Here is a 54,858-nt window from a genome sequence, read left to right as displayed (position 1 = left end):
CGCCCAGGATGACGGCGGCCGGGGCCAGGCGGCGGTCGGCATACTTCATCTGCGCCTTCATGCCCGAGGATCCCAGATAGACCTCGGCGGCGATCCCGGCGGCGCGAAGCTCGCCGGCGGCGGCGAAATAGTGCGCCATGTCGTCCTGGCTGAAGGCGATCACCACCACGGGCCCTCGGACGTCCGCGGCCATGTCCCGGCCCGCCGCACGCAGGGCCGAGGCCAGGCGCGAGACGCCGAAGGAGAAGCCTGTGGCCGGCACAGTCTGGCCGGTGAACCGGGCGACCAGGTCGTCATAGCGCCCGCCCCCGCCGATCGAGCCGAAGCGGACCGGATGACCCTTCTCGTCGGTGGTCTCCAGCAGCAGCTCGGCCTCGAAGACTGCGCCGGTGTAATATTCCAGCCCCCGGACGATCGCCGGCTCGAAGACGGCCTGGGCTTCGGACACCCCCAGGCTCTTCAGCGCCCCGTCGATGGCGGCCAGTTCGGCCAGGCCTGCGTCCCCCTCGGCCGAACCACCGATGATGTCTGCGAGACGGGCGAGCACGCTGGACCTATCTCCGCCCCCGGCGCCTGCGGCCGTGAAGGCGAGCACGGCCTCAGCCGCCGCCGCATTCAGCCCTGCGCCCTTGGTGAAGGCGCCGGACTCGTCCTTGCGACCTTCGCCCAGCAGCAGGCGGACCCCGTCGGGGCCAAGGCGGTCGAGCTTGTCCACCGCCCGCAGGACGCCGAGCTTCTGGCGCTCGTCGGTGACCCCGGCTGTGGCCAGCAGGCCATTGAGCAGCTTGCGGTTGTTGATGCGGATCACCGCCGAACCGGCCGGCAGGCCAGCTGCAGCGAGGCCCTCTGAAGCCATGGCGATGATCTCGGCGTCGGCCTCGGGCCGGGCCGAGCCCACCGTGTCGGCGTCGCACTGAGTGAATTCGCGGAAGCGGCCGGGGCCCGGCTTCTCATTGCGCCAGACCGGACCGAAGGCGTAGCGGCGGAACGGCTTGGGCAGGGTCTCCCAGTTCTGGGCGGCGAAACGGGCCAGCGGCGCGGTCAGGTCGTAGCGCAGGGCCATCCACTGCTCGTCGTCGTCCTGCAGGGCGAAGACGCCCTCATTGGGACGATCGGCGTCGGGCAGGAACTTGCCGAGCGCATCGGCATATTCGAAGGCGCCGGTGTCCAGGGCCTCGAAGCCATAGCGCTCATAGACCGCCGAGACGGCGGTGAGGATCTGGCGCTCGGCCACCAGGTCGCGGGCGCGGCGGTCCATGAAGCCGCGCGGGCTGCGCGCCTCCGGGCGGATGGGGGCGGTCTCGTCGGTCATGGGGCGCGCTTAAATGAAGGAGCCGGGCGCCACAAGGACGCGGCGGGCTCTGGCGAAGGTGAGAAAGGCGTTCAAGGTCATACGTCGCTCCTAAGGTCATGGGCGCGACGGACGGGGATATCCAGCGGCGAGCCCCGTCCGCTGCGGGGGCTCGAGCCGTGGTCGTCGTCCTGAACTCAGGCCGCGCAACCCCGCCCGATCCCGCAGGAGATCGGATGGTGGTGGTGGCCGTGATGGCGCAGGGCGAAGGTCATGGGCGGCCCTATAGCCGAGGCGCGGCCGCAAGGCCAGCCTTCAGCCCTCCCCCCGCAACCTGGCGATGAGGGCGGTGGTCGAGGGATCATGGGGGCGGGGGGCGTCGCCCTGCAGGTCCTCAAGGATACGGCCGGCCAGGGTCTTGCCGAGCTCCACGCCCCACTGGTCGAAGCTGTTGATCCCCCAGAGCCCCCCTTCGACAAAGGTCTTGTGCTCATAGAGTGCGATCAGCGCGCCCAGGGCGCCTGGCGTCAAGGCCTGCATCAGGATGAAGCTGGTGGGGCGGCCGCCAGGAAAGGTCTTCTGCGGCGCCAGGACGTCGATCTCTTCGGGCGAGAGTCCCTCGCTCGCCAGGGACTTGCGGACCTCGGCCTCGCTGCGGCCGACCATCAGGGCCTCGGCCTGGGCGAGCGCATTGGCCAGCAGCTTGGTCTGGGAGTCCGGATGGCCGTCCGCGCTCTCTGCGACCGCCAGAATGTCGGCGGGGATGATGTCGCTGCCCTGGTGCATCAGCTGGAAGAAGGCGTGCTGCACATTGGCGCCGGCGTCGCCGAACACGGTGGCGGCTGTGGCCTGGGCCACCGGCAGGCCATCGGCGCGCACGCGCTTGCCGTTGGACTCCATCTCCAGCTGCTGCAGGAAGTTGGGCAGCAGCCGCAGGCGCTGGGCGTAGGGCACTACGGCGCGCACCGGCCGGTCCATGGCGTTGCGGTTGAAGATGTGGGCGAGCGCCAGCAGCACCGGCGCATTGGCCTCCAGGGGCGCCTGACGGAAATGGTCGTCCATGGCCGCAGCCCCGGCCAGCAGTTCCTCGAACGCCTCGGGGCCAAGGGCGATGGCGCATGACAGACCCACCGCTGACCAGATCGAATAGCGCCCGCCGACCCAGTCGCGGAAGCCGAAGATCTGGTCGGGACGGACGCCGAAGCCCTGGGCCACCTCTGGGGCGGCCGAGACCGCCACCAAGTGGGCATCGGCGGCCTCGCCAAGCGCGTCCCGCAGCCAGGCTCGGGCGATGGCGGCGTTGGCCATCGTCTCCTGGGTGGTGAAGGTCTTGGAGACCACCACCACCAGGGTCTTGGCTGGATCGAGCCCGGCGAGGGCCAGGGTGATCTCGGCGGGATCCACATTGGCGGCGAAGCGCAGGTCGATCTGTGGGGAGGCCGCGCGCAGCGCCTCCCAGACCAGCCGCGGGCCGAAGTCCGAGCCGCCGATGCCGATATGCACCACCGCGGTGAAGGGTTGGCCGTTGGCGCCTTTCCGCTCGCCAGCGCGGATGGCCCGGGCGAAGTCGGCCATGGCGGTCCGTGTCGCCTCGACCTCGGCGGACACCGGCTCTCCCAGAGCGGCGAAGGCCGCTCCGGCGGGCGCGCGCAGGGCCATGTGCAGGGCCGCCCGGCCCTCCGAGCGGTTGACCATCTCGCCTGCGAAAAGGCGGTCGCGGGCGGTCTCGATGTCCGCCGCCCGGGCGAGGTCGAGGGCCAGGGCCAGATCCTTGGCCGACCAGGGCTGCTTGGACAGATCGAGATAGAGGCCGCAGGCCTCCAGGCTCAGTCGGGCCAGCCGGTCGGGCTCGGCGTCGAACAGACCTGTGATGGGGCGGGCGGCGGCCGCCGCGCCCGCGGCGCGCAGTCGGCGCCAGGCGGCCTCGTGATCAGACATGGTTCATCCCCCATTCAAGCGGCGCCATACAAGCCGACTGTACGCGCCGGGGCAAAGCCGGTTAGCAAAAGCCGAGCGTCCCGTCTTCGTTCCGCCGACAGGCAGGGCGCGCCAACCGCCCAGTTTGTGTCTGGAGGCCAATTCATGCCCTGCGCCGCCCTCGCCGCCTCGACCCTGCTCTGGATGGCCGCAGGCCCCGCGCCGGCCCAGGCGGAGCCGCCGACGCCGCCGCCCGCCGTGGCCCTGGAGCCCCTGTTCGCCGAGATCGTCAGTCGCGCCGGCGCCTTGAAGGCCGAGGCCGAGGCGATGCGTCAGACGGGGGCGCCGGCGACCGAGGCCTTCAAAACCGGCGTCGCCGATCTGGCCGCCCTCGACATGAAGGGGCAGCAGATCGTGCGTGACCGGGGCAATGACGGGGACCTGGCCTGCATCCTGCGCGGCATCGCCGAGGACCTGCCGGTGAAGCTCGCGGCCCTGCAGCTGGCCAGCGACGCCGGCGCCCGCGACAGCGCCCTGCGGGAGCTGATCTATCTGCTCAACGACAATGTCGAGGTGCTGGTCGCGCCGCCCGGCCCGGCGTCTGGAATCCCGGCCGGCGACGCGACCTGAGCCCTCAGTACTTCACGCTGCAGCCGTAGGGCGCGGAGACCGGGCGAGCCACGGCGCGGCTGGCCTTCAGATCATCCAGCGCAGCGACGACGAAGTTGGTCGCCCCCTTGAGGCTGGCGGGGTCGGCGCTGTTCTTGTCATCGATGCCGCCCATATAGACCATCGTCCCGGCGGGATTGACCACATACATGTGCGGGGTGGTCTTGGCGGCGTAGGCCCGGCCGACCTCGCCCTTGGGATCGAGCAGGATGGCGCTTGGCGCCGCCCCGGATTCGGTCTTCCAAGCGTTGGCCTGGGCTGCAGTCTTATAGCCCTGCTTGCCCGGCGCAGAGGAAATGACGCTCAGCCAGACGACGCCGTCGCCGGCCGCGCGCTTCTGCAGGTCCTGCATGGCCCCGGCGTTGTAGTGCTTCTGGACATAGGGGCAGCCGTCATTGGTCCATTCGAGGACCACGGTCTTGCCCCGGAACTCCGACAGGGTGCGGGTCTTGCCCGCGGAATCGACCGCGCTGAAGGCCGGGGCCGGCTTGCCGATGGCCGGGGCGGCCAGGGCCGGCGCCGCGATCAGGGCCGCGATCGCGGCGATCCCGGCGAGCATGGGGCGGCGGGGGAAGGATGGCGTCGTCATAGGCGTCTCCTGCGGGTTGATAGCGGCGGTAGGGAACGGGACCTCAGCCGGCGGCGGCCTCCAGGGCGCGGACCACCAGGCCTTCGGTGAGGATCTGAGGCAGGATCACCGGCTCGGCGCCGGCGCGGTCATAGACCAGGTAGAGGGGCACGCCGGCGCGGCCGTGGCGGGCGAGCTCGGCGGCGATCACATCGTCCTTCCGGGTCCAGTCGCCTTTCAGATAGACCGTCCCGGTCTCGGTCAGGGCCTGGGCGACGCCTTCACGGGCGAGGGCGACCTGTTCGTTCACCTGGCAGGTGACGCACCAGGCGGCGGTGAAGTTGACGAAGACCGGCGTCCCTTGCGCCCGCAGCTCGGCCAGGCGCTGGGCGCTATAGGGCTCATAGGGCAGCTCGGCCACCGCGCCGCTGGCCTCGGGGCTCGCGATCGCGGCGCTCTGATAGGCAGGGATCAGGGCCGCCAGCAGGGCGAGCGCCCCCAGGACGGCGGCCCCGCCGCGCAGGGCGAGCGCCCGCGACCGCCCCTGGGACAGGCCATAGAGCCAGGCGGCCAGGGCCAGGACGATGGCGGCGGCCAGCAGCCTGGCCAGGCCCATGGGACCGGCCTGCAGGGTCAGCACCCACAGAAGCCAGGCCGCCGCGCCGTACATGGGGAAGGCCAGCACCTTGCGCAGATGATCCATCCAGGGCCCGGGCCTGGGCAGCCTGGCGAGCAGGGCTGGCGCGAAGGCCACGGCCACGAAGGGCGCGGCGAAACCCAGGCCCAGGGCGGCGAAGACCAGCAGGGCGGCGGCGGCCGGCTGGGTCAGGGCCCAGCCCAGGGCCGGGGCCATGAAGGGGGCTGTACAGGGGGCGGCGACCACCACCGCGAGCACCCCGGTGAAGAAGGCGCCGGCCAGGCCGCCGCGGGTGGCGAGCCCCGAGCCGACCCCTTGCAGGGAGGTCCCGATCTCGAACACGCCCGACAGGTTCAGCGCCACGGCTAGCATCAGCAGGCAAAGGGCGGCCACAACCGGCGGCGACTGCAGCTGGAAGCCCCAGCCCACCGCCGCGCCCGCCGCCTGGGCGGCGATCAGCACGCCGGCCAGGGCCAGGAAGGTGACCAGGACGCCGGCCAGGAAGGCCAGGCCCTGGCGTCTGGCGCCGCTCGCCTCATGGGCGTGGCCGGCCAGACTGGCGGCCTTCATGGCCAGGATCGGGAAGACGCAGGGCATCAGGTTGAGGATCAGCCCGCCCAGGACGGCGAAGGCCAGGGCCAGCGGCAGGCCAAGCCCCGCCGCCGACAGACCGCTGGGGCGGGCGGCGGGCGGACCGAGGCCCGAAGCCTCCGGCGCGAGCGGACCCGCCTGGGCCTCGATCTCGTAATAGGCGTCACCCGCCTTCAGCACCCCGGCCATGACCTGCGGGGGCTCGGGCCCCTGGAAGGCGTAGCTGGCGGTCAGGCCGAGCGTCATCCCCTGCGATCCGCGCTCGATGGTCTGGGCTGCGGCATGGTCGATGACGGCGCCGTCGAAGGGGAAGAAGTAGCTGTCGGCCAGATCGGCGCCCGCCAGCGGCGCGCCGGTCACCGCCAGCCGCAGGCCCTGATCGTTGTTTTGGAAGGTCGCGACCAGATCAGCGCGGCGGGGCGCGGCGTCCAGGGCGCGGGCGATGGGGGCGGCCCAGCGGCCCGAGGGCTGGGCAGGCTGCGCCTGCACCGGCAGCGTCAGCTCCAGCAGGGCGTCTTCGGGAATGCATATCTCTTCACAGACCAGGAAGGCGGCGGCGGCCTTCAAGGTGATGGTCTGTCCCACCGGGGCGTTCGCCGGCGCCGTCAGGGTCATGGGCAGGAGGACCTCGCCTGAATAGCCATAGTTCACCAGTGGACCGGCGGGCTGGGGCTCTGGCGGCTGCCAGACGAAGTCCCCGGCGCTCCAGCCCGGCGGCAGGGTCCAGGCGATCTTGGTGGCCTCCCCGGAGTCGCCTGGATTGCGCCAATAGGTGTGCCAGCCCTTGTCGATCTCCTGGCGCAGGGCGACCTGGATGGTCTGGCCCGGCGCGATGGCCTGCGTCTGGGCGATCAGTTCGGCCTTCAGGTGGCCCGTGTCCACCGGGGCCGCCTGGGCGGCCGGAGCCGCCAGGGCCAGCAGGGCGAGGATCAGACCGGCGAAGCGTGGCGTCATCAGAGGGTCCGTGCCTGTTTGGGGTCGGCGCAATATGAGGCCAGATGGGCGCGGCCCGCAAACATGCGATTCGCGAGCCCCGTCCCTTTCGCCTTTACGGGGTTTGGGGCCGGATGGTTTCATCGCGGGTCAGCAGAGGGGCGGCCATGCCGGGGTCATTCGACGATATCGAGATCGGACAGGTGGTGGCCCTGGGCGCCGCGGCGGTGGACGCCCGGGCGCTGGACGCCTTCATCACAGCCTTCACCCCCGGCTGGACGGCCGATCGGGGCGCGCCCGACGCCATGGTGTTCGCTATCTGGGCCAGGCTGGACGGTCAGGCCGCCGTGGGCTGGCCCCAGACCAAGCGTCTGGGGGTCGACGCCCTGCGCTGGGTGCGCAATCCGCCGCCCGGCGAGCTGCTGCGCGCACGGATGACAATCATGGGCAAGGACCCGGTGGGCGAGGGCAAGGGCATCATCATCGCCCAGCACGACCTGCTGGACGAAGCCGGGCGGCTGGTCTTTTCCTGCCTGACCCGAAGCATCTTCTCCCGATAGACGCCGGGCGACGTCCAACGGGAGAGAGACAAGCCGTCTGGCCTAGCTGTTGGCGGCCTGGGGCGCCTGATTCTGAAGCTGCAACTGGCGGTTCATCGACAGGGCGACCAGCCGGTCCCACTGGGCCAGGGAGATCAGGTGGGCGAAGATCTGGTTCAGGGCGCCCGACTGACGCAGGTCCATGAACTTTTCGGCCGGCAGGGCGCGCAGGCGCTCTTCGGAGACGCCGAAATAGTCGGCCAGCTTCTGGGCCTCGCCCGGCGTGCCGTCCTCATTGACGGGCGTGTAGTAGGATTCTTTGGACTCAAACAGGTCCAGGGCTTTGAGCAGCTGGACGAAGTTCTGGGTCTTCTGCCGCTCCATCTCGTAGTTGTTGCAGAAGGTCAGGCAGTTCTGGGTGTACTCAGTCGGCTCACCCTTTTCGTCGAAGAAGGGCAGCTCCGGGTCGGTCTCGGCGAAGAAGGCCGCCGAACGGTCGACGCACAGGATCGACTGGCCAGCCTGGGCGTCGTTGGCGAAGACGAAGGGGTAGCGGCGCACATAGGCCGGCACATAGACGCCCGCGTCGAACACGCCGGTGGGCAGGACGAAGATGTTCTCGTCATGGTTCAGACCCATCACCTGCAGAGGGGTCTTTTCCTCGCCCACGAAGATGATCGGGCCATTGAGCACCGCCAGCTGGAATTCCGAAACGGTCAGCGGCACCAGATTGTGCTTGGCCGCGAAGCTGAAGGGCCCGTCGATGCGCTTGACGCCCATACCCTTGTGGGTGGTCGGGTTCAGCGGCTCGGGCTGGTTGTAATAGAGAACATTGCCGGTGAGTTGGCCCGTGGCCGATGGGGTCGTCTCGGTCATTAGAAACCTTCGAGGATTCGGGGGCCCGACGGGGCCCGGAAGGCCCGCGCGCGGAGCGGTCGGGCGCTTCTAGCCGATCAGGGCAAGGGCGGCAAATGCCAGGACAGATGCTTGCGTCGCGGCCTCTGTGCCGGTTCAATCAGCGCCATAGAAGAGCAGCCCCATCCTTGAACGGGCTCCGGAGGAACATTTTAACATGCCTATCTTTTATCCCGACATTCTCGACCAGCGTACGGCGCCGCGCACCTTCACCTATGGCGACAAGGACGTGATGCTCTACGCCCTCGGCGTCGGCATGGGTCAGGACCCCATGAACGAGACGGAGCTTCCCTTCGTCTATGAGAAGAACCTGAAGGTCATTCCGACCGCGGCCACCGTTCTGGCGGCCGGCGCCCGGGCCTCGGCAAACGCCGGCCCCGCCCCGCAGATGCCCGAGGGCCACCGCCCCAGCCAGATCAATTTCCTGATGGTCGTCCATGGCGAGCAGAAGGTGGAGCTGCACAAGCCCCTGCCGACCAAGGGGACCTTCACCGTCGAGGGCCGCACGGTCGGCGCCTATGACAAGGGCAAGGACAAGGGCGCGGTCGTCATCAATGAATCGGTCTGGACCGATGAGAATGGCGAGAAGGTCGCCACCCTGACCTCGTCGACCTTCGCCCGCGGCGACGGCGGATTCGGCGGTCCCACCGAGGGCGCGCCGGAGCCGCACAAGGTGCCCGAGCGGGCGCCGGACATGTCGGTGGACTTCACCACCCGTGAAGACCAGGCCCTGCTCTACCGCCTGAACGGCGACCGCAACCCGCTGCATTCGGACCCGGACTCGGCCAAGCGCTCGGGCTTCCCGCGGCCGATCCTGCATGGTCTGTGCACCTACGGCATCACCTGCCGCGCCATTCTGCAGGCGGTGACCGACTTCGATCCCGACCAGATCAAGAGCCATCAGGCCCGCTTCTCCGCGCCCGTCTTCCCCGGCGACACCATCACGGTGGACATCTGGAAGGACGGCAAGGAGATCAGCTTTGAGGCGCGGGTGAAGGATCGCAACGCCACGGTGATCAAAAACGGGCTGGCTGTCCTGCGCTAGGCCAAAGCCATCTCGGAACGGTTCCCCCTCAGGGGGAGCCGTTCTAGAGAGGGGAGATGATCCGTATGCATCCCGCTCTCGCCGCCCTCGCCTTCGCCGCCGGGATTTCGGCCTGCGCCGCCGCCCCGACGACTGCGCCAGCGCCCTTGGCCGACGCCAACAGCCCGACGTTCGTCCCGCCGGAGATCGACGGCTATCTGACCGCGAACGACCTGGACGGCGTGAGCCTGATCGGGCCGCCGCCGGCGCCTGACAGCCCCCGCGGCCGGGCCGACGCCCAGCGCTTTGAAGAGACAAGATCCCTGGAAGGCACAGCCCGCTGGGCCAAGGCCGCGGCCGACGCCGACCTCTGGGGCGGCAAGGCGCTTAAGGGCTATGCCTGCGCCTCAGGCCTGGACATCAGCCCGCAGACGACCCCGGTCACCGCCCATATCCTGGAGCGGGCCGAGCAGGACGTCCGCACGGTGAGCACCCCGGCCAAGGACCACTATGCCCGCCTTCGGCCGCTGATCGGCAATGACAAGCCCATCTGCGTTCCCCGGGCGCCCTGGATGGAAATCAACGCCTCCTACCCCTCAGGCCACTCCATGACAGGCTGGGCCTGGGCGCTGATCCTGGTGGAACTGGCGCCCGACAAGGCCGGGCCGCTGCTGGAGGCCGGTAAGGAGATGGGGGAATCCCGGGTCATCTGCGGCATGCACTATCCCAGCGACGTGGAGGCCGGGCGTGACCTGGCCGCGGCCATGGTGGCCCGCATGCGCGCCAATCCCGCCTTCCGCGCCGACATGGAAAAGGCCCGCCGCGAGGTGGCCCGCCTCAAGGCGCCGCCGAGCGGCTGCGCGCTCTAAGGGGTCGCGACCCAGACCCAGGAAGGCCGGAAGGGATCGTCCGCCGGCGCATTAGGATTTTCGAAGTCGAGATCGGGACGGCGGACCAGGCCAAGCCGCTCCATGACCGCCTGTGAGCGCAGGTTGTGCGGGCTGGTATAGGCCCAGACCTCCGGCAGGCGCAGGCGGCCGAAGGCGTCGGCGAGGGCCGCGGCGGCGGCCTCTGTGGCGTAGCCCTGGCCCCAGGTCTGCGGGATCAGACGCCAGCCGATCTCCGGCGTGCCGGCGATCGGCTGGCTCTCATGGGCGGGCATGACCCCGCACCAGCCGAGCACCGCGCCGTCCGAGCGCCGCTCGACGCAGAACCGGCCATAGCCCAGGCGATCGAACGTCTCCTCGACCCGCGCCAGCCGGGCGTCGGCCACCTCAGGGCTCAGCACCCCGCCCAGCCAGTCCATCACCTGCGGATCGGCGAAGATGGCGTGGAAGGCCGGCCGGTCGTCGTCGCGCCAGCGCCGCAGGATGAGCCGCTCGGTCTCGATCATGGGCGCAAACCTAGGCCGCAGGCCCGGCTCGCGCCAGGGCTCAGGCCGGTCGCGGGCCGGTCAGGTCGCCGTAGAGGTCGGTGCGGCGATCCCGGAAGAACCCCCAGGCGGCCCGGTGAGTGGTCAGAAAGTCCAGGTCGAACTCGGCCGCCAGCACGCCCTCCTCGTCCGCGCCGAACTCGGCCACCAGGTCCCCGCGGTGATCGGCGATGAAGGACGAGCCATAGAACCGCTGGCCGCCGCCGGGATAGTCCGCCCAAGACTCGAAGCCGGTGCGGTTGGCGCCGACCACCGGGATTACGTTGGACACCGCATGGCCCTGCATGGCCCGGCGCCAGGGGGTGGCGGTGTCCAGGGTTTCGTCATGGGGCTCAGACCCGATGGCGGTAGGATAGAACAGCACCTCGGCGCCCATGAGCGCCATGGCCCGGGCCGCTTCGGGGTACCACTGGTCCCAGCAGATGCCGACGCCCACCTTGCCGAACCTTGTGTCCCAGACGCGGAAGCCCGTGTCGCCGGGGCGGAAATAGTACTTTTCCTGATAGCCCGGCCCATCGGGGATATGGCTCTTGCGATAGACCCCCATGGGCGAGCCGTCGGCGTCGATCATCACCACGCTGTTGAAATAGTGCGGCCCTTCGCGCTCATAGATCGAGATCGGCAGCACGATCCCCAGTTCGGCCGCCAGGGGAGCGAGCGCGGTGACGCAGGGGTGCTCGCGCCAGGGATGGGCGGTGGAAAACCAGCGCTCCTCTTGGGTGACGCAGAAATAGGGACCCTGGAACAGCTCGGACGGCAGGACCACCTGGGCGCCCTGGCCGGCGGCCTCCCGGATGAAGCCTGCGGTCTTCTTGATGTTGGCGGCGAGATCCAGGGAGTAGCTGGTCTGGATCGCGGCGACCTTGATGATACGGGCCATCAGGCGGGCTCCTGCTGGGTTATGCAGTGGAAGGAGCCGCCGCCCGTGAGGATGGCGGCAGACGGCAGGCCGATGACCTCGCGGTCGGGAAACACGGTCTTGAGGGCTTCAACGCCCATTTCGCCGGGGCGCTGCGCATAGGTGGGCACGATCACCGCCCCGTTGGCGATGATGAAGTTCATGTGCGAGGCGGGCGTATAGTCGCCATCAGCGTTCTCGATCCAGCCGGGCGAGGGGATGCGCACCACCTTCAGCCGCTCTCCGCGGGCATCGGTCATGCCGGCCAGGCGCCGGGCGGCGTCGTCATAGGCGTCCATGTTCGGGTCGCCCCGGCCATAGGCGACCGGACAGACCACCACGCCCGGCGCGACGAAGCGGGCCAGATTGTCCACATGGCCGTCGGTGTGATCGTTCTGCAGACCATCCCCCAGCCACAGGGTCTTGCGCACCCCCAGGGCTGCGGCGAGCGCGGCCTCGGCGACGTCTGCGCTCCAGCCCGGATTGCGGTTGGCGTTCAGCAGGCACTGGCCCGTGGTGAGCACTGTGCCAAACCCGTCATGATCCAGCGCTCCGCCCTCCAGGATGAAGGCGTTGGACGCGAGCGGCACGCCGGCATGACCGGCGATCTGGCCCGCGACGGTCTCGTCGTGGGGATAGACATACTTGCCGCCCCAGCCGTTGAAGCGGAAGCCCCGGGCGCTCCAGCCGTCCCCCTGGCGGGCGAAGATGGGCCCGGTGTCCCGCAGCCAGATGTCGCCGAAGGCGCCGGGGATGACTTCGATCCCGGCCTCGCCGTCCAGCAGACGCCGGGCGTCAGCTTCGCCTTCGGGAGAGCCGGTCATCAGGCGCACCCGCTCCTGGCCGGGGCCAGCCAGGGCGCGGGCCAGGGCGGCCACCTCGGCCTGGGCCTGGGCATAGTCCTCTCCCCAAAGATCCTCATGGCTGGGAAAGCCCAGCCACATGGCCCGGTGCGGCGCCCATTCGGCAGGAACGACAAGGCTCATCAGTATTTCCCTCTCACGGGCGCGAGCCCGTGGGTCAGACAGAACGCGCGCAGATGGGGGTCGCGGGCGGCAAGGTCAAGCGTCGCCTTGAAGCCCGCGCCCACGAAAAAGGGGGCGGCTCGAAAGCCGCCCCCCAGGTCTCGTTCCGATCGGGATCGATCAGAATTCGTAGCGCAGGCCGACCTGGACGGCCCAGAGCGACTTGCCGTTGTTGTCGATGTTCTCGCGCAGGCCATTGGCGTTGAAGTTCGAGTACCGGTAGCGCGCGCAGGTCGGGTCGCCGCTGGCCACCGCGGTTCCGGCGGCGTTGGCGCAGCTGACGCTGACCAGATTGTTGACGTCGGTGTACTCCTCCACGATGCCCCACTCGTCGTTCAGCATGTTGAGAACGTTCTGGAGGTCGAGGACGAGGCGGAACTTGTGGCCCGGGAAGTAGGACGGCAGTTCCTGGCTGAGCTGCAGGTCGACGAGGTGAATGTCGTCGTTCTGATAGTAGCCCTTCGGAACGATCTGGTTCTGCGGCAGGCCGAACTGGTTGACCGCCCGCAGGAAGTTGTCGCGGGTGGAGACATCGGCGAAGCGCACCAGCCCATAGTCGAGCCCGCTGGCGCCACCATTGCCCGACATGTCCGGCACATAGAGCAGGTGGTTGGAGCCGCGGTTGACGCCGAACACCGGGCCGCGGCCCGAGGACAGATCGCCCATGGTGAAGGTGGTGCCGCGGCCCGAGCGCTTTTCAGCAAACAGGGTGGCGCGGGTTTCTAGATCCCACAGGAAGGACCGGGCGTAGCTCGCCTGGAACTTGAAGCTGTGCTCGATCTCTTCGTACGAGGAGCCGTAGGCCGGCTCGTTCGGGTCCTGCCCCGCCGGCGACTGGTAGCTCGAGCTCTGGGTGGAGCTGAACCGCAGGGACGAGGAGAAGTCGTCGATGTTCTGGTAGGTATAGCTGCCCACCACATCGAGACCGAAGTCGAAGGACTTCTGCAGCGAGACAGCAGCGACCAGACCCTTGCCCTCGTCGGTGTTGAAGATGACGAGGTCGCGGGCGGAGCCGAGGTTCTGCGAAGAGATGCCCGCCGCAGCCCGTTGCGCCGCCGTGCCGCCGACGCCGTCATAACGGATCCGGCCGTCCGGGGTGAACTGGCCGACGCCATTCACGACAAGCTGATTGGCGCGGGTGTCGCGGACATAGAGGCCGTTGCGCACCTGGGTGCCGACCACGTCGAGGCCCAGGTTCCAGCCGTCCCACAGCTCATACTGAGCGTTCAGGAACACCTTCCAGTCCGAGGGGAACTGGAAGCCCGGAGCGAAGGCGGCCACTTCCGTCGTGGGGGAGGCCGAGCCGCCGCCCTGGAAGGCCCGGACCGCGGCCGGGATGTCATAGAAGGTCTGGGGGTTGGCGCGCGCCAGGTCGAGGGCAGCAGAGCCGATGGTCTGGTTGAAGCCCGGCGTGCCGGTCGTCTCGATGAAGCCGGTGGCGGTGCGCTGAATGTCCACGCCCGAGGTCAGGAAGCCCGCGCCGCCGCCGTAGGAGTTGGAGGCCAGCACGTCAGGCACGCCGCCGGAGAACAGACCGCCGCCGATCCGAACCTTCAGCCGGTCGGTGGCCCGCCAGTCGATGGAGACCCGCGGCATCATCACGCTGCGGCCGTCATAGGTGGTCTGGTTGGAATAGCCGTTGCGGGCCAGGAAGTTGACGTTCAGCGGCGGCTTTTCGTCATTGGTGTACCAGTCGTAGCGCAGACCAGCCGAGACCGTCAGGTCCGGGGTGATGTCGTAGGTGTCCTGGAAGAAGACCGAGTTCAGGCGGTACTTCAGGGCCGCGGCGGCGTCGCGGGTGCTCAGGCTGCCGATGGCGTCGGTGTAGCGCAGGCGGCTGGCCCGGCCGGCAGCGAAGTCGGCGATGGAGTCGAAGTAGTACTGGCCATCCTGGGTCGGGATGAAGATGTTGAAGATCTCCTGCTCCTGGGTGGAGAAGCCGAACTTCAGCAGGTGCTCGCCGAGCGCCCATTCAGCCTTGAGCTGGACCGTCAGGTTGTCGGTGGCCAGTTCGTTGGCGTGACGGAACTCGTCGGGACCAAAGCGCAGGATCGAGGGGTTGGCGGCGCCGGCCAGATCGCAGGTGGTGGCCGACCCGCCGCTGGTGGGCGCCAGGCAGACCTGGACGTCGGAGAACTCCTGGCCCGACGGGGGCAGCTGGCGGCGCTCATAGTCGCGCAAGGTGACGCGCAGCTGGGTCGAGAAGTTGTCGGTCCAGTCCGAGTTCAGCTCACCGGTGTAGGAATAGTCCTCTTCACCGGTCAGGTACCACTGGGAGTCGAGACCCGCGGTCGAGGTGGTGATGTTGGTGCGCTGATAGACTTCCGACAGGGCGTAGCGCGCCGTCAGGGCCAGACGATGCCGATCGGTCAGGTTCGCGTCGATCTTGAACGAGTACTTCTCATCCAGGATCGGCTTGGTGCGGGCGATCGTGCCGACGTCAAATTCAGTGGCGTAGTTCGCGTCAAAGATGCCGGTGACCTGGTCGATCAGGGCCTGATTGACGCCGCGGACGGAGTTGGCGAAGCCCGCGCCTTCCGGACCGGTGGAAGTCGTGTCGGTCGACTCATAGATTTCGTAGGAGGCGGCGAAGAAGACCCGGTCCTGCCAGATCGGGCCGGACAGGAAGGCGCCCCAGTTGTTCTGGCTGACCTGCGAGGGGATGTCATTGCCGCGGATCGAGCGGCCGACCATGCCGTCATTGAGGTAGTTGACGAACAGGCTGCCGCTGAAGTCGTTGCCGCCGGACTTCAGAACGACGTCGAGGGCGCCGCCGGAGAAGTCGCCGTTCTCGACATCGACGGGAACTGCGTCGACGGTGAACTGCTCGACCGCGTCCAGCGAGATCGGGCCGCGGCGGGTGGGCGTGCCGCCGGTGTTCAGGCCGAAGTCGTCCTGGGCTTGAGCGCCGTCGATGGTGATGCGGTTGTTGCGCGGATTGGAGCCGGCGATGGAAATGCCGCCGTCGCCGCGGGTGTTCTGGGTGACCAGCGGGCTGCGGCGGGCGAGATCGCGGATGTCGCGGGTGACCGAGACGACGCTTTCGATCGCGGTCTCGTCAAGCACCCGGCGGACGCCAGTGCTGGCCTCACCCGGGGTCGCAGTGACGACGAGTTCGGAGACTTCCGAGAAGAGGTCGAAGCTCAGGCGGGTGGTTTCGCCGAGCGTCAGGAACACGTTTTCCTGGGTGCGCTGGCCGTAGCCGGGCGCCACCACCGTAATGGTGTAGGGACCGCCGACGCGCAGGCCGCGGGCGTCGAACACGCCCTGGGCGTTGCTCGTGGTGACCGACCGGGTGTTGGACGGCGTGTGGACCACGGTGATCGTGGCGTTTCCGACCGGGGCCCCCGCCTCGGTGATTACGTCGCCGCGGATCGCCGCGGTGGTTTCCTGCGCGTAGACCGCGCTGCCCATGGCGCAGACGAGCGCCGTGAGAGCTGCGCCGCCGGCGAGCCGCTTCATAGAAGTCATTGTGAGATTCCCCTCTCCATCGAGCCCCGGAGCGGGCGTACGCACAATCGCCCCGAGTCCGGCGCTCTATACAGCCAAGTGGGCCACTTGTAGGTGATGGATTTATGACGGCGGTGACCTGTTGTGACGGCGCCACACCGCAAGGCGCCTGGACCTTTACAGCGCCTCCTGGGCGAGCAAACGTCCGCACCGTTTCGGGAGCCGCCCTTGTCCAACGCCGCCACGCCCTCGCCTGCTGATCCCGCCATGGCCGCCTGGCGGATGGCCCTGTGGATCACGGTCGCCCTGACCGCGGTGCGGCTGGCGGCGATCTTCATCACGCCGCTGGAGCTCTATCCCGATGAAGCCCAGTACTGGCTGTGGTCGCGGACCCTGGATTTCGGTTATTTTTCAAAGCCCCCCATGGTGGCCTGGGCCATCTGGGCGACGACGCTCGGCAGCGACGCCGAGCCGTTCGTGCGGCTGTCGGCGCCGCTTTTCCAGGCGGCCACGGCGCTCGGGGTGTTCGTGCTCGCCCGGCGGCTCTATGGACCTGAGGTGGCCCTGGCGGCCTGCGCTCTCTACCACCTGATGCCCGGCGTCCAGCTGTCCGCAGCGGTGGTGGCCACCGACGCGCCCCTGCTCGCGGCCCTGGTCTGGGCCCTGGCGCTCTATGTTTATCTTCCGCAGACGGAGGGACGGCGGCGATGGGTCGCAGCCGCCGGCGCCGGGACCCTGCTCGGTCTGGCCTTCCTGTCGAAGTACGCCGCCATCTACGCTTTGGTCGGGGTGGGCTTGCACCTGCTGATCAGCCGGGAGGCCCGCCGGGTCTGGACCCCAGGCGCCATCGTCGCCGCGGCCGGCGCGACAGCGGCGGTCATGGCGCCCAATCTGATCTGGAACGCCCGGCATGGCTTTTCCACGGTCACGCACACGGCGGCCAACGCCAACTGGAGCGCGGGCGACCTGTTCCATCCCGGGGCCATGGTCGAATTCATCGGCTCCCAGTTCGGCGTCTTCGGCCCCATCCCCTTCGCCGTCCTGGTGGGCGGCGCCGCCCTGCTGGCCTGGCGGCGCCGGCTGACGGCGGCCGACCTCACCCTGCTCTGCTTCGCCCTTCCGCCCTTCCTGATCGTCACCTTTCAGGCCCTGCTCAGCCGGGCCAACGCCAACTGGACGGCTGCGGGTTATGTGGCGGGCGTGATCCTGGTGGCCGCCTGGCTGCTGCGCTGGCGGGCCAAGGGGTGGTTCATCGCCGCCCTGGCGACCCAGGGCCTGCTGGCGGCGGCCTTCCTCGCCTTCGTCATCTCACCGGACCTGGCCGAGCGGGCGGGGATGGCCAACGGCTTCAAGCGGGCCAAGGGCTGGTCGCAGATGACCGAGGCGCTGACCGACCGGGCCATGCATGATCTGCGGGTGAGCGCCATCGCAGTGGACGACCGGTTCATGTTCAACGCCGCGGCCTATTACGGGCGGGACTATTTCGCCCGGCCGGACGCTGCGCCACTTCGCATGTGGGTGCGCACCGCAAGCCCGCAGAACCAGGCCGAGGCCGAGACGCCCCTGACGGCGGCGGACGGCGACCGCATCCTGGCGCTCAGCCTGGAGCCGGACTTCACCGCGGAGATGAAGGCCGATTTCGCCTCAGCCGGCGAGAACGAGTTCGTCAATGTCTGGCTGGATGGCGAACGGAGCCGGCGGGCGGAGATCTTTGTCGGCGAGGGCTTCGCGCCTCAACCGCGAGACCCGGTCACCGGCCTGCCCATACGGCCTTGATCGCCCGCTCGCGGCCACAGCCGACCTTGTAGGCCTGGTAGCGGCCGGGGTTTTTCTCGGCGAAATCCTGGTGATAGGCCTCGCCCATCCAGAACCGGGCGGCGGGGCGGATTTCGGTGGCCACCGGCTTGCCCAGCGTCCTGGCCACCTCGGCCTTCACCCTCAGGGCCGCGTCGCGCTCGGCGCCGGAGGCATAGAAGACCGCGGTCCGGTAGGAGGGGCCCTGGTCGCAGATCTGGCCGTTGGGGTCGGTGGGGTCGATGCGGCGGAAGAAGCCCCGGGTCAGCTGCTCATAGCTGAGCCTGGCCGGATCATAGACGACCCGCACGGCCTCCAGATGCCCCTCATGATTCTGATAGGTGGGATTGGCCTTCGCCCCGCCGGCATAGCCGACCACCACATCGACGACGCCGGGGATCTGCTCCAGCTCATGCTCCACCGACCAGAAGCAGCCGCCGGCCAGCACGGCGACCGCCTGGCCAGGCGCCACGGGGGGCGGGGTCTTCGCTGGCGCGGCGGCGGCGGTGAGGAGGGCCAGCGGGCCGAGCACCATGGCCGCGAGGGTCGAGGTCTTCATGGGCGTCCTTTCAGCGGGGGCGAGAGGGCCTTTAGCCATCCCTTCGTCGCCCCCTCTGGAAGGGTTACGCAAACGCGACCTCGAAGGACGCCTCGGTGCGGGCGCGAACCTCATCGAGGGTGACGCCCTCGGCCAGCTCCACCAGACGCAGGGGCGAGCGGCCGCGGTTGACCTCGAACACGCCGAGGTCAGTGATCACCAGATCGACGACGCCCTGGCCTGTCAGGGGCAGGTTGCAGGCCTTGACCAGCTTGGGCGCGCCCGACTTCTCGCTGTGCTCCATGACGATGACCACGCGCTTGACGCCGGCCACCAGATCCATGGCGCCGCCCATGCCCTTGACCATCTTTCCCGGCACCATCCAGTTGGCCAGGTCGCCATTGGCCGCCACCTGCATGGCGCCCAGGATGGACAGGTCGATATGGCCGCCACGGATCATGGCGAAGGAGTCGGCCGACGAGAAATAGGACGAGGAGTCGAGCTCGGTGATGGTCTGCTTGCCGGCGTTGATCAGGTCGGCGTCCTCCTCCCCCTCAAAAGGAAAGGGGCCCATGCCCAGCATGCCGTTCTCGCTCTGCAGGGTCACCTCGACCCCGTCAGGGATGTAGTTGGCCACCAGCGTCGGGATGCCGATGCCCAGGTTCACATAGAAGCCGTCCTGCAGCTCGCGGGCCGCGCGGGCGGCCATCTGGTCCCGTGTCCAGGCCATCAGACTTCCCCTCCGGCGCCAGCGCCCTCGACGGCCCTGGGCCGTGTGGTCACGCGCTCAATGCGTTTCTCGAAGGCCGCGCCCTCGAATATGGCGTCCACATAGATGCCCGGCGTGTGGATATGATCCTTGTCCAGGTCGCCCGTCGCCACCAGCCGCTCCACCTCGACCACCGTCTTGGCGCCGGCCGTAGCCATCATGGGGTTGAAGTTCCGGGCGGTCTTGCGGAAGACCAGATTGCCGGCGCTGTCGCCCACATCGGCCTTGATGATGGAAAGGTCGGCGGTCAGGCCCCGCTCCATCACATAGAGCTCGCCGTCAAATTCGCGGACTTCCTTGCCCTCGGCCACCAGGGTGCCGACGCCGGTCTTGGTGAAGAAGGCGGGGATGCCGGCGCCGCCGGCCCGGATGCGCTCGGCCAGGGTGCCCTGCGGATTGAACTCCAGCTCCAGTTCGCCGGAGAGATAGAGCTGCTCGAACAGCTTGTTCTCCCCCACATAGGAGCTGATCATCTTTTTGATCTGGCGGTTCTCCAGCAGGACGCCGAGGCCGAAGCCGTCGATCCCGCAGTTGTTGGAGATCACCGTCAGGTCCTTCACCCCCTGGGCGCGGATCGCTGCGATCAGATTCTCAGGAATGCCGCAGAGGCCAAAGCCCCCGGCCATGATGGTCATGCCGTCGAACAGCAGCCCATCCAGGGCCTCGGCGGCGTCTTTGCGAACCTTGTTTGCCATGCCCCATACTACGCCGCAGCGCAGCAATTGGGAAAGTCCGGAAAACCGGCGGCCTCCGCTGAAGCCGCCGGTCTCAAGGTCTTAAGTCAGATCAGTTGGTCAGGGGCCGCAGGATGATCTCCACCCGGCGGTTCTGGGCGCGGCCCTCAGGCGTCGCATTGGTGGCGCGGGGCTGGCTCTCGCCGCGGCCTTCCACATAGAGACGGTCGGGGTTCACCCGGCCGCGGTTGACGAGGTAGCCGGCCACCGAACCGGCCCGGCGCTCGGACAGGGCCTGATTATAGGCGTCGGCGCCGGTGGAATCGGCATGACCGACCACGTCGACCAGCGTCTGGGGATAGGCGTTGAGGGTGCGCGCGACATCGTCGAGCACGGGGTAGAAGCGCGACTGGATGTCGGACTGGTCGACGGCGAAGGTGACGTCGCTCGGCATGTTCAGGATGATGTTGTCGCCCTGACGGATGACATCCACGCCGGTGCCGGCCAGCTGCTGGCGCAGCTCGGCCTGCTGACGGTCCATGTAGTTGCCAGCGGCCGCGCCCGCGAGGGCGCCGACGCCGGCGCCGATCAGGGCGTTCTTGCGACCTTCCGAGCTCTTATTGGTGTTGGTCAGGTAGCCCAGCGCAGCGCCGCCGAGCGCGCCGGCCAGGGCGCCGGTGCCGGTGTTGTTCCGCACCTGCTGGCCGGTATAGCCATCGGTGGTGGTGCAGGCGGCCAGCGCAAAGGCGCCGATAAGCCCTACTGAGGCTGCGGTCAGGTGACGCATTTGATCTCTCCGGGAGTTGTTATGGCTACAGCAACGCTAGGCCCCCTTACGAAGTTCCGATATGGCGGATTTAAGTCCGCCACGTGACGCCGCTCCGCGACCTGAAGGCTTCAAATTGACCACCGACACGATCATTCCCGTCTCGTTCGACGCCTATGACACCGATTTTGCAGGCTTCGCCCAGGCCCTGGGGGACTCCTTCACGCGCTACGGCTTCGCCGTGATCGGCGATCATCCCCTGGAACAGGCGAGGATCGAGGGCGCGCTGGCCGCCACCAAAGCCTTCTTCGCCCTGCCGGAGGCCGCCAAGCGCGCCTATGTGGTGGGCCAGGGCGGGCAGCGGGGCTACACCCCGTTCGGCGTTGAAACCGCCAAGGGCGAGACCCACCACGATCTGAAGGAGTTCTGGCACATGGGCCGGGACCTGCCGACCGGCCATCCCTATGCCCAGGTGATGCCCCCCAATGTCTGGCCAGGCGAGGTTCCCGGGTTCCAGGATGAGGTCAGCTGGCTCTATGGGGCGCTGGACGCCATGGGCCTGAAGGTGCTGGAGGCCCTGGCGGTCTATCTGGGTCTTGATCGCCAGTTCTTCGCGCCCACCGTCGACCACGGCAATTCGGTCCTTCGGCTGCTGCACTATCCACCGACCTCAGGCGAGGGCCCGCACATCCGCGCCGCGGCCCATGAGGACATCAATGTCATCACCCTGCTGCTCGGCGCCGAGGAGGCCGGGCTGGAGGTTCTGCGCCGGGACGGCAGCTGGCTGGCCATCAACCCGCCGGCCGGCTCCCTGGTCTGCAACATCGGCGACATGCTGCAGCGGCTGAGCAACCACCGCCTGCCGTCCACCACCCACCGGGTGGTCAATCCCGCCCCGGAGCGCCGCGGCGTGGCGCGCTACTCCACGCCGTTTTTCCTGCACTTCAATCCGGACTACGAAATCAGAACCCTGGCGGGCTGTGTCGATGAGACCCACCCCGACCGCTATCCCGAGCCGATCACCGCCGACGGCTACCTCCAGCAACGTCTGCGGGAAATCAAACTGCTCTGATCAACCGCGGGTTTTTTACACTGACCACCAAAATTTAACCCGCCATGCGGCAGTCTGCCCAGTCATCGGAGGGCAGACGCGTCAGCGCCATGGTCGACTTTCCAGCCGCCATAGAGGCCAGAGCCCGTCGCATCGCGATGATGAGCGCGCTGGACCTGTCCGCCCTGAAGACGCCCTTCGAACGGATTGGCCGACTGGCGCGGGCCCTGGTGGGCGGGGGCCTGGGCGACGTGATCCTGATCGATGGGGATCACACCTGGCACGCCAGCGCTGATGACGGGTTTTCCCGTCAGATCGCCGCCCACCGCTCCTTTGCGGGTCTGGCCGCCCAGGCAGAAGACGTCATGTGGATCCCCGACGCCCGGGCCGATCCGCGGTTTTCCGACCACCCCTATGTGACCACCGAGCCCTTTGTCCGCTTCTTCGCCGGCGCGCCCATCCGCCTGGGCGACGGGGGCGCGGTCGGCGCGGTCGTCGTGGCCGGGGCCGAGGCCTGCGCCTATGATGAGAGCCTGGCGGCGTGCCTGCGGGATCTGGCCGCCATGGCCGCCGGAGAGTGCAGTCGCCATCAGGCGGTGAACGACCTCGCCCAGGCCCATCTCAAGGCTCAGGCCGCCCAGACCCTGATGGCGGCCTTTGTGGAGACCGCGCCGGTCGCCCTGTGCCTGACCGACGCCGACATGCGGGTCATCCAGGCCAGTCCGCGGTGGCGCACCGAGCGGGGCATCGATGACCCGATCGGTCGGATCATTTACGACGTGAACCCGCGCACCAAGCGCTGGCGGGCGGTCTATGAACGCTGCCTTGAGGGCCACACCGCCCAGTACGAGCGGCTGGCGGTGGAGAATGATGATGGCCAGCAGCGCTGGCTGCGGGTGGAGATCACCCCCTGGCGCGACGGGGACGGGGCGGTGGCGGGCCTCCTGATCATGTCGGTGGACATCACCGACTCCGTAGCCGCCCTGGAGGAGGCCCAAAGGTCCGAAGAGCGTCTCAAGTTCGCCCTGGAGATCGGCGACCTGCAGATGTGGGAGATGGACTACCGGCGAAGCGTGCTGACGGCGGCGGGCGCCCGGGGTCTTCACAAAGGGGCGACGTTCCAGGACGTCGAACAAGGCATCTGGGAGGCGGTCCACCGCGCCGATCGCCCCCGGCTGATGGCGGCTTGGGACCGACATGTGCGTCATGATGAGCCGTTCCACGAAACCTACCGCCTGGTGCCCCCCGGCGGCGGCCCGGCGAGGTGGACGAGTTCGGCGGCGCGGGCGTTCAAGGACGCCGGCGGACGGATCGAGCGTGTGGTCGGGGTCATCCGCGACATCGACCGCCAGAAGCAGGACGAACTCGAACTCGTGAAGGCCAAGGAGGCCGCCGAGGCCGCCAACCGCGCCAAGAGCGAATTCCTGGCCAATATGAGCCACGAGATCCGCACGCCCCTGAACGGGGTCATGGGGGTCGCCGGCGCCCTGGCGCGCACACAGCTCGCCCCCCGACAGGCGGAAATGGTCGGGCTGATCGAAACCTCGGCCCAGACCCTCGAGGCCCTGCTGTCAGACATCCTTGATCTGGCCCGCATCGAGGCCGGACGGCTGGAGCTGCGGCCTGAACCCTTCGACCTGGGCGCCTCGGTGGCCGCCTGCGCGGCTCTGTTCCAGCCCAGCGCCGAGGCCAAGGGCCTGGACTTCCAGGTCGTCATCCACCCGGACGCCGAGGGCGAGTACCAGGGCGACGCCGCGCGACTGCGGCAGATTCTCTCCAATCTGCTGGGCAATGCGGTGAAGTTCACCACCCAGGGCTCCGTGCGCCTTGAGGTGACCAGCGCGCAGGGGGCGGCCGGACCTCACCTGGTCTTCCGTGTCGCAGACACCGGCATCGGCTTCGATGAGGACGCGCGCCAGCGTCTGTTCGGGCGCTTTGAGCAGGCCGACGGTTCGATCACCCGCCGCTTCAGCGGCACCGGCCTTGGCCTGGCCATTTCCCGCTCCCTCGCCGAGGCCATGGGGGGAACCCTTTCAGCAGACTCCCAACGTGACGCGGGCTCGGTCTTCTCCCTCACCCTAGACCTGCCCCGGGCTGCAGGCGCTGCTGAGGCCTGGAGGCGCGACGCCGACGCCGCCAGGGGGCCGGCGCCCCTGGACGGAATGCGGGTCCTCCTGGCCGAAGACCATCCGACCAACCGTCGGGTCGTGGAACTGATCCTTGGCGCCGCGGGTGTCCTCCTGACCTCTGTCGAGGACGGCGCCCAGGCGGTGGCCGCCTGGGAGGACGGAGCCTATGATCTCGTCCTGATGGACATGCAGATGCCGGTCATGGACGGTCTGAGCGCCATCGGTGAAATCCGCCGGCGCGAACAGGCCCAAGGGCGTGAGCGGACGCCGATCTACACCCTGACCGCCAACGCCATGCCCGAACACGGCCTGGCGTCCGCCGAGGCCGGCGCCGATGGCCACGTGACCAAGCCGGTCACGGCCGAGCGCCTGCTGATGGCGGTGGACGATGTCTGGTCGGCGCGGGCGTCAGTTGACGAGGTCGCCTGCCCCGCAAAGCTCGCCTGAACCTGAGCCCCGCGACGAAGACGACACTCAGCGCCGCCTCGTCCGTTCAATCAGGGGATCACTTGGTCAGGCGGAGGTTGTCGATCGAGCCGGCGATGGCGTCGAACGCCGCGCCCAGCTGCGACACGTTCTGGACGTCGAAGAACTTGTCCGGATCGGTGGCGCAGTTACGCAGCAGATCGCTGGATCCGGTCGTCACCTCCACTCGCACCGTGTAGAGGACGATCTCCTTGGCCTTGATGTTGTTGCACAAGAGCGCGAGCCGCTCGTCCATCTTCTGCGCGCGCAGACTGTTCGAGCCCGACGTGATTCCCAGCAACCCCTGCCAGATATAGCCCAAGCCGCTATAGGGCGAGCCGTTGTGGTTGCTGGCGCTGCCGAAGACGTTGTCGCCATCGGTCATCAGGATGATGATCTTGCGGTGGTTCTTGGTCCCATAGGCGACACCGTCGGCCAGGGGCGCATTGGGCGACAGGGTGTGCCAACCCCAGACCAGCCCCATGGGGATATTGGTGTTTCCCACCGCCTTCATCGAATCGATGGCGCTCTTCAGGGCGCTCATGTCGGTGGTCAGCGGCATGATCGGTTCAAGGTCACAACCCTGGTTGGGACCGCCGCCGCTGGGCTTGGCGTTGTTGTACTTGGCGACGTTCCCCTGCCGCGCCCAATTGTCCCCATTGGAGCCGTCGTCGATGTAGGTGTTCGGGTTTTTCGCCGTCCACCAGTTGAGCTGATCTGGCTCGTCGGGGGCGAAATAGGGGACGAAATAGCTGTCCACATTCGCCGAATAGGGCGCGGTGTCCTGGACGTCGAAGGGCTGGCGACGGCTTTCCACGCAGCCGCCCCAGACCTGATTGTCCTTCATAGACTTCAGGACGGCGAAGCGGTCGGTGTTGGCGGTGTTGAAGATGTCGCCGCCTGCGCCAGGCGTACCAGCCGCGTTGTGCCCGAGCGCCCGGCTGTCGAGCCAGTTGGGAATGCCCGGGCCGGTGCGCGTGGTTGTGTTGTAGGTCTTGACGCTGACGTTCTCGGCCACCCGCACCGTGCTGGAGAAGGGCACCAGGGAGATCTGTATTGGGTCCTTGGCGGTGCTTCGCTTGCCCGCAGCGTCCAGCTTGTCCACCAGATCCTTGGCCGCGCTCTTCAGGGTCGTCATCTTCGTGCCGGCCATCGAGCCCGTGTTGTCCAGCACCAGGGCGACTTCGAGCCTGTCCATGGCCCGCAACACCTCGGCGCCGGCCTTGACGTTGCCGTGCTGGAAGAAGCCGGTGGCCACGGCCATGGGGGTCATCTCCGCCGAGGCCACCACCTTGGGGCCGTCGAGGACGAAGCTGGACGTCACCAGGGCCGAACCGGGGAAGGCGCTGAGATTGGCCATGAGAGCCCGCTGGCCGACCTCATTGATCTCCTGTTGGGTCTGGGCGGAGGAACGGGCGGCGAACAGGGCGGCCGCGTCCAAGGCGTCCTGCAGCTTCTGCTTCTGGTTGGCGCCGATATAGAGGTCGAACACGCCGAGCGTCAGGGGAGCGAGCAGCACAAGCGCCACGGCGAAGATGATCGCCGCCGCCCCGCTCTCGTCCCGGGCGCCGGTCTTCAGCCGGGCGGTCAGGCCCTTAAGGATAGAGGTTCGCACGTCTGCGCCCCGCTCTTTCTAAACGTTCAGGGGCTGATGATGCGGCCTCAGGGTAAACGAACCCTCCGCAGAACAGGGTAAACAGGCGGGGCTTTTCGCCGCCGCAGCCGGGGTTCCGGCGCCGCTGGGCGACTTAAGCGTTTGGTGGGCAGCGCAGATTCAAGGAGACCGCCATGGCCGAACAGCCATCCCCCGACACTCTGGCGAAACTGGGCGCCGACCTCATCCTTAAGCAGGCGCTGGTGGACGGCCGCTGGATCAGCGGGTCGGCAAAGCCCATCGCCGTGGACAACCCGGCCGACGGAAGCCTCCTTGGCCATGCGCCGAGCCTGTCAGGCGAGGAGGTGGAGCGCGCCATCGCCGCGGCGGCGCGGAGCTTTCCAGACTGGGCGGCGCGCAAGGGGCAGGCCCGGGGCGAGATCCTGTTCCGCTGGGCCGCTCTGGTGAAGGCCAATGAGGAGGGCTTGGCGGCCCTGATCTCACTTGAGAACGGCAAGCCCTGGAAGGAGGCCCTGGGGGAGGTGCGCTACGCCAATTCCTTCATCAGCTGGTTCGCCGGACTCGCTGGACGCCTGGATGGACGGACCATCGAGAGTCCCAAGGATGAGGACCTGATCCTCTCCTTCCGCGAACCTGTCGGCCCGGTGGCGGCGATCACCCCCTGGAATTTTCCGGCCGCCATGATCACCCGCAAGGCGGCCGCGGCCTTCTGCGCCGGCTGCACCGTGGTGCTCAAGCCGGCCTCGGCCACCCCCTTTACGGCGCTCGCCTTGGCCAAGCTGGCCCTGGAGGCTGGCGTCCCCGACGGCGTCTTCTCCGTGGTGACCGGCGCCAACAGCGAGATCGGCGCCCGGCTGACGGGCTCGCCGCTGATCCGCAAACTCTCCTTCACCGGCTCCACCGAGGTCGGGCGCAAGTTGGCGGCCGACTGCGCCCCGACTCTGAAGCGCCTGTCCATGGAGCTCGGCGGCGCAGCGCCCCTGATCGTCTTCGAGGACGCCGATCTCGACGCCGCCGTCGAGGGGGCCGTGGCGGGCAAGTTCCGGGCGGCAGGCCAGACCTGCGTCTGTCCCAACAGGCTCTATGTGCAGGCCTCGATCCTGGACGCCTTCATCGCGCGCCTGAGCGAGCGGGTCGCCGCCCTGAAAGTTGGCCCTCCCCTGGAGGCGGGCGTGGAGATCGGACCGTTGATCAGCGAAAAGGCCCTGGACAAGGTCGAGGACCATATCGCCCGCACCAAGGCCAGCGGCGGGCGCGTGCTGACCGGCGGCGATCGGCACGCCCTGGGCGGGCGTTACTTCCAGCCCACCGTGCTGGAAGGCGGCGATGACCGCCTGTTCGCCGCCGAGGAGACCTTTGGCCCGGTGGCCCCGGTCTTCGGCTTCGACACCGAGGAAGAGGCCCTGAGCCGGGCCAACGCCTCGGACTTCGGCCTGGCGGCCTATCTGTTCACCCGCGACCAGGCCCGCGCCATGCGGGTCGGCCGGGGCCTGGAAGCCGGCATCATCGGGGTCAATACCGGCCTCGTCTCCACGGCCGCCAACCCGTTTGGCGGGGTCAAGCGGTCCGGCTATGGGCGGGAGGGCTCGGTCTATGGGGTGGACGACTACCTGCAGATCAAATCCCTGACCCTGGCGCTGGGCTGAGGCGGCGGGATGATTGACGGGGACGGATAGCTGGGGCTCCTCTAAACCGGCGATAGAGACGGGGTGGGGGACTTCTGATGACGCCGAGCGACGAGACGCCGAACGGACTCACCCCGGAACCGGCCGCCCCTGAGCCCGCCCCCCAGGGTCCAGACGTCGCCAAGACGCCCTGGTGGCGGAGCCTCAAGGATCGCATGAGCCATGGTCGGGCCCCGGTGGTTCTGGCCAGCGTTCTGATCGTCGCGGCCTTCGGCGGCGGCTTTCTCACCGCCAAGGGTGTCGACATCCTGAGCATCCCGCGGGCGGTGGTCTCCGGTGACGGCGTGGTCCCCGGCAGCTGGTCGCTGTTCGGCTCCCCGAGATCGGCCGACGCCCCCCGCCGCGGCGCCCCCATGCCCGAGGGCTTCGCCGTCTGGCGGACCCGCGTCGACACCTCCACCGCCCAGCCGCGGGCCTGTATCGAGCTGAGCCGGCCGCTGGATCCGGAGGCCGCCTATGGCGACTACGTCCTCATTTCCCCGGATCTGGGCGAAACCCCGGCCATCGCCGTGGAAGGCTCAGAACTATGTCTGGCGGGCCTGGGGTTCACCGAGCGCCGGGTGACCCTGCTGAAAGGCCTGCCGGCCATGGGCGGCGAGACGCTGGCGGCCAATGCGGACATCGACTTCACCTTCGGCGAGAAGCCGCCCTTCGTAGGCTTCGCCGGGGACGGCGTGATCCTGCCCCGCGAGGACTCCGACGGGGTCGGCATCGAGACGGTCAATGTCACCCGTCTGGCCATCGAGGTCTGGCGCGTCGCCGACCGCAATCTCGTGCGCACCTCGGTCAGCGCCCCGGAGCCTACCGCCGAGGGGGAATGGCCCTATGACTGGGGCTCTGACAGTCCCGACCAGGAGGGCCAGAAGGTCTGGAGCGGCGAGGTCGCCGTGGCCGGCGAGGCCGGTCGGCGGGCCACCACCGTCTTCCCCCTGGGCGCGGTGCTGCGCGAAATGAAGCCCGGCGGCTATGTCATCAAGGCCCGCGACGCCTCGGGCGGCCGCAGCCTGACAGCGGGCGAGGATTCCAATCCCCCGGCGCAGGCGCGGCGCTGGATCATCTTCACCGACATGGCGTTGAGCGCCTATGCCGGCGCCGAGGCCACCGATGTTGTGGTCCGCTCGCTCAAGAGCGCCCGTCCGCAGTCCGGGATCCGCGTGGCCCTGGTGGCCGCCAACGGCGAGGACCTGGCCGAGGCCCGCACCGATGGCCAGGGCCGGGCCCGCTTCGCCGCCGCCCTGACCAAGGGCGAAGGCGCCCTGCGCGCCAAGATGATCATGGCCTACGGGCCGCAGGGCGATCTGGCGATCCTGGACCTGGACCGGCCGCCGGCCGACCTGTCGCGCCTGGGCGTCGGCGGTCGCATCGAAACCCCCGCCGCCAGCACCGCCGGCCGCGCCGCAGCCACAGTGGTGGACGCCTACCTCTATACTGACCGCGGGGTCTATCGCCCCGGCGAGACGGTCCATCTGAACGCCCTGCTGCGCGATCGCGAAGCCCGGGCGGTGAAGGACCGCAAGGGCGCCATCGTCGTGCGCCGGCCATCCGGCGTCGAATACCGCCGGTTCGCCTTTGACGGCGCCCCCCTGGGGTCCGCCGCCGCCAACATCGCCCTCCCCCGCAGCGCGCCTCGGGGCCGCTGGCGCGCCACGGTAGAGATCGAAGGCCTGAAGGACCCGGCCGGCGAGGTGGTCTTCGCCGTCGAGGACTTCGCCCCGCAGCGGCTGGCGGTCAGCCTCACCGGCCAGGAGGCGACCCCCGTGGCCGCCGGTCAGAGCCGCAATCTCGATGTCAGCGCCCGCTTCCTCTATGGCGCGCCAGGCTCTGGCTTGCAGGCCGAGGGCGAGGCCCGCCTGCGCGTCGATCCCAACCCCTTCCCAGCGTTCGAGGCCTACCAGTGGGGCGACCAGCGCGAGCCCTTCCAGGAGGCCTTCGTCGAGTTGGGCCGTACGGTCACCGATGGGGAGGGCCGGGCCGTCATCACCCTGCCGCCCCAGGCGGCCGATAGCGCCCAGCCCCTGGTGGCGGCAACCACCGTCAGCGTCTTCGAGCCGGGCGGCCGGCCCGTGCGCGAGTCCCTGGACCTGAAGATCCGCCCCCGATCGACCTATCTGGGGGTCAAGGTCAGCCAGGCTGAAGCCGCCCGGGGCGGCGACCCCACGGTCAGCCTCGAGCTCATTTCCGTCGACCCCACGGGCCGGCGCATCGCCGCGCCCGGCGTCAGCTGGAGGCTGGTGTCGGAGAACTGGGACTATGACTGGTTCCAGCAGGATGGTCGCTGGCAGTGGCGGCGGACCAGCCGCGACGCCCTGGTTGACCAGGGGAGCGTCAATCTGTCGGCCGCAGAGGCCGCCCGCCTGACAAAGCGTTTGGGCTGGGGCGACTACCGGCTTGAACTGACCGGTCCCGACGGCGCGGCCAGCGTCATCCGCTTCACCTCCGGCTGGGGCGCGCCCGCACAGGACGCCGAGGCGCCCGATATCGTCCGCGTCAGCGCCGGCGACAAGACCTACGCCCAGGGCGACACCGTCGAGATCACCCTGAAGCCCCCCTATGCGGGCGAGGTCCAGGTGGCGGTGGCCACCGACCGGGTGCTCGACTTCCGCACCCTGACTGTGGGGGCCAACGGCGCCACTGTCCGCTTCCAGAGCGACGCCAGCTGGGGCGGCGGGGCCTATGTGATGGTCACCGTCGTCCAGCCGCGGGATCCGGTGCAGACGCCCAAGCCCCGGCGGGCGCTGGGCCTCGTCTATGTCCCCCTCGACCCCAAGGGCCGCAAGCTGGAGGTCGATCTCGGCACGCCGGAAAAGGCCGGCGCCCGCGAGGCCCTGTCGGTGCCGGTCACCGTCAAGGGCGCGGGCCTTGGTCAGCGGGTGCGGGTCACCTTGGCCGCTGTGGACGAAGGCATATTGCGCCTGACCCGGTTCGAGAGCCCTGATCCGGCCAAGTGGTATTTCGGCAAACGGGCGCTCGGCGTCGACTATCGCGACGACTATGGCCGGCTGCTCGACCCCAATCTCGGGGCCCCGGCCAATGTGAACTTCGGCGGCGACGAGATCGGCGGCGAGGGCCTGACGGTAACGCCGATCAAGACCGTGGCCCTGTGGTCCGGGGTGGTGGAGACCGGCCGGGACGGCAAGGCGACCATCCAGCTGCCGGCGCCGGACTTCAACGGCGAGCTGCGGCTGATGGCGGTGGCCTGGACCGACGACGCCGTTGGCTCGGCCTCCAAACCCCTGGTGGTCCGCGAGCCGGTGGTGGCCGAACTAGCCCTGCCCCGCTTCCTGGCGCCGGGCGACACCGCGTTCGCCACCCTGGAGCTGCACAATATCGAGGGCCGGGCGGGCGAGTACATCGCCCAACTGACCGGCGACGGCGGCATCCTCGCCCCCTTCCGCAAGGCCTATGAGCTGGCGGTGGGCCGCCGGCTGGCCGAGCGGGTGCCCCTGGAGGCACCCCGGGTCGCGGGCATCGGCAAGGTGAGCCTCGCGGTCACCGGCCCGGGCTTCTCGTCCACCCGCGACTATCCGATGGAGACGCGGCTGGGCTGGGGCCGCATCACCCGCACCACCACCGCCCTGCAGCAGCCCGGCGCGGCCTTCACGCCGCAACCTGACCTGCTGGCCGGACTGGCGGCGGGGGATGCGACCCTGCAGGTCAGCTATTCGCCCTTCCGCGGCTTCGATCCGGGGCCGATTGCGGTGTCTCTGCTGCGCTATCCCTATGGCTGCACCGAACAGCTGGTCTCGGCGGCCTATCCCCTGCTCTATGCCGGCAATGTCTCCCAGGATCCCAAGGCGCGACGGGCCAGCGCGGGCCTGACCCAGGCGGTCATCCGCCTGCTGGATCGTCAGACTCTGGACGGCGCGTTCGGCCTGTGGCGGGTGGGCGACGGCGAGGCCGACGCCTGGCTCGGCGCCTACGCCACCGACTTCCTGATCGAGGCCCAGAAGGCCGGCGCCCCGGTGCCAGCCGCGGCCCTGGATCGGGCGCTCGGCGCCATGCGGCACATCTCCCGTCCGGAGGGCTGGGCCAACATCTCCTATCGGCTGGAATATCCCAGCTGGTGGGCGGGTTCGCCCCAGGCCTCGGAGGCGGCCACCGCCGCCATGCGCCGCCGGGCCTCGGCCTACGCCCTCTATGTCCTGGCCAAGGGCGGGCGGGGCGACCTTGGCCGGTTGCGCTGGTGGCACGATGTGCAGATGAAATCCGAGACCTCGCCGCTGGCCAAGGCCCATGTGGGGGCAGGTCTCGCCCTGATGGGCGACAAGGCGAGGGCCCGGTCGGCCTTCCGCCAGGCGGGCCGCGCCCTGGGCTACCGCGAGGAGAGCGACTGGTATCAGAGCCCCCTGCGAGACCTGGCCGCCGTCATCGCGCTCGCCTATGAGGCCGGCGAAACCGAGATCGCCCGCGAGCTGCAAGGCCGGCTGGAGAATTCGGTTGAGGATCCCGAGGCGCTGAACACCCAGGAACAGGCCCGGCTGCTGCAGGCCGCCAACGCCATGATGACCGCCGCCGGCCCCCTGAAGATCGAAGGCTCCGGCGCCATCCCCCTGGCCGCCGTGGCCGGCGGCCCCCGCTGGGCGGTGGGCAAGCTCGCGGAGTCCCGCTTCGTCAACGCCGGACAGGGCGCGGTCTGGCGCACCGTGACGGTCACCGGTGCGCCGGTCGCAGCTCCTGCGGCGACCAGCAATGGCCTGACCCTGCAGAAGCGCCTGCTGAGCTTCACCGGCGGGCCGGTGGACGCCGCCAGCCTGACCCAGGGCGATCGGGTGATCATCGTCGTCTCCGGCCGCGCCCAGCAGGCCCGTTCCATGGCCCTGGTGATCGACGACCCCCTGCCCGCCGGTTTCGAGATCGAGACGGTGCTCGGCCCCGACGACGCTCAGAGCGGGCCCTTCCGCTTCCTGGGCGAGCTGTCGTCGGCCGATGTGCAGGAGGCCCGGGACGACCGCTATGTGGCGGCCATGGACCTGCCGGGCCGGGAAGACTTCGCCTTCGCCTATGTGGCGCGGGCGGTGACTCCTGGGGACTTCCTGCTGCCCGGCGCCCAGGCCCGCGACATGTACCGTCCGGCGGTCAACGCCCGCACCAGCGTCGGCCGCACGGTGATCGCGCCCGGCCAGTGAAGGGACTGACGTCCTTACAGGCGAGGCTGCGTCAGGCGGCGGACTCAGCCCAGGTCGTTCGGCGGCTGACCCAGGGCCTGATCGGCGCTCTGGTCTTGCAGGTGGCCGTGGTCGCCCTGGACGCGGCCCTGCCGCCGGACCTGTCCCGGGGGGCGGAGGCCTCCCCCGTGGCCCTGGATCGGCGCGGGGCCTGGCTGCGCGCCCTGCCGGTGGAGGATGGCCGCTGGCGCATCCGGGCCGATCTCGACCGCACCGACCCGAGCTTCGTCGCCCGGCTGATCGCGGTGGAGGACGCCCGCTTCTGGCGCCATCCAGGCGTCGATCCCTTCGCGGTGGTCCGGGCCGTGGGATCGGCGGCGATCACCGGCGAGGTGAGCTCCGGCGCCTCGACGCTCACCATGCAGACCGCCCGACTGCTGACGCCGCGACCGCGGACCCTGCCGGCCAAGCTGGTGGAGATGATCCGCGCGGTGCAGATCGAGGCGCGGCTGTCGAAGCGGGAGATTCTCGCTCTCTATCTGACGCTCGCGCCCTATGGCGGCAATCTGGAGGGGGTGCGGGCGGCCAGCCTCTCCTATTTCGGCCATGAGCCCTCGACCCTGACGCCGGGCGAACAGGCCCTCCTGATCGCCCTGCCCCAGTCGCCGGAGGCGCGGCGGCCCGATCGGCGGCCCGAAGCCTCCCGCCGCGCCAGGAACCAGGTGCTGGACAAGATGGTCCGGGCCGGCGCGCTCAGTCCTCTGGAAGCGGATGAGGCCGGCCAGGAGCCCATGCCGGGTCGCGCGCCGTTTCCGGCCCTGGCCTGGCACGCCGCGGGCGAGCTGGCCCGGGGCGCCAGGGCCGATGAGGCGTCTGTGATCTCAACCCTGGACGCCGGCCTGCAGTCGAGGCTTGAGCCCCTGGTGGCCCGGGCCGCCCGGGCGCAAGGGGCCGAAGCCACGGCCGCGGTGCTGGTGGTGGAGCTGGACGGCCGAGCCGTGCGGGCCTCGGTGGGCTCGGCGGGCCTTGAGCGGGCCGGCGGCTGGATCGACATGACCCGCGCCTTGCGGTCGCCCGGCTCTGCCCTGAAGCCCTTCATCTACGCCATGGCCTTCGAAGGGGGCCTGGCGGCGCCCGACACCCGCATGGCTGATGCGCCCCGCAGGTACGCCGACTACCAGCCCGAGAACTTCGACCGCGTCTTTCACGACCAGGTCACCGCCCGGGAAGCCCTGGTCCATTCCCTGAACGTGCCGGCCGTCGATACCCTGGCGCGGCTCGGCCCGGCGGCCTTCGAGGGGCGGCTGGCGGCCGCCGGGGTGCGGCTGTGGCGGCCGAGGTCGGAGACCCGGGACGCCGGCCTCGCCATCGCCCTGGGCGGCGTGGGCATTTCCCTGCGGGACCTGGCTGTGCTCTATGGCGCCCTCGGAGATGGGGGCCTCGCCCGCCCCCTGGCCTGGACGGAAACCCAGGCGGAGGCCCGGCGGCAAGAGCGCGGAGTGCGGCTGGTAAGCGAGGCGGCGGCCAATGAGGTTCTGGCCATTCTGCGCGAAACCCCGCCGCCGGCCGGGGTGACGCCAGCCGCCCTGAGCCGCGGCCGCCCGCTGATGGCCTACAAGACCGGCACCTCTTACGGCTTCCGGGACGCCGTCGCCGCCGGCATCGTCGGCGGACATGTGATCGTAGTCTGGAGCGGTCGGGCCGATGGCGGCGCGCGGGCCGGTCTGACGGGGCGGGACTCCGCCCTGCCCCTGCTGTTCGAGGTGGCCGACCTGCTGCAGGCGCCTCCCGCCGCGCCGGCGCCGCTCGCGCCGCGCAACGCCCCGGTGGCCCTAGACGACCAGGTCCGCGCCACCGAGGGTCCGCGACTGATTTTCCCGCCGGACGGGGCGGTGGTGCAGGTGGACGCCTATGGCCCGGCCTCCCGGGGCCTGGTCCTGGCCGCCAGCGGGGACAATTTGGCCTGGTACGTGGCCGGCCAACCGCTCAGCCCCGATCCGCTGAGCGGGCAGGTGCTCTGGCGGCCGGAGGGTCCAGGCTTTTATGATCTCAATGTGGTCGACGGCCAGGGCCGCGCCGCCCGCGCCCAGGTGCGCATCCGCGGCGGCTAGACGCGCCTAGTAGAGGCGGGCCAGGTCCTCAGGCCCGCTGCAGGTGACGTTCATGTCGTTCACCAGGCCGTCAGACAGAGCATAGACCCAGCCGTGCACGCTGATCGGCTGGCCCCGCAGCCAGGCCTCCCGGATGAAGACGTCCGAGGCCACATTGCGCACCTGGCGGATGACGTTCAGCTCGCACAGGCGGTCATGGCGGGCGTGCTCGTCCATGGCTTCCAGTTCGGCCCGGTTGGCGGCGTAGACCTCACGGATCGGATGCAGCCAGTGGTCCACCAGGCCGCGCCGCTGGCCATCGATGGCGGCGACCACGCCCCCGCAGCCATAGTGGCCCACAACCATGATGTGCTTCACCTTCAGCACATCGACGGCGAACTGCAGCACCGACAGGTAGTTGGCGTCCTGGGGCGGGGCGAGATTGGCCACATTGCGATGGACGAACAGCTCGCCGGGATCGAGGCCGACGATCTCATTGGCCGGCACTCGGCTGTCAGCGCAACCGATCCAGAGGTACTCCGGGCTCTGCTGGCCCACCAGGCGCTGGAAAAAGCCGGGATCAACCGCGAGCTTGCCTTCCGCCCAGGCGCGGTTGTTGTCCTTCAGGTGGTCGAGCATCTTGAGGTCCCTCGCCCTACGCTACACAAGTCCGGGTTCAGGCCGCCGCCGGGGCGTCGGGCTGTCGGTCGGGGTGGGCCGCGGCGAAGGCGGGAAGCGCCTGGGCGGCCGCAGCCGCCGCCCTTATGGCCGGATAGGGCGAAAGGTCCACCCCGTAGCGCTCGGCCGAATAGACCTGGGGGACCAGGCAGCAGTCGGCCAGGCCCGGGCTCGATCCAAAGGCGAAGCCCGCGCCGTGCCGGGCGATCAGCGGCTCCAGAGCATCGAACCCCTCGTGCATCCAGCGAGCGACCCAGACCTGCCGGTCGGCCTCGCTGACGCCAAAGGCGGCCAGTTGCTGCTGGATCCGCAGATTATTCAACGGGTGGATGTCGCAGGCGATGATCCCGGCCATGGCGCGCACCACCTGGCGGCCGGCGGGATCAGCGGGCAGGAGCGGCGGTTGCGGATGGGTCTCCTCCAGCCACTCCATCAGGGCCAGGCTCTGAGTCATGGCCTGCTCCCCAACGACCAACATGGGGGTCAAGCCCTGGGGATTGCGCTCAAGATAATCGGCGGCCCGCTGCTCGCCCTTGGGCAGGCTGACGGGGATGTAGTCATAGTCCAGGCCCTTGAGCCCCAGCGCGATGCGGACCCGGTAGGGGGCGGTGGCCCGCCAATAGCTGTAGAGGGTCAGTCCCATGGTCAGGCGACCTTGAAGCTGAGTTCGCCGACGCCCTCGACCGCACCCTGGACCACATCGCCCCGGGCGATGGGGCCGACGCCTTCTGGCGTGCCGGTGAAGATCAGGTCCCCGGGCGCCAGGCGCCAGAGGCGCGAGGCCTGGGCGATGATCTCGGCGACGTTCCAGATCATGTCGGAGACCACGGCGTCCTGACGGGACTGGCCGTTCACCGTCGCGGTGATCCGTCCCTGAGGGGCCGGCCCGCGCCAGCGGCGGATGGCCGAGATGGGGGCGGACTGGTCGAATCCCTTGGAGGCGTCCCAGGGGTGGCCTTTGTCCTTGGCGACCGCCTGCAGATCCCGACGGGTCAGGTCAAATCCCACGGCGTAGCCGAAGATCAGGTCGAGGGCCTCATCGACGGGCACATCTGATCCGCCAGCGCCCAGCGCCACCACCAGCTCGATCTCGTGGTGAAGGTCTGCGGTCGCCGAGGGGAAGGCCACATCAGCCCCCGGCGTCACGATGGCGTCGGCCGGCTTGGCGAAGAAGAAGGGAGGATCGCGATCATCCCCACCCATCTCGGCGCGATGGGCGGCGTAGTTGCGCCCGACACAGAGAATCCGGCGAACCGGAAAGACGACATCTTCCCCAAGCACGGGGACGACCGGGACGGGGGGCGGGGCCAGGGCGTATTGGGTCATGGTCAAGGCCCTACTCCCGACGCTGGCCAAAGAAAAGGCTTCCGCCGGGGAGGCGGAAGCCTGATCTTCAGCTCAGGCTGAACGTCCTGGACGCCTAGCGGGCGTTGGCCAGACGGTCCTGGATGGCCTTGGCCTGGTCCAGGTGCTGCTGGATGGCCGGGGCGGTAGCCGCGGCGAAGGCCTGCAGACCCGGGATGTCGCCATCGGCGGCGTAGCGCTGCATCAGGTTCAGGGCCTTCTGGTGGGTGTCCACCTGCAGGTCGATATATTCCTTGTCGAAGTCGGCGGCGTCTTCTTCCCGCAGGTCGTTGAGTTCGTCGGTCACGTCCTCATCGGCGGCGGTCGGCAGGGTGATGGGCTGGCCGGCGGCCTCGACAGCGGTTTTCAGATCCCGCGTGGTCTGGGTGTGGGCCTCGACCATCATCTGGGCGAAGGCCTTAACCTCGGCATCCTGGGCTCGCTCAACGGCCAGCTGCGAGGACTGGATTTCCAGCATGTCGCTCTGCGCCGCCAAGCGGGTGAAGTCGGCCGCCGACGTCTCGTCGGCCATGGTCGGAATGGTGGCGGCCGGGTTGGCGTCGGGCACGACGCTCTCGGCCGGGGCGGTGGCGGACTGGTCGGCCGGCTGACCGCAAGCGGCGAGCGAAAGCGCGGCGATCGCGGCGCCCGCGATAAGCAGGTGGCGAGTCATGTGAACTCCTGGGACGTTGACAACTTCAGACGACGCATCCGAACGATGCGGCTGCCGTCAAAACTCACGCCGTCGTGATCTGTTCCCAGAAAGTCGGAGAGCCCGATGACCGAAGCCGCCGCCCCTGGCCCCCTCGCCGGACTCCGGGTGATCGAGATGGGCACCCTGATCGCCGGGCCATTCTGCGGTCAGATCCTGGGGGATTTCGGCGCCGAGGTGATCAAGATCGAGGATCCCCGCAAGGGCGATCCCATGCGGCAGTGGGGCCGCAGCCTGCCGCAGGGTCTGTCCCCCTGGTGGCCGGTGATCGGCCGCAACAAGAAGTCGGTGGGGCTCGACCTGCGTCAGCCCGAGGGCCAGGAGATCGCCCGGACCCTGATCGCCAAGGCTGATGTGGTGATCGAGAATTTCCGTCCCGGCGCCATGGAGAAATGGGGCCTGGGCTATGAGGCCCTCTCGGCAACCCATCCCGGCCTGGTGATGGCCCGCATCTCCGGCTACGGCCAGACGGGTCCGCTCTCGACCCGCGCCGGCTATGGTCTCATCGGCGAGGCCATGGGCGGCCTGCGCCACATCACCGGCGAGCCAGACCGGCCGCCGGCGCGGGCCGGCATTTCCATCGGCGACAGCCTGGCGGCCATGCATGCGGTGATGGGGATCATGATGGCCCTTCATTCCCGGGATCGGACCGGCAAGGGCCAGGTGATCGACGCGGCCCTCTATGAGAGCGTGCTCGGCGTGATGGAGAACCTGGTCACCGAATATGACCTGACCGGCTATGTCCGCGAGCGGTCAGGCTCCATCCTGCCCGGGATCGCGCCGTCCAACGCCTACCCTTGCGCCAGCGGCGACATGGCGGTGATCGGCGGCAATGGGGACACCGTGTTCGCCAGGCTCTGCGCCGCGATGGACCGCGGAGACCTGGCCGCCGATCCCCGCTTCTCCACCCATGCCGCCCGCGGCGAGCGCCAGGGGGAGCTCGACGAGATCATCAGCGCCTGGACCTCGACCCTGGCCCTAGACGACCTGCTGAGCCTTCTGGAAGCGCACGGAGTGCCGGCAGGTCGCATCTATCGGGCGCCGGACATGATCGAGGATCCTCATTTCACAGCCCGCGAGGCGATCGTCAGCGTGCCGCACCCGGTCTTTGGTCAGGTCCGGATGCAGAACGCCTTCCCCAAATTGTCGGCGACGCCGGGCAAGGTCCGCTGGCCGGGGCCCGACCTCGGCGCCCATACGGACGAGGTGCTGAAGGATGTGGCCGGCCTGTCGGTCGAGGCCATCGCCGGCCTGCGGTCGCGGGGCGTCGTCTGAGCCCTGGAGCCCTTTCCGATCGGATTGAAGCAATCAGATCGGATAAAAAGTGCTCTAAATCAAAAAGTTAGAGCATTTTTGATCCGATAACCGCGTCTCACTTATCGGCAAATGCTCTAAGTCCGCGGCGCCAGCAGATCGGCGACCGCGGCGGTCACCTGGGTGACGTCATAGGGTTTGCGGATCACCGGCGCATCGAAGCCGCTGGGGGCGCCGCCCGCATCGCCATAGCCGGTGGCGAAAACGAAGGGGACGCCCCGTTCGGCCAGGATATCGGCCACCGGCCCAACGGAAAGGCCGTTGAGATTGGCGTCCAGGACGGCGGCGTCGAGAGGCTGGTCCAGGAGGGCGAGGGCCTCCTCAAGCTCATAGGCAGGGCCCACCACCACTGCGCCGGCCTCCGAAAGCCCGGTTTCCAGTTCCATAGCCAGGAGCGCGGCGTCCTCGACGATGAGCACCCGGGCGCCGGCCAGACTGACCGGACCGGCAGGCCCGGCGGCGGCCTCGGGGGCGCGGCCGAGGGGCGCGTCCGGCACGGTTTCCGGACGGGCGACCACAGCCGCGGCCCCAGCCTCCAGACGCGCCCGGGCCCCCGTGGGGGGGAAGTCCAGACGGGTATGGCCATTGAGCTCCCGGCCGGTCACCTGGCTGAGCAGGGTGGAGCCAAACCCGGTCCGGCCAGGCGGGGCGACCACTGGCCCGCCCGACTCCGTCCAGTCCAGGGAAAAGCCCCCCGAAGGCGCCGCGCGCCAGACCACGTCCACGTGGCCGGTCTCAACCGACAAGGCGCCGTATTTCAGGGCGTTGGTAGCCAGTTCGTGCAGGGCCAGCGAGACCGCATTGGCGGCGCGCGGGGTGAGGAACAGCTCCGGCCCCTCCCACCGGGTCTGACCTGGCGCCAGCCCGCCGAGTTCGGCGGCCACCAGATGGTCGATGGCCGCGCCACGCCAGCGGGCGGCGGTGAGCAGTTCGTTGGCCGAGCCCATGGATTTCAGGCGGCCGAGGAAGGTCTGCAGGAACCCCTCCATGGAGGAGGTTCGCTTGGCGGTCTGCACCGCCAGGGCCTGGACCGTCGCCAGGACGTTCTTCACCCTGTGGTCGATCTCGGCCATCAGGGCGTGGCGTTGCTGTTCCTCGAGCTTGCGGGCGGTGATGTCCTCGACGATCCCGATGACCCCCTGGATCTCGCCCCGGGCGTCACGGATCCGCTGGCCGACGACCCGAAGCCAGACCACTCCATGGTCCGGTCGCGGGGCGGCGCGGCACTCCACCTCATAGCGGTCGTCAGCCTCGAAGCCCGCCAGCATCTGCCGCAGGGTGTCTTCCAGATCGTCAGGGTGGATTCGCGGCAGGAGGGCGCGACCGCCGTCGGCGGGAAGATAGCCGGCCGCCCCGCCGGTGATGGCCGCCATTCGGTCGCTGACGATGCAGAAATCGCCAGGCACATCATACTGGAACTCCCCCAGACCCGCGGTCTGGAGCGCCAGTTCGAGATGCTCCATGTTCAGGCGCGCGCGCCTCGGGTCATCGACCATGGTCAAAGCCTAACGCCGGCCGCGCAGCGATGCGACAAGAACCGTGCAGAACCTGCGAAGATTTGACGCACCCTGACCTGGAACCTGGAACCGCTGTGGCCTATGTGACGTTCTGGCGGAGCCCTGTGCGAGGCGTGCGGGGACCTCGAACCTCTGGAGATACTGCATGTCGAACGCTTCTGACCGAGCCGTGAACGAAGCCAAGGCCGCCGCCACCTCCGCGGCGACTTCCGCTCAGGTCCTGGCCGAGGACGCACAGCAAACCTTCCGTGACGCCGCCAAGCATTTCGAACGGGCGGTTCAGGAAGGCGTGGAACAAATTCGCGCTCAGTCGCGCGCCTATGCCGACACGGCCGGCGAGCAGATTGAAGAAGCTCAGCGCTACGTGGTCGAACACGTGCGTGAACGTCCGCTGGCGGCGACGGGCGTCGCCGTCGGTGTCGGCGTGGTGATCGGCCTGCTGCTCGCTGGCGGCCGCCGTTGATCGAGAAGGCGCTTCTTGCGGTCATCGGCCTGGCGGCCCTGACCGCCCTGACGCTCATGGGCGTCGCGGCGGCCGGTTTCGCCCTGTTCGCTGTGCTTACGCCGCTTCTCGGCGCGGCAGGCGCGGCGGGGGTGCTCGCCCTGGTTTGTATCCTGATCCTGGGCGGCGCTGTTCTGGCGGTTCGCGGTAAGGGTCCGTCCCTGCCTGCCCTGCAGCAGGACGACAGCCTGGCGGCCCGGGCCTTTGATCTGGCCCGTCAGCATCCCATGGCCGCGGGGGGAGCTGCGCTTCTGGCCACCCTGGCGGCTGGCGTCCTGGCGGTGAAGAATCCCAAGGTGATCGCCACCGCCCTCAGCGCCTACCTCGCGGGCCGGTCCTCAGGACGTCACTAGATCTGGTTACTCCGGCGCGGCCAGGCTCATCCAGAGCTCTGTTGGCTCGCGCCGGAGACGGACCGGCTCCGATCCCTCACGGCGCGCCCCTGATCGGGCGCGTCCCTTTTTTGTATCAGCCTGCCTGAGGACCTATGATGTTCAAGCTTCCGGACCTTCCCTACGCTTATGACGCCCTGTCCCCGGTGATCTCCGCCGAGACGATGCGGTTTCACCACGACAAGCATCACGCCAAGTATGTGGACACGCTCAACGACCTGCTGAAGGCCTCAGGCGAGACCCCTGCCTCCCTGGAAGAGGTGGTCAAGGCCGCCGCCGGCGATCCGGCCAAGAAGAAGCTCTTCAACAACGCCGCCCAGACCTACAACCACACCTTCTTCTGGACCTGCATGATCGGCGAGAAGCAGCAGCCGCAGGGCGACCTGGCCGCGGCCATTGACCGGGACTTCGGCGGCCTGGACAAGCTGAAGGAAGCCTTTGTCACCGAGTCTGTGAACCACTTCGCCTCGGGCTGGGGCTGGCTGGCCGCCGAGGGCGACAAGTTGAAGGTGCTGTCGACTCACGACGCTGACGACCTGCTGACCCATCAGGGCCTGACGCCGCTGCTGACCTGCGACGTCTGGGAACACGCCTACTATCTGGACCACCAGAATGATCGGAAGGCCTTCGTGGAAGCCTGGTTCGACAACCTGCCCCACTGGACCTTCGCCGCCGCCCAGTACGACGCCGCCCGTGGCAAGGGGCAGGCCTGGCGCCATCCCGTTCCGGCCGCCTGATCCCCGGAGCCGGTCTGGGTCGAAATAGTCAGCCACGTCTAAATCCCGCGCCCGAAAGGCGCGGGATTTTTCGTATCGGAGGGGCCGGCGCGGGGTCCGGGCTCCACTAGAGCCGGCGATCCAGCGACCAGGTCCGATGGGCTTCGAACTGGCTGCCCGACCAGGTCAGGGCCTTGATCCGGATGGCCTCATCGTCGGCCTCAATCATGTTGAAGCTGGCGGGAACGCCGCGCTCTCGCACCGACAGGGTGCCACATCCCACCGCATAGGTGCGTTCATCGGCGAACGGGTAAGGCAGGGCGAACGGCGCGTGAACGTGCCCCGAAAGGACCAGGTCGACCCGCGCCTCGCTGAAGGCCCGGGCGGCGTCGACCCCGCCCCAGACCTTGGCGGTCATGGGGCCAGCGATCATCTCGGTGAGCGGATGATGCAGCGCCACCAGCCGCAGACGGTTCGCAGGGGCGGTGTCCAGGAAGCTGACGGCGGTGCGCACCTGGTCGCGAGAAATCTGGCCCTTCGACCAGTTCAGACGCCACTGGGCGCCCCGGGCGGTGTTCACGCCGGCCACGGCCACCTGTTCATCCAGATGCGACTGGCTCCAGGCCGGACCGATGATCCGCTCAAACCGGGCGAAAGGCGTAAAAATCCGCTCGTGCCAGGCCAGATAGGGCGCGTCGTGATTGCCAGGCGTGACCAGCCACGGCCGCGGCAGCCGCTCGAGCCAGGCCCGTGCGGCCTCAAGCTCTCCGACCTCCGCAAAGCGGGTGATGTCGCCGGTGATCAGGACGAGATCAGGCGGCGTCTCCTGCAAGAGCGTCGTCGCCGCTTCTACAGCCGGCAGGTTCTCGTCGCCAAAGTGGATGTCCGAAAGCTGGGCGATGCGGATCATGCGGCCGCCGGGTTGACGGCGGCGTCCAGAATCTCCCCCTCGGCGCCGGCCGGTTCATCGCGAGGCGCCAGCACCCGGGCCACATGGGGCACGAAGGCGACCTGGGCGAAGGCGCCCAGCTGGACGCTCTCGCCATCCAGCAAGGCCGGTATGCCGCGCGGCGCCCAGACCCGCGCCTCGCGGCAAAGTCCGAGATCCACCGCGGGGTCGTCGCGCCAGTCGCCCACCGCCGCGTGCAGCCCGAGCCGGAAGGCCTCCAGGGCGCCATTGAGATCGAGGCCGGCGGCCTCCAGCGCCTGCTCATCGTCGGACAGACGCCGGCTGGCGGTGGGGCACATGAAGATCACGGCCTCACCCTTTTCTCTGGGACCAGCCCCGATCACATAGCGAAGGCGGCTGGAGAAGGCCCGCGACCAGGCCGTGCGCGCCCGCTCCAGGGCGAGACGGGCCTTGCCCTCGCGCATGGCTTCCCGGGCCGGGGCCCAGAGGGCCGGAGCGCCGAGGATGGCGGCCACAAGGAACAACTTCCCGTCCACCGTTCCACCAGCCAGGGGACGCTCGACCCCGCTGTCAAGAATGTCGACCAGCGCCTCCTGCCAAGGCCTTGCGCCGTAGATCGCGTGCGGCAGCATGTTCATGGTGCCCCCCGCCAGGGGCGCAAACAGGGGGCCGTCAGGACCGCACATCTCTGCGGCGCTGCGGGCTGTGCCGTCGCCGGCCACCACCGCCAGCAGATCGGGACCTGCATCTAGGGCGGACCGGAGGCACTGCTCCAGGTCGCCGGAGGATGAGGCGCAGACCCGCGCGCTCACCCCGTACTGGGCGAGGATTTCCTCAGCCTGCTGTGGCGCATCAGCCGAAACGCTGCCGGAGGCCAGATTCAGAACCACTTCGATCTTGCGCACGCCCTCGATCACAGTCGCGGCCTAACGCGCTGGTTCGCTAAGGTCGGGATCGGCGGGCTCGCCGGCGCCTTCGCCAGGCTGCAGCTCACGTCCGGCGCCGCTGAGGACGGCCCCGGCTTCTCCAGCTGCGGCCCGGAAGGTCGGTTCGGCGCGATCTGCGGCCACCGCCAGTTTCTGATCCACCACTTCGCCCCCCTTGCCGAACGACCCGTGCCAGGCCGCCACGCCAAGCATGGCGCCGCCAGCCAGGGCCACAAGGCCGATCAACAGATTGCGTATGGGATGACTGCGACGGCGGCGCTCTGCCCTGCGACCCTCAGCGAGCCCCTGTTCATAGGCCCTGTCCACCTCACGCGGATCGACAGCCAGGGGAGCTGTGGGAGGCGCCACGTTCAGCGGCGCGCCATCGCGGCGGGGTCTTCCAAATCGGGGCCACATTTGAGGCGCTCCATCATGATCTCTGCGGCCAAGCTAACGGTATTGCGCGATGGCGGTTCCCTTGGCGGAGGTGCGGCGGAGCCTGCGGGGCGCCCGGGACGGGAACCCGACACGGCGGGGGGCGTTTGATTGTCGGCACAAGCTCAAGGAGAGCCTGGAAATGATGAAGTCTCTTATCGCTGTCGCGGGCGCAGGCCTCCTGGCCGCGGCCTGCACCTCTACCGGCACGGTGGAACGTAACGCCGCTGGCGGCGCGGCCCTCGGCGCTCTGGCCGGCGCGGTCATTGGCAACAATGTCGGCTCGGGCAGCGCTGCCACGGGCGCCGCCATCGGCGCGGTCGCCGGCGGCGCGGCGGGCGCCTACAAGGGGTGCCGTGAGGACGGCGGCTGCGGCGCCGATGTCCCCAATCGCCGCCAGTACTATGATGAGCGAGCGGGTCGCTACTACTTCTATGACTCCGCTAGCCAGCGCTATTACTGGGAAGACGGCCAGCCCCGCTACTGACAGGCGCGGCAAGGCAAAGTGATTTCAGGGGCGGTCAGCATGCTGGCCGCCCCTTTTTGCGCGCCCTGGAGAACCAGGGGCGAACTGAGGGGTGCTGGGAATGAAACTGACAACGAAATCCGCGGTTACAACGAGCGTCTGCATGGCGGGGGTACTCGTGCTGAGTGGCTGCCAGACCTGGCGGGAGAGTCTGACGCGGGACTCCCGCTGCGATCTGGTCTCTGCCGAGATCTATTTTGAACCAGACTCGGCGGACTTGGGGCCCGAGGCGCGCGGCCTGATCGCGGCGACAGCGCAGCAGGCGGCCGGTTGCACGGTCGACAGGGTGGATGTCCTGGGCCTGGCCGACGCCACCGGCGCGCCTGAGCCGAACATGGCCCTGTCGCAGGCCCGCGCCGCCACGGTGGCCCAGGCCCTGGCCGAGGCCGGCCTTCCTGAGGCGGCCTTTGACACGCAGGCTGCTGGACAGCTGAACGCGGTGAGACCGGACGGCGTTGACCGGCCCATGCGCCGCCGGGTGGACATCCGGCTTCGCCTGTCGACGCCGGACTGACCCACGAGAGAGACTGGCCCACAAGAGAAAGGCGGACCCGGGAGGGTCCGCCGAAGTGGGTATCATCGAGAAAAGGGGGGTGCGGAGGCGGCAGGCTGACGAATGACCGCCAGCCTCAAGTCGGGGGGGGCGTCGCCGCCTCCGCAGGTTGAATAACTCGCCTGATCGAGACCCGTTCCCACTGGCTGCGAAGTTTTTTCAGATTCCTCAGACCGGCCGCTCGAGCCGGGTCTGAGGCGGAACGGAGAAGCTTCGCCGACGTTCTATCCCCAACAGCAAAGCCTGGCTTTGCGCCAATCTCGGGGCCGAGGATGATCAGGGGATACATGGCCGCACATGGCGGCCTCGCCTACGTGGAGACCGTCTCCCGTCGCGCCCAGCGGACACGCCGCCGGATGGTGGCTCTGACCTCGGTCGCGAGCATGGCCTGCGCCATTTCCCTTCTGGGCGCGCTTACCGCGCCCGACCATTCGGGCACGGGCGCGCCGCCTGCGCCGAGCCCGCTGCATCTCATTCGATTCTAGCCAAGGAACACCTGATGGCCGAACCTCAAGACAACAACGCCCCGAAAATGCCGGCGACGCCGGCGCGCCAGGGCGCCCTGGGCAGGCCCGTGTTGCTGGTGCTGGTGATCTCGGTGACCCTGGCCTTTGTCGGCCTGATGGCCGCCTGGCTGTTCCGCGCCGATGACCTGGCAGAGGGCGATGTCCATGCCGGGCGGCAAGCCAGCGACGCGGTTGAGTTCAATCAGGACGCGCCGGCCCCGCGGATCCCCGAAGCCGATGGCGCTGACGGCCCGACCACTCAGCCGCCGCAGAACGCACCGAACTGATGTTCTGAGACAAAGAGAGGGCCGGAACATCTGTTCCGGCCCTCTTGTCTTGCCCCGAAGAGCCTGCGGCTCAAACGACGGACTGACCCCGAATGGCGCGCACGACGAAGCTCGCCACCAGCAGGACCAGGAACAGCACGAAGAGCACCTTGGCGATTGTGGCCGCCAAGCCTGCCAGGCTCATGAAACCAAGATATCCGGCTGCAACCGCTAGCACCGCAAACACTATCGCCCAACCCAGCATGACATGCTCCTCAGGTCCGTGGATCCAGAACGGCGCGAGGCGCCGCCTGGGTCTGTGAACGTCTGATGAGCTGGGCTGTTCCGCCCGCCGCTCGGCGCCTCACGGGACCGGCGGCGGGCTAGGGTCAGGCTGCGGCCTTCGCCTTGCGGCGGGGATGGAAGAAAAGCGCCTGGCCGATCGCCGCCTTCACCGTCTCCGGCTGGAAGGGCTTGGTGATCAGGAAGGTGGGCTCAGGGCGCTCGCCGGTGAGCAGGCGCTCCGGGAAGGCGGTGATGAAGATCACCGGCACATCGAGCTCGGCCAGGATGTCCTTGACCGCGTCGATGCCAGAGGACCCGTCCGCCAGCTGGATGTCGGCCAGGACAAGACCCGGGCGATTGCGGCTGACGGCGTCGACAGCCTCGGTCCGGGTGGCGGCGATATCCACCACAGTATGGCCCAGCTCCTTGACCAGGGCCTCGATGTCGGCCGCGATCACCGGTTCGTCCTCGATGATGAGCACGTCGGTGGCCAGTTCAGCATCGATCTCCGACTGGGCCTCGGCGATCAAGGCGCCGACCTCATCAAAACTCGCCCCAAGAATCTGGGCGGTCTCGCTGGGAGTGAAGCCTTCCAGAGCGGTCAGCAGGAACGCCTGACGAGACCGAGGCGCAATGCGCATCAGCCGTGAGTTGGCGTCGTCGTCGGCGCCGTCGGTCGCTGGCGACTCCAGCTGAGCTCCGGTGGAGCACCAGATGGTGTGGAACACGTGATAGAGCGCGACCCTGGGGGTCAGACCCGCCTCCAGGACCTTTTCGCCCGCAGCCAGGGCCTCAAGGGCCACGCGGACATAATGGTCGCCAGTTGTTTGATCGCCGGTGAGCGCACGCGCATAGCGCCGGACATAAGGCAGATGCGGCGCCAGTCGGGCTAGAAGACTCAATGACCCCTCCCGTAGAGACAAGGATGAACACGCGACTGCATCGATTGCGGCCGCGCTTGATCCATCAACCGCACAAAACGTCGCTGGAGGGAACCGGTTCCCCATGTTTGACGTTTTCGACATTCTGAGATCAGGCGGCTATGGCTGGGCTGATGGAACTCGACGGGGGGCCGGGCGTTTGAGCGATCAGAATGACAGCAAGAAGGGGCGTTCGCCGCCTGAGCGAGACGCCGGGGATATGATCGAACACCAATCCGAACAGCATTCGGCGGGGCCAGACGTGAACGCCGCGGCCCTCGATGAAGCACGCTTGCGCCAGCAGGCCATCGGCGTGCGCCTGCGACAGATGTTCGACGAGGTGGTCAACGAGCCGGTCCCGGACGAATTTCTGGATATCCTGCGCCGCGCCGACAAGTCGGCGGAGAACGGCTGATGGTCGACCGCAGCCCCCGGGACCCCGCCCTCGACAACGCCTTCAAGGCTGAAATCGTCACCCTGATCCCCCATCTGCGCGCCTTCGCCCGCACCCTGTGCGGCGACGCCACGGCCGCCGATGACCTGGCGCAGGACGCCATGATGAAGGCGTGGGACGCCCGCGCCAGCTTCCAGATGGGCACCAACATGAAGGCGTGGACCTTCATGATCCTGCGCAACCAGTTCTATTCCGAGAAGCGCCGGTCCTGGCGCCAGAGCCAGCTCGACCAGGAGGCCGCCGAACGCACTCTGGTGGCGGTGGACGATCCCGAGGCGCCCGTGGCGCTGGACGAACTCCGCCTGAGCCTTGGCATGTTGCCGCCGGAGCAGCGCGAGGCGCTGATCCTGGTGGGCGCCGGCGGCTTCGCCTACGAAGAGGCCGCCGAGATCTGCGGCGTCGCAGTCGGCACGGTCAAAAGCCGTGTGAGCCGCGCGCGGCGCGCCTTGCAGGCCATTCTCGAGGCCGGCGCCTATGACCGCGATGGCGGGGCGGCCGGCGACGCGATGCGGTCTATCCTGGCCGACGCCGAACGGCTCAGCACCGCGCGCTGACGGCCCGGGGGGGCCAGGTCATGAATGGGGATCCCTGGGCCTCTCTGGGCACCATACGCGTCCGGTTGATCGCCGCCATGGCGGCAGCCCTGCTGCCGGTTCTGGCCCTGGGGGCCATTCAGAGCGGCATGGCCTTCAACCACGAGGCTGAACGGGTCCGGGAAACCCTGGGGTCGGCGGCGCAGCGGAGCGCGGCCGACGCCCGGGCGCGGATGGAGTCCGCCGACATTCTGCTTGAGACCCTGGCGCCGGGTTCGGTGGGGTTCGCCTGTGCTCAGCGACTGGCCGAGATCGCCGAACGTATCCCCGGCTATGACAATCTGATCCGCTTTGACCGCAACGGCCGGGTCGCCTGCGCGGCTGGAACCGTCCCTTCCGACCCCGCGCGGGCCGAACGCCCCTGGTTCAACCAGGTGCAGACTGGCGGTGAAATGGTCATCACCCGCGATCCCGGCGCAGTCTATTCCGATAAGCCGGCCCTCATGGCCGTTGTCCCTGCCTACAATTCGGCCGGCGAGTTCGACGGCGCCCTGGCGGCGGTGATCGCCCTGGCCAGCCTGCAACCCAACTCCACCGTGGCGGCCCTGCCCCCCGGCTCCGAAGTGGCCCTGCTGGACGCCGCCGGCGAATATCTCAGCCTGACAGACCCAGACGCCTTCGCGCCGCCCCCGGTCGGCTGGCAGGCGCGCACCCACGCGCAAGGGTCCTATGTCTGGTATGGTCGCACTGACGGACAGCGCCGGGTCTATATCGCCGCCCCTCTGGTGGGCGAGAGCCTGTTCGTCATCCTGTCGGCGGACTCGCCGGGGCTCTTTTCCTGGGCGCGCCTCAACCCGCTGACCGGGCTCATCCTGCCGCTTCTGACCTTCGCCGTCGTGCTGGGGACAGTGTTCATCGCCGTGGACCGGGTGGTTGTGCGCTGGCTTATCTATCTGCAGCGGATCGCCGCCCTCTATGGCCGGGGCCGCCTGACGGTCAGACCGGCCCAGGCTGGCGACATGCCGCTGGAAATCCGCGACCTGGCCGAGGCCATGGAGACTATGGCCGACGCCATCGTCGGCCGTGACGCCTCGCTCCGCGACTCCCTCGCCCAGAAGGACGCCCTGATGCGGGAGATCCATCACCGGGTGAAGAACAATCTGCAGGTCATCTCCAGCCTGCTCAGCATGCAGCAGCGGGCCCTGACCGACCCGGGCGCCCGGGCCGCCATGTCCGACACCCGCCAGCGGATTTCAGCCCTGGCCCTCGTCTATCGCGCCCTGTACCAGGGCCCCGATCTCAAGCGCGTGGACCTGCGCCCCTTCCTCGAGGAACTCACCGCCCAGCTGGTGGCCGGCGAATCCATGCACGGGCCAGCGGTGCGGACGGAGCTGCACGCCGATACCTTGATGATCGATCCTGACCGCCTGGCCCCTCTGGCCCTGTTTGCGGTGGAAGCGATCACCAACGCCCAGAAGCACGCCTTCGCCGGTCGCGGCGGCACGCTGAGCGTCGACTTCCGGGTCGGCGGCGACGAGGCCGTTCTGGAGATCGCCGACGACGGCGACGCCAGCGATCAGGCCCTGGCGGGAACCGGTGTGGGCCGCACCCTGATGACCGCCTTCGCCCGCCAGCTGCGCGGTCGCTCGGAGCTGGTCCGCAACGCCGCAGGGGGCGTCACCGTTCGTCTGGCCTTCCCGACACCCCACCCCGCGATGTCCGCGCCCTCGGAAGGGAACCAGCAGGTCGCCTGACCGTTAAGCTTGGCGACGCCGCCTTCCCTTCCAAAACGGAGACCCAAAAATGCGTAAGCTCTTCCTTCTGGCCGCCCTGACCGCCAGCCTCGGCATGACCGCCTGCAACACCATTTCCGGCGCTGGCCAGGACGTGGGCGCGGCCGGCGACGCCGTCACGCGCACCGCTGAAGACGCCAAGAACTAAGACCGACAGCCGACCGGCCGCTGGGCTGGTCTCTGACGATCGAGCCCCGCTCCGGCCCCGCCGCGGCGGGGTTTTTCGTGGCTGGAGTTGAGGGGGGAGTTGAGGGGGGAGTTGAGGGGTGTCAGGCAGCCGCCCGGTCGGCGGCGCGCAGGACGTAAAGGCCCGGCGTATCATCCACGGCGCTCAAAGGCTCATCGCCGGCCACCGGATCCTCGTCGGCGGCGAACAGCACCCGGCCGCCCGGGTTCAGGGCGGCGGCGAGGTTCTCCACCACCTGGCGCTGGGCGGGCTCGATCATCGAGGAGATAACATTGCGGCAGAAGATCAGGTCGAAGCCCCTGACCCTGGACATGTCGCCGATCAGGTTCAATCGCCGCCAGCGGATCGACTGGCGGATCTGGGGGGAGATCAGCCACATCTCGTCCACCTTGTCGAAGTGCCGGACCAGGCTGCGGATCGGCAGCCCCCTCTGGACCTCAAACTGGGTGTAGAGTCCGCTCTGGGCCTTCTCCAGGGCCCGTTCAGACAGGTCGGAACCGAACAGTTCGAACCGGGCGTCGGGCCATTGGCCCGCCATGTCGTCGACCAGCATGGCCAGGGAGTGGATTTCCTGCCCCGTCCCGCAGGCCGCGCTCCAGATGCGGATCGGCTGATCCTTGCGCCGCGCGACCAGTTCCGGCGCCAGCACATCGCGGAAGTGGTCGAAGGCGGCCTTGTCGCGGAAGAAGCTTGTGTCCCCGGCCGCCATGGCCTCGACGATCGCCCAGATCAGGCGGTCCTCCCGCCTTGCCCGCAGGCCCGCCATCAGCTCGGCGATGCTGTCGAAACCCTCGCGCCGGGCCACCGGACCCAGGCGGGTCTCCAGCAGATAGTCCTTGGCCGGATCGACCTTCTGGCCGGACCGGGCCGCGCAGAGTTGGGCGACAAGCTCGCGGTCTTCCGCCTTCATGCCAGCCCAGCCTGGGCAAACTTTGCCGCCACGATCTCACTGTCGAAGGGTTTCATGATGTACTCGTCCGCGCCGCTTTCGAGAGCCTCGCGGATGGCGCTGACCTCGTTTTCGACCGTGCAGAAGATCACCTTTGGCGCCTTGCCGCCGGGCTCCATCCGCAGGCCGCGCAGGAATTCCAGCCCGTTCATCACCGGCATGTTCCAGTCGAGCAGCACCACCTCCGGCATGGTGGTGCGACACCAGGCCAGGGCTTCAGCCCCGTCGGCCGCCTCGGCCACATCGAAGCCGAGGTCCTCCAGGATCCTGCGGGCGACCTTTCGGATCACCCGGCTGTCATCGACGATGAGGCAAGTCCTCAACCGAACACTCCCAACCTGAGGCCCTCTGTTGTCGGGCCTGCTGGTTAAGGAGCCGTTTGATTTTGCCAGATGGGCGGCGGGTAAGCCCCGATTTGGGCTCAGCCGGCTGGGATCGTCACGGCCAAGGTCACCTTTTCCTCGCCCGCCTCAGCGAAAATCTTGCCGCCGGCGTCGCTCACGAAGAGGTGGACATAATAGGCCTGGACCCAGTGGCCGTGCAGCGCGCCCGCGGGCAGGTCTTCTCCACGCAGACCGGCGGCGACTTCGGGGCGCAGCCGAGCCTTGGGGCCCGTGGCCTCGACGGCGATCACCGTGGTGTCCCCGTCCCGGGCGGCCCGCAGCCTCGCCACCCCGCCCAGGGGCAGGGCCGCGCCGGCCATCTGGGCGACATTCAGAACGGCGCGAGCGGCGGCCTTGTCCAGGCGATCGGCCTCCACCGCCCAGGCCAGCTCGGCCCGCTGATGGCTGAACACCCCCTGGGCGAGCCGCTCCAGTTCCCGGGGGTCGAACACCTCCGCCGAGGCCGAGGCGCCGAAGGCGACCCGGGTGAAGGACAGCATCTCCGCCAGCTTCCGTCCGGAGGCGGCGATGAGGCCCATGGCGTCCTCGCGCATGTCCTGGGCGTCGGGATCCTCCAGCAGATCAAGGCCTGAGACGATGGCGCTGACCGGGCTGATGAAGTCATGGCACATTCGCGCGGCCAGGAAGGCGGCGATCTGCGCTGCGCCGACAGGATCGGCCTCAGGTTGGGGCGATGGAAAGAGGGGCGCGGTGTCGGTCATCGCCGCAAGATTGGCGTGATTGGCCGGCCGTGAACAGGGGCTCTAGATAGCCTTTTCGAAGACCCAGGGGTCCTGCGGCGGCGCCAGGCGGGCGGGCGCAAACGCCGCGATGGTCGGCTCGACGGCTGCCCGGCTGCGGCCCGCGGCCGGCTGGGCGAGAGAGACGGCCAGATAGCCGGCGAAGCCGACAAAGAACGCGAAAACGCCCAGCCAGGTGAGGGCTGCGACGGGATCGACCAGGTGGCTCGGCTGCGGTTCCATGAGAGTTGAACCCACGCGGGGGTCGTTGGTTGCAGGCCGAGGCTTGCGCGCGGCTTATTGCGAACAGTTCGCATTGCAGCAGGGCGCGACCCATTATAAGAATGACTCGCAAGTCGGCCGGGTCCCCTCTCCGCTGACCTGCGATCAGCATGGCGTTCCTCCCCGCCAGGCCCTGGCTCCGTCCGGCCCCCGCCGGGCGGAGCCGCTCTTTTCCTCCGCCCACCCCGAACATCGCTCGCCCGCTGGGCTGTATGCCGGCGCGGTTTGGGTCCATAACCGCAGCAGACAAAACCAATGCCGCAGATCATAGGAGGCGCGCCATGGCCCTGGACACCGGAGTGGCTCAGAAGACCTTTCGCTGGGAAGATCCTCTGGATCTGGCCGCCCGGCTCTCCGAGGACGAACGGATGGTCTGGGAGGCCGCGCGGGCCTATTGCCGCGACAAGCTGCTGCCACGGGTGGTCTCGGCCTATGCCGAGGAGCGCTTCGACCGCGAGATCATGACGGAGATGGGGGCCCTGGGCTTCCTCGGCCCCACCATTCCCGAAGAATACGGCGGCGCCGGCGTCAATCACGTGGCCTATGGTCTGATCGCCCGCGAAGTCGAAGCGATCGATTCCGGCTACCGCTCGGCCATGAGCGTGCAGTCCTCTCTGGTCATGTACCCGATCTATGCCTTCGGTTCCGAAGCCCAGAAGCAGAAGTACCTGCCCGGCATGGCCAAGGGCGACATCATCGGCTGCTTTGGTCTGACCGAGGCCGATGGCGGCTCTGACCCCGCCTCCATGCGTACGGTGGCCAAGAAGATCGACGGCGGCTTCGTGCTGAACGGCGCCAAGATGTGGATCACCAACAGCCCGATCAGCGATGTGGCCCTGGTCTGGGCCAAGCTCGATGGGGTGATCCGCGGCTTCCTGGTGGACCGCGGCTCAGAGGGCCTGACCACGCCGAAGATCAACAACAAGCTGTCCCTGCGGGCCTCGGTGACCGGCGAGATCGCGCTCTCTGACGTCTTTGTGCCCGAGGACCAGATGCTGCCTGGCGTGAGCGGCCTGCGCGGGCCCTTCTCCTGCCTGAACAAGGCCCGCTACGGGATCGCCTGGGGCGCCATGGGCGCGGCGGAATTCTGCCTGCACGCCAGCCGCGACTATGTGGCCAGCCGCCAGGTGTTCGGAAAGCCCCTGGCCGCCCGCCAGCTGGTGCAGAAGAAGCTGGCCGACATGCAGACCGAGATCGCGCTCGGCTTCGAAGGGGCGCTCGCCCTGGGCCGGCTGATTGATGAAGGCGCCTGGGTGCCGGAAGCCATCAGCCTGATGAAGCGCAACAACTGCGGCAAGGCCTTGGCCATCGCCCGGGAGGCCCGCGACATCCACGGCGGCAACGGTATCAGCGGCGAGTACCATGTGATGCGCCATGCCGCGAACCTGGAGACGGTCAACACCTATGAAGGCGCCCACGACGTCCACGCCCTTATCCTGGGCCGCGCCATCACGGGCGAAAACGCCTTCTAGGGTCCTGACGACGGCGCCAATGGCGGTCCGGGGCGTTGTTCAGGCCACGCCCCGGGAGCCTTCATGCCTGACAGTCCACGCACCCTAGATGACGTCGTTCTCTGCGTCTGCGAAACCGCCGCGGCCGCCGACGGCAAGGTCAGCCTGGAAGAGATCCGCGACGCCATCGGCGGCCGGGCCTATGGGCCTTTGCTGTTCATGGCCGGCGTGATCACCATGACTCCGGTCAGCGCCGTGCCCGGCGTCCCGTCCCTCCTGGCCCTGACCGTCATTCTGATCGCCGGCCAGATGCTGGTGGGGAGCGATCAGGTCTGGCTGCCGCGCTGGTTACTCAGACTGAAGGTCAAGGCCGCCAGCCTGGAGAAAGGCGCGCAGCGCGTGCGGCGCCCGGCGCAGGCGCTCGATCGCCTGATACGACCCCGGCTCCTGAGCATGACGCAAGGTGCTGGTCGAAAGGGTGTGGCGGTGATCTGCATCCTTGTCGGGCTGATGACCCCGCCCCTGGAGCTCATCCCGTTCTCGACAGCCATACCGGCCGCCACGATCACGGTCTTTGGATTGGGCCTGACGGCCCGGGACGGGGCGGTTGTGTTGGTCGCCCTCAGCGTCGGCGTCGCCGCGATCGGCCTGGTCGGCTGGGCGGTGCTGGGCTGAGGCGTTGGCCAGACAGCAAAAAGCCGCCGGACGGGATGCGTACGGCGGCTTTGAGATGATATGGGTGCGGGGACAGGATTTGAACCTGTGACCTTCAGGTTATGAGCCTGACGAGCTACCGGGCTGCTCCACCCCGCGGCAGATGGTTTGGCGCGTGGATGTGCGCCTTATGTGCTGGCAAGGGAGTGATCTGATGAATTCATCCGTTTGGTAGACCTGGCGGCGACCTACTCTCCCGCGCCTTAAGACGAAGTACCATCGGCCCAGAGAGGCTTAACGACCGAGTTCGGAATGGGATCGGGTGGGGACCTCTCGGCATAACCACCAGGTCAACGAAAC

Annotated in this window: 52 protein-coding genes, 1 tRNA gene and 1 rRNA gene (1 of these 54 only partly in view); 24 read left to right on the top strand and 30 right to left on the bottom strand. The window is 68.7% G+C overall.

Going from position 1 to position 54,858, the window contains the following annotated elements:
• On the bottom strand, positions 1–1,312 hold the 5' portion of the coding sequence (gene hisS, locus Q8N19_RS01635; RefSeq protein WP_305587898.1) for a histidine--tRNA ligase. 170 nt of this gene lie to the left of the window's left edge; only the first 1,312 of its 1,482 coding nucleotides appear in the window; it begins with the start codon at positions 1,310–1,312; its stop codon lies beyond the left edge, outside the window.
• A gap of 294 nt (positions 1,313–1,606) precedes the next feature.
• Positions 1,607–3,229: a glucose-6-phosphate isomerase gene (gene pgi / locus Q8N19_RS01630; RefSeq protein ID WP_305587897.1), complete on the bottom strand. Its 1,623-nt coding sequence runs from the start codon at positions 3,227–3,229 to the stop codon at positions 1,607–1,609.
• Positions 3,230–3,373: 144 nt separating this feature from the next.
• Here pgi and Q8N19_RS01625 point away from each other — a divergent pair, with 144 nt between their 5' ends.
• Positions 3,374–3,838 (top strand): hypothetical protein, encoded by a 465-nt coding sequence (locus Q8N19_RS01625; RefSeq protein ID WP_305587896.1) that lies wholly within the window; start codon positions 3,374–3,376, stop codon positions 3,836–3,838.
• A 4-nt stretch (positions 3,839–3,842) separates the two neighbouring features.
• On the opposite strand, the gene Q8N19_RS01620 is transcribed toward Q8N19_RS01625, so the two are convergent.
• Together Q8N19_RS01620 and Q8N19_RS01615 are read right to left on the bottom strand one after the other, a co-directional pair.
• A complete protein-coding gene (locus Q8N19_RS01620; RefSeq protein ID WP_305587895.1) occupies positions 3,843–4,466 on the bottom strand; it encodes a redoxin domain-containing protein in 624 nt (207 codons plus the stop codon).
• Positions 4,467–4,509: 43 nt separating this feature from the next.
• Positions 4,510–6,627 (bottom strand): protein-disulfide reductase DsbD, encoded by a 2,118-nt coding sequence (locus Q8N19_RS01615; RefSeq protein WP_305587894.1) that lies wholly within the window; start codon positions 6,625–6,627, stop codon positions 4,510–4,512.
• Between the two features lie 146 nt (positions 6,628–6,773).
• Between Q8N19_RS01615 and Q8N19_RS01610 the strand changes: the two genes are divergently transcribed.
• Positions 6,774–7,166: an acyl dehydratase gene (locus tag Q8N19_RS01610; protein ID WP_293320571.1), complete on the top strand. Its 393-nt coding sequence runs from the start codon at positions 6,774–6,776 to the stop codon at positions 7,164–7,166.
• Between the two features lie 42 nt (positions 7,167–7,208).
• Here Q8N19_RS01610 and Q8N19_RS01605 read toward each other — a convergent pair whose 3' ends face one another.
• The gene (locus Q8N19_RS01605; RefSeq protein ID WP_305587893.1) at positions 7,209–8,021 is read right to left on the bottom strand and encodes a SapC family protein; all 813 of its coding nucleotides are present in this window, start codon (positions 8,019–8,021) and stop codon (positions 7,209–7,211) included.
• Positions 8,022–8,217: 196 nt separating this feature from the next.
• Between Q8N19_RS01605 and Q8N19_RS01600 the strand changes: the two genes are divergently transcribed.
• On the top strand, positions 8,218–9,105 hold the full coding sequence (locus Q8N19_RS01600) for a MaoC/PaaZ C-terminal domain-containing protein (protein WP_305587892.1): 888 nt from the start codon (positions 8,218–8,220) through the stop codon (positions 9,103–9,105).
• Positions 9,106–9,161: 56 nt separating this feature from the next.
• Positions 9,162–9,953 (top strand): phosphatase PAP2 family protein, encoded by a 792-nt coding sequence (locus Q8N19_RS01595; protein ID WP_305587891.1) that lies wholly within the window; start codon positions 9,162–9,164, stop codon positions 9,951–9,953.
• Here Q8N19_RS01595 and Q8N19_RS01590 read toward each other — a convergent pair.
• The 4 genes from Q8N19_RS01590 to Q8N19_RS01575 form a co-directional block, all read right to left on the bottom strand.
• Entirely contained in the window at positions 9,950–10,477 is a 528-nt protein-coding gene (locus tag Q8N19_RS01590) for a GNAT family N-acetyltransferase (protein WP_305587890.1), read from the bottom strand. The two genes, Q8N19_RS01595 and Q8N19_RS01590, sit on opposite strands and share 4 nt — an antisense overlap.
• Before the next feature lie 40 nt (positions 10,478–10,517).
• Positions 10,518–11,396 carry an N-carbamoylputrescine amidase gene (gene aguB / locus Q8N19_RS01585; RefSeq protein ID WP_305587889.1) on the bottom strand — a complete coding sequence of 293 codons (879 nt, stop codon included), beginning with the start codon at positions 11,394–11,396 and terminating at the stop codon, positions 10,518–10,520.
• A complete protein-coding gene (locus Q8N19_RS01580) occupies positions 11,396–12,400 on the bottom strand; it encodes an agmatine deiminase family protein (RefSeq protein ID WP_305587888.1) in 1,005 nt (334 codons plus the stop codon). Before Q8N19_RS01580 ends, aguB begins: the two co-directional genes overlap by 1 nt.
• A 159-nt stretch (positions 12,401–12,559) precedes the next feature.
• Positions 12,560–15,910 (bottom strand): TonB-dependent receptor, encoded by a 3,351-nt coding sequence (locus Q8N19_RS01575; RefSeq protein ID WP_305587887.1) that lies wholly within the window; start codon positions 15,908–15,910, stop codon positions 12,560–12,562.
• Positions 15,911–16,117: 207 nt separating this feature from the next.
• On the opposite strand from Q8N19_RS01575, the gene Q8N19_RS01570 reads away from it, so the two are divergent.
• The gene (locus Q8N19_RS01570; RefSeq protein WP_371133766.1) at positions 16,118–17,665 is read left to right on the top strand and encodes an ArnT family glycosyltransferase; all 1,548 of its coding nucleotides are present in this window, start codon (positions 16,118–16,120) and stop codon (positions 17,663–17,665) included.
• On the opposite strand, the gene msrA is transcribed toward Q8N19_RS01570, so the two are convergent.
• The 4 genes from msrA to Q8N19_RS01550 all read right to left on the bottom strand — a co-directional run bounded on the left by msrA (position 17,640) and on the right by Q8N19_RS01550 (position 20,451).
• On the bottom strand, positions 17,640–18,242 hold the full coding sequence (gene msrA / locus Q8N19_RS01565) for a peptide-methionine (S)-S-oxide reductase MsrA (protein WP_305587886.1): 603 nt from the start codon (positions 18,240–18,242) through the stop codon (positions 17,640–17,642). The genes Q8N19_RS01570 and msrA overlap by 26 nt on opposite strands.
• 64 nt (positions 18,243–18,306) lie before the next feature.
• The gene (locus tag Q8N19_RS01560) at positions 18,307–18,951 is read right to left on the bottom strand and encodes a 3-oxoacid CoA-transferase subunit B (RefSeq protein ID WP_305587885.1); all 645 of its coding nucleotides are present in this window, start codon (positions 18,949–18,951) and stop codon (positions 18,307–18,309) included.
• On the bottom strand, positions 18,951–19,685 hold the full coding sequence (locus Q8N19_RS01555) for a CoA transferase subunit A (protein ID WP_305587884.1): 735 nt from the start codon (positions 19,683–19,685) through the stop codon (positions 18,951–18,953). The genes Q8N19_RS01560 and Q8N19_RS01555 overlap by 1 nt, the downstream gene beginning before the upstream one ends.
• A 91-nt stretch (positions 19,686–19,776) precedes the next feature.
• Positions 19,777–20,451 (bottom strand): OmpA family protein, encoded by a 675-nt coding sequence (locus tag Q8N19_RS01550; protein WP_305587883.1) that lies wholly within the window; start codon positions 20,449–20,451, stop codon positions 19,777–19,779.
• A 115-nt stretch (positions 20,452–20,566) separates the two neighbouring features.
• Here Q8N19_RS01550 and Q8N19_RS01545 point away from each other — a divergent pair, with 115 nt between their 5' ends.
• Positions 20,567–21,502, top strand: coding sequence for an isopenicillin N synthase family oxygenase (locus tag Q8N19_RS01545; RefSeq protein ID WP_305587882.1), 936 nt, complete (start codon positions 20,567–20,569; stop codon positions 21,500–21,502).
• A gap of 89 nt (positions 21,503–21,591) precedes the next feature.
• Positions 21,592–24,057 (top strand): ATP-binding protein, encoded by a 2,466-nt coding sequence (locus tag Q8N19_RS01540; protein WP_305587881.1) that lies wholly within the window; start codon positions 21,592–21,594, stop codon positions 24,055–24,057.
• Positions 24,058–24,115: 58 nt separating this feature from the next.
• Here the strand turns inward: Q8N19_RS01540 and Q8N19_RS01535 are convergent, their stop codons facing one another.
• Positions 24,116–25,690 (bottom strand): pilus assembly protein, encoded by a 1,575-nt coding sequence (locus Q8N19_RS01535; protein WP_305587880.1) that lies wholly within the window; start codon positions 25,688–25,690, stop codon positions 24,116–24,118.
• Between the two features lie 173 nt (positions 25,691–25,863).
• Here Q8N19_RS01535 and Q8N19_RS01530 point away from each other — a divergent pair, with 173 nt between their 5' ends.
• The 3 genes from Q8N19_RS01530 to pbpC all read left to right on the top strand — a co-directional run bounded on the left by Q8N19_RS01530 (position 25,864) and on the right by pbpC (position 34,591).
• On the top strand, positions 25,864–27,336 hold the full coding sequence (locus Q8N19_RS01530) for an NAD-dependent succinate-semialdehyde dehydrogenase (RefSeq protein ID WP_305587879.1): 1,473 nt from the start codon (positions 25,864–25,866) through the stop codon (positions 27,334–27,336).
• Positions 27,337–27,413: 77 nt separating this feature from the next.
• Positions 27,414–32,501, top strand: coding sequence for an alpha-2-macroglobulin (locus tag Q8N19_RS01525; RefSeq protein WP_371133765.1), 5,088 nt, complete (start codon positions 27,414–27,416; stop codon positions 32,499–32,501).
• A 5-nt stretch (positions 32,502–32,506) separates the two neighbouring features.
• Entirely contained in the window at positions 32,507–34,591 is a 2,085-nt protein-coding gene (gene pbpC / locus Q8N19_RS01520; RefSeq protein ID WP_371133772.1) for a penicillin-binding protein 1C, read from the top strand.
• Between the two features lie 6 nt (positions 34,592–34,597).
• On the opposite strand, the gene Q8N19_RS01515 is transcribed toward pbpC, so the two are convergent.
• The 4 genes from Q8N19_RS01515 to Q8N19_RS01500 form a co-directional block, all read right to left on the bottom strand.
• A complete protein-coding gene (locus Q8N19_RS01515; protein ID WP_305587877.1) occupies positions 34,598–35,209 on the bottom strand; it encodes a carbonic anhydrase in 612 nt (203 codons plus the stop codon).
• Between the two features lie 37 nt (positions 35,210–35,246).
• Entirely contained in the window at positions 35,247–35,891 is a 645-nt protein-coding gene (maiA, locus tag Q8N19_RS01510; protein WP_305587876.1) for a maleylacetoacetate isomerase, read from the bottom strand.
• A 2-nt stretch (positions 35,892–35,893) separates the two neighbouring features.
• Positions 35,894–36,574, bottom strand: coding sequence for a fumarylacetoacetate hydrolase family protein (locus Q8N19_RS01505; protein WP_305588068.1), 681 nt, complete (start codon positions 36,572–36,574; stop codon positions 35,894–35,896).
• Between the two features lie 94 nt (positions 36,575–36,668).
• Positions 36,669–37,265: a DUF4142 domain-containing protein gene (locus Q8N19_RS01500; RefSeq protein ID WP_305587875.1), complete on the bottom strand. Its 597-nt coding sequence runs from the start codon at positions 37,263–37,265 to the stop codon at positions 36,669–36,671.
• Positions 37,266–37,370: 105 nt separating this feature from the next.
• On the opposite strand from Q8N19_RS01500, the gene Q8N19_RS01495 reads away from it, so the two are divergent.
• Positions 37,371–38,579, top strand: coding sequence for a CaiB/BaiF CoA-transferase family protein (locus tag Q8N19_RS01495; RefSeq protein WP_305587874.1), 1,209 nt, complete (start codon positions 37,371–37,373; stop codon positions 38,577–38,579).
• Positions 38,580–38,695: 116 nt separating this feature from the next.
• Here Q8N19_RS01495 and Q8N19_RS01490 read toward each other — a convergent pair whose 3' ends face one another.
• Complete coding sequence (locus Q8N19_RS01490) at positions 38,696–40,114, bottom strand: HWE histidine kinase domain-containing protein (protein ID WP_305587873.1); 1,419 nt, start codon at positions 40,112–40,114, stop codon at positions 38,696–38,698.
• A 190-nt stretch (positions 40,115–40,304) separates the two neighbouring features.
• Between Q8N19_RS01490 and Q8N19_RS01485 the strand changes: the two genes are divergently transcribed.
• The 3 genes from Q8N19_RS01485 (at position 40,305) to Q8N19_RS01475 (ending at position 41,766) form a co-directional block, all read left to right on the top strand.
• Positions 40,305–40,598 carry a hypothetical protein gene (locus Q8N19_RS01485; RefSeq protein ID WP_305587872.1) on the top strand — a complete coding sequence of 98 codons (294 nt, stop codon included), beginning with the start codon at positions 40,305–40,307 and terminating at the stop codon, positions 40,596–40,598.
• Positions 40,595–40,990 (top strand): hypothetical protein, encoded by a 396-nt coding sequence (locus Q8N19_RS01480; protein WP_305587871.1) that lies wholly within the window; start codon positions 40,595–40,597, stop codon positions 40,988–40,990. Before Q8N19_RS01485 ends, Q8N19_RS01480 begins: the two co-directional genes overlap by 4 nt.
• A gap of 134 nt (positions 40,991–41,124) precedes the next feature.
• Entirely contained in the window at positions 41,125–41,766 is a 642-nt protein-coding gene (locus tag Q8N19_RS01475) for a superoxide dismutase (protein ID WP_371133764.1), read from the top strand.
• 106 nt (positions 41,767–41,872) lie between these two features.
• On the opposite strand, the gene Q8N19_RS01470 is transcribed toward Q8N19_RS01475, so the two are convergent.
• The 3 genes from Q8N19_RS01470 to Q8N19_RS01460 are packed head-to-tail and all read right to left on the bottom strand — an operon-like array spanning position 41,873 to position 43,998.
• Positions 41,873–42,655, bottom strand: a complete 783-nt coding sequence (locus Q8N19_RS01470) for a metallophosphoesterase (protein ID WP_305587869.1) — start codon at positions 42,653–42,655, stop codon at positions 41,873–41,875.
• Entirely contained in the window at positions 42,652–43,560 is a 909-nt protein-coding gene (locus tag Q8N19_RS01465) for a diacylglycerol kinase family protein (RefSeq protein WP_305587868.1), read from the bottom strand. The genes Q8N19_RS01470 and Q8N19_RS01465 overlap by 4 nt, the downstream gene beginning before the upstream one ends.
• A gap of 21 nt (positions 43,561–43,581) precedes the next feature.
• Positions 43,582–43,998 carry a hypothetical protein gene (locus Q8N19_RS01460; protein WP_305587867.1) on the bottom strand — a complete coding sequence of 139 codons (417 nt, stop codon included), beginning with the start codon at positions 43,996–43,998 and terminating at the stop codon, positions 43,582–43,584.
• A 160-nt stretch (positions 43,999–44,158) separates the two neighbouring features.
• On the opposite strand from Q8N19_RS01460, the gene Q8N19_RS01455 reads away from it, so the two are divergent.
• The 4 genes from Q8N19_RS01455 (at position 44,159) to Q8N19_RS01440 (ending at position 45,888) form a co-directional block, all read left to right on the top strand.
• Positions 44,159–44,503 (top strand): YMGG-like glycine zipper-containing protein, encoded by a 345-nt coding sequence (locus Q8N19_RS01455; protein ID WP_305587866.1) that lies wholly within the window; start codon positions 44,159–44,161, stop codon positions 44,501–44,503.
• Between the two features lie 142 nt (positions 44,504–44,645).
• A complete protein-coding gene (locus Q8N19_RS01450; RefSeq protein WP_305587865.1) occupies positions 44,646–45,056 on the top strand; it encodes an OmpA family protein in 411 nt (136 codons plus the stop codon).
• Between the two features lie 326 nt (positions 45,057–45,382).
• Positions 45,383–45,580, top strand: coding sequence for a hypothetical protein (locus Q8N19_RS01445; protein WP_305587864.1), 198 nt, complete (start codon positions 45,383–45,385; stop codon positions 45,578–45,580).
• A 14-nt stretch (positions 45,581–45,594) separates the two neighbouring features.
• Positions 45,595–45,888: a hypothetical protein gene (locus tag Q8N19_RS01440; protein WP_305587863.1), complete on the top strand. Its 294-nt coding sequence runs from the start codon at positions 45,595–45,597 to the stop codon at positions 45,886–45,888.
• A gap of 70 nt (positions 45,889–45,958) precedes the next feature.
• On the opposite strand, the gene Q8N19_RS01435 is transcribed toward Q8N19_RS01440, so the two are convergent.
• Positions 45,959–46,132 carry a DUF1328 domain-containing protein gene (locus tag Q8N19_RS01435; RefSeq protein ID WP_305587862.1) on the bottom strand — a complete coding sequence of 58 codons (174 nt, stop codon included), beginning with the start codon at positions 46,130–46,132 and terminating at the stop codon, positions 45,959–45,961.
• 124 nt (positions 46,133–46,256) lie between these two features.
• On the bottom strand, positions 46,257–47,054 hold the full coding sequence (locus Q8N19_RS01430) for a response regulator (protein ID WP_305587861.1): 798 nt from the start codon (positions 47,052–47,054) through the stop codon (positions 46,257–46,259).
• A 238-nt stretch (positions 47,055–47,292) separates the two neighbouring features.
• On the opposite strand from Q8N19_RS01430, the gene Q8N19_RS01425 reads away from it, so the two are divergent.
• From Q8N19_RS01425 to Q8N19_RS01410, 4 genes are read left to right on the top strand one after another with little or no spacing between them, the layout of a single operon-like run.
• On the top strand, positions 47,293–47,487 hold the full coding sequence (locus tag Q8N19_RS01425) for a NepR family anti-sigma factor (protein WP_305587860.1): 195 nt from the start codon (positions 47,293–47,295) through the stop codon (positions 47,485–47,487).
• Positions 47,487–48,080, top strand: a complete 594-nt coding sequence (locus tag Q8N19_RS01420; protein ID WP_293318866.1) for a sigma-70 family RNA polymerase sigma factor — start codon at positions 47,487–47,489, stop codon at positions 48,078–48,080. The genes Q8N19_RS01425 and Q8N19_RS01420 overlap by 1 nt, the downstream gene beginning before the upstream one ends.
• 20 nt (positions 48,081–48,100) lie before the next feature.
• The gene (locus Q8N19_RS01415; protein WP_305587859.1) at positions 48,101–49,813 is read left to right on the top strand and encodes a sensor histidine kinase; all 1,713 of its coding nucleotides are present in this window, start codon (positions 48,101–48,103) and stop codon (positions 49,811–49,813) included.
• A gap of 49 nt (positions 49,814–49,862) precedes the next feature.
• Positions 49,863–50,000, top strand: a complete 138-nt coding sequence (locus Q8N19_RS01410) for an entericidin A/B family lipoprotein (RefSeq protein WP_293318862.1) — start codon at positions 49,863–49,865, stop codon at positions 49,998–50,000.
• A 121-nt stretch (positions 50,001–50,121) separates the two neighbouring features.
• Here the strand turns inward: Q8N19_RS01410 and Q8N19_RS01405 are convergent, their stop codons facing one another.
• The 4 genes from Q8N19_RS01405 to Q8N19_RS01390 form a co-directional block, all read right to left on the bottom strand.
• Positions 50,122–50,949, bottom strand: a complete 828-nt coding sequence (locus Q8N19_RS01405) for a protein-glutamate O-methyltransferase CheR (protein WP_305587858.1) — start codon at positions 50,947–50,949, stop codon at positions 50,122–50,124.
• Complete coding sequence (locus tag Q8N19_RS01400; RefSeq protein WP_305587857.1) at positions 50,946–51,311, bottom strand: PleD family two-component system response regulator; 366 nt, start codon at positions 51,309–51,311, stop codon at positions 50,946–50,948. The genes Q8N19_RS01405 and Q8N19_RS01400 overlap by 4 nt, the downstream gene beginning before the upstream one ends.
• 98 nt (positions 51,312–51,409) lie before the next feature.
• Complete coding sequence (chpT, locus tag Q8N19_RS01395) at positions 51,410–52,093, bottom strand: histidine phosphotransferase ChpT (protein WP_305587856.1); 684 nt, start codon at positions 52,091–52,093, stop codon at positions 51,410–51,412.
• Between the two features lie 42 nt (positions 52,094–52,135).
• The gene (locus Q8N19_RS01390) at positions 52,136–52,354 is read right to left on the bottom strand and encodes a hypothetical protein (RefSeq protein WP_305587855.1); all 219 of its coding nucleotides are present in this window, start codon (positions 52,352–52,354) and stop codon (positions 52,136–52,138) included.
• A 320-nt stretch (positions 52,355–52,674) separates the two neighbouring features.
• Here Q8N19_RS01390 and Q8N19_RS01385 point away from each other — a divergent pair, with 320 nt between their 5' ends.
• Both Q8N19_RS01385 and Q8N19_RS01380 read left to right on the top strand, forming a co-directional pair.
• Entirely contained in the window at positions 52,675–53,865 is a 1,191-nt protein-coding gene (locus Q8N19_RS01385; protein WP_305587854.1) for an acyl-CoA dehydrogenase, read from the top strand.
• Positions 53,866–53,928: 63 nt separating this feature from the next.
• Positions 53,929–54,519, top strand: a complete 591-nt coding sequence (locus Q8N19_RS01380) for an exopolysaccharide biosynthesis protein (protein WP_305587853.1) — start codon at positions 53,929–53,931, stop codon at positions 54,517–54,519.
• Between the two features lie 61 nt (positions 54,520–54,580).
• Here the strand turns inward: Q8N19_RS01380 and Q8N19_RS01375 are convergent.
• Positions 54,581–54,657, bottom strand: a tRNA-Met gene (locus tag Q8N19_RS01375).
• Positions 54,658–54,733: 76 nt separating this feature from the next.
• Positions 54,734–54,848 (bottom strand): 5S ribosomal RNA (gene rrf, locus Q8N19_RS01370).
• Positions 54,849–54,858: the final 10 nt, after the last annotated feature.

It is taken from the genome of Phenylobacterium sp. (genome assembly GCF_030693405.1).
Classification (GTDB): Bacteria; Pseudomonadota; Alphaproteobacteria; order Caulobacterales; family Caulobacteraceae; genus Phenylobacterium.
Note: the sequence above shows the minus strand (reverse complement) of the source record. Positions and strands in the feature narration are given on the sequence as shown.

Excerpts from the sequence above, each read along its gene's own strand:
- pgi (WP_305587897.1), bottom strand. The coding sequence starts at position 3,229 with ATGTCTGATCACGAGGCCGCCTGGCGCCGACTGCGCGCCGCGGGCGCG.
- Q8N19_RS01625 (WP_305587896.1), top strand. The coding sequence starts at position 3,374 with ATGCCCTGCGCCGCCCTCGCCGCCTCGACCCTGCTCTGGATGGCCGCA.
- Q8N19_RS01620 (WP_305587895.1), bottom strand. The coding sequence starts at position 4,466 with ATGACGACGCCATCCTTCCCCCGCCGCCCCATGCTCGCCGGGATCGCC.
- Q8N19_RS01615 (WP_305587894.1), bottom strand. The coding sequence starts at position 6,627 with ATGACGCCACGCTTCGCCGGTCTGATCCTCGCCCTGCTGGCCCTGGCG.
- Q8N19_RS01610 (WP_293320571.1), top strand. The coding sequence starts at position 6,774 with ATGCCGGGGTCATTCGACGATATCGAGATCGGACAGGTGGTGGCCCTG.
- Q8N19_RS01605 (WP_305587893.1), bottom strand. The coding sequence starts at position 8,021 with ATGACCGAGACGACCCCATCGGCCACGGGCCAACTCACCGGCAATGTT.
- Q8N19_RS01600 (WP_305587892.1), top strand. The coding sequence starts at position 8,218 with ATGCCTATCTTTTATCCCGACATTCTCGACCAGCGTACGGCGCCGCGC.
- Q8N19_RS01595 (WP_305587891.1), top strand. The coding sequence starts at position 9,162 with ATGATCCGTATGCATCCCGCTCTCGCCGCCCTCGCCTTCGCCGCCGGG.
- Q8N19_RS01590 (WP_305587890.1), bottom strand. The coding sequence starts at position 10,477 with ATGATCGAGACCGAGCGGCTCATCCTGCGGCGCTGGCGCGACGACGAC.
- aguB (WP_305587889.1), bottom strand. The coding sequence starts at position 11,396 with ATGGCCCGTATCATCAAGGTCGCCGCGATCCAGACCAGCTACTCCCTG.
- Q8N19_RS01580 (WP_305587888.1), bottom strand. The coding sequence starts at position 12,400 with ATGAGCCTTGTCGTTCCTGCCGAATGGGCGCCGCACCGGGCCATGTGG.
- Q8N19_RS01575 (WP_305587887.1), bottom strand. The coding sequence starts at position 15,910 with ATGACTTCTATGAAGCGGCTCGCCGGCGGCGCAGCTCTCACGGCGCTC.
- msrA (WP_305587886.1), bottom strand. The coding sequence starts at position 18,242 with ATGAAGACCTCGACCCTCGCGGCCATGGTGCTCGGCCCGCTGGCCCTC.
- Q8N19_RS01560 (WP_305587885.1), bottom strand. The coding sequence starts at position 18,951 with ATGGCCTGGACACGGGACCAGATGGCCGCCCGCGCGGCCCGCGAGCTG.
- Q8N19_RS01555 (WP_305587884.1), bottom strand. The coding sequence starts at position 19,685 with ATGGCAAACAAGGTTCGCAAAGACGCCGCCGAGGCCCTGGATGGGCTG.
- Q8N19_RS01550 (WP_305587883.1), bottom strand. The coding sequence starts at position 20,451 with ATGCGTCACCTGACCGCAGCCTCAGTAGGGCTTATCGGCGCCTTTGCG.
- Q8N19_RS01540 (WP_305587881.1), top strand. The coding sequence starts at position 21,592 with ATGGTCGACTTTCCAGCCGCCATAGAGGCCAGAGCCCGTCGCATCGCG.
- Q8N19_RS01530 (WP_305587879.1), top strand. The coding sequence starts at position 25,864 with ATGGCCGAACAGCCATCCCCCGACACTCTGGCGAAACTGGGCGCCGAC.
- Q8N19_RS01525 (WP_371133765.1), top strand. The coding sequence starts at position 27,414 with ATGACGCCGAGCGACGAGACGCCGAACGGACTCACCCCGGAACCGGCC.
- Q8N19_RS01515 (WP_305587877.1), bottom strand. The coding sequence starts at position 35,209 with ATGCTCGACCACCTGAAGGACAACAACCGCGCCTGGGCGGAAGGCAAG.
- maiA (WP_305587876.1), bottom strand. The coding sequence starts at position 35,891 with ATGGGACTGACCCTCTACAGCTATTGGCGGGCCACCGCCCCCTACCGG.
- Q8N19_RS01505 (WP_305588068.1), bottom strand. The coding sequence starts at position 36,574 with ATGACCCAATACGCCCTGGCCCCGCCCCCCGTCCCGGTCGTCCCCGTG.
- Q8N19_RS01500 (WP_305587875.1), bottom strand. The coding sequence starts at position 37,265 with ATGACTCGCCACCTGCTTATCGCGGGCGCCGCGATCGCCGCGCTTTCG.
- Q8N19_RS01495 (WP_305587874.1), top strand. The coding sequence starts at position 37,371 with ATGACCGAAGCCGCCGCCCCTGGCCCCCTCGCCGGACTCCGGGTGATC.
- Q8N19_RS01490 (WP_305587873.1), bottom strand. The coding sequence starts at position 40,114 with ATGGTCGATGACCCGAGGCGCGCGCGCCTGAACATGGAGCATCTCGAA.
- Q8N19_RS01475 (WP_371133764.1), top strand. The coding sequence starts at position 41,125 with ATGATGTTCAAGCTTCCGGACCTTCCCTACGCTTATGACGCCCTGTCC.
- Q8N19_RS01470 (WP_305587869.1), bottom strand. The coding sequence starts at position 42,655 with ATGATCCGCATCGCCCAGCTTTCGGACATCCACTTTGGCGACGAGAAC.
- Q8N19_RS01460 (WP_305587867.1), bottom strand. The coding sequence starts at position 43,998 with ATGTGGCCCCGATTTGGAAGACCCCGCCGCGATGGCGCGCCGCTGAAC.
- Q8N19_RS01455 (WP_305587866.1), top strand. The coding sequence starts at position 44,159 with ATGATGAAGTCTCTTATCGCTGTCGCGGGCGCAGGCCTCCTGGCCGCG.
- Q8N19_RS01450 (WP_305587865.1), top strand. The coding sequence starts at position 44,646 with ATGGCGGGGGTACTCGTGCTGAGTGGCTGCCAGACCTGGCGGGAGAGT.
- Q8N19_RS01445 (WP_305587864.1), top strand. The coding sequence starts at position 45,383 with ATGGCCGCACATGGCGGCCTCGCCTACGTGGAGACCGTCTCCCGTCGC.
- Q8N19_RS01440 (WP_305587863.1), top strand. The coding sequence starts at position 45,595 with ATGGCCGAACCTCAAGACAACAACGCCCCGAAAATGCCGGCGACGCCG.
- Q8N19_RS01435 (WP_305587862.1), bottom strand. The coding sequence starts at position 46,132 with ATGCTGGGTTGGGCGATAGTGTTTGCGGTGCTAGCGGTTGCAGCCGGA.
- Q8N19_RS01425 (WP_305587860.1), top strand. The coding sequence starts at position 47,293 with ATGATCGAACACCAATCCGAACAGCATTCGGCGGGGCCAGACGTGAAC.
- Q8N19_RS01420 (WP_293318866.1), top strand. The coding sequence starts at position 47,487 with ATGGTCGACCGCAGCCCCCGGGACCCCGCCCTCGACAACGCCTTCAAG.
- Q8N19_RS01415 (WP_305587859.1), top strand. The coding sequence starts at position 48,101 with ATGAATGGGGATCCCTGGGCCTCTCTGGGCACCATACGCGTCCGGTTG.
- Q8N19_RS01410 (WP_293318862.1), top strand. The coding sequence starts at position 49,863 with ATGCGTAAGCTCTTCCTTCTGGCCGCCCTGACCGCCAGCCTCGGCATG.
- Q8N19_RS01405 (WP_305587858.1), bottom strand. The coding sequence starts at position 50,949 with ATGAAGGCGGAAGACCGCGAGCTTGTCGCCCAACTCTGCGCGGCCCGG.
- chpT (WP_305587856.1), bottom strand. The coding sequence starts at position 52,093 with ATGACCGACACCGCGCCCCTCTTTCCATCGCCCCAACCTGAGGCCGAT.
- Q8N19_RS01390 (WP_305587855.1), bottom strand. The coding sequence starts at position 52,354 with ATGGAACCGCAGCCGAGCCACCTGGTCGATCCCGTCGCAGCCCTCACC.
- Q8N19_RS01385 (WP_305587854.1), top strand. The coding sequence starts at position 52,675 with ATGGCCCTGGACACCGGAGTGGCTCAGAAGACCTTTCGCTGGGAAGAT.
- Q8N19_RS01380 (WP_305587853.1), top strand. The coding sequence starts at position 53,929 with ATGCCTGACAGTCCACGCACCCTAGATGACGTCGTTCTCTGCGTCTGC.